This window comes from Streptomyces sp. NPDC004435 (assembly GCF_042873895.1).
Lineage (GTDB): Bacteria > Actinomycetota > Actinomycetes > Streptomycetales > Streptomycetaceae > Streptomyces.
Window position 1 is genome coordinate 1 of the sequence record NZ_JBIAMB010000003.1, and the last position, 57,230, is coordinate 57,230.

At 74.0% G+C, this 57,230-nt stretch carries 50 protein-coding genes and 2 pseudogenes (1 of these 52 running past the window's edge); 34 read left to right on the plus strand and 18 right to left on the minus strand.

Annotated features, from left to right (window positions below):
• Together ACFYT9_RS05550 and ACFYT9_RS05555 are read right to left on the minus strand one after the other, a co-directional pair.
• Nucleotides 1–493: pseudogene (locus ACFYT9_RS05550) on the minus strand (hypothetical protein); the annotation flags it as partial.
• Nucleotides 494–854: 361 nt separating this feature from the next.
• Complete coding sequence (locus ACFYT9_RS05555; RefSeq protein WP_389161113.1) at nt 855–1,583, minus strand: GntR family transcriptional regulator; 729 nt, start codon at nt 1,581–1,583, stop codon at nt 855–857.
• A 161-nt stretch (nt 1,584–1,744) separates the two neighbouring features.
• Here ACFYT9_RS05555 and ACFYT9_RS05560 point away from each other — a divergent pair, with 161 nt between their 5' ends.
• The 6 genes from ACFYT9_RS05560 (at nt 1,745) to ACFYT9_RS05585 (ending at nt 10,135) form a co-directional block, all read left to right on the plus strand.
• Nucleotides 1,745–3,841: an alkaline phosphatase D family protein gene (locus tag ACFYT9_RS05560; RefSeq protein WP_389161115.1), complete on the plus strand. Its 2,097-nt coding sequence runs from the start codon at nt 1,745–1,747 to the stop codon at nt 3,839–3,841.
• Between the two features lie 238 nt (nt 3,842–4,079).
• A complete protein-coding gene (locus ACFYT9_RS05565; protein ID WP_387272562.1) occupies nt 4,080–4,991 on the plus strand; it encodes a phosphate/phosphite/phosphonate ABC transporter substrate-binding protein in 912 nt (303 codons plus the stop codon).
• Entirely contained in the window at nt 4,991–5,704 is a 714-nt protein-coding gene (locus tag ACFYT9_RS05570) for a phosphonate ABC transporter ATP-binding protein (RefSeq protein ID WP_389161117.1), read from the plus strand. Before ACFYT9_RS05565 ends, ACFYT9_RS05570 begins: the two co-directional genes overlap by 1 nt.
• Complete coding sequence (phnE, locus tag ACFYT9_RS05575) at nt 5,701–6,522, plus strand: phosphonate ABC transporter, permease protein PhnE (RefSeq protein WP_376595371.1); 822 nt, start codon at nt 5,701–5,703, stop codon at nt 6,520–6,522. The genes ACFYT9_RS05570 and phnE overlap by 4 nt, the downstream gene beginning before the upstream one ends.
• 38 nt (nt 6,523–6,560) lie before the next feature.
• Nucleotides 6,561–7,649 (plus strand): zinc-binding dehydrogenase, encoded by a 1,089-nt coding sequence (locus ACFYT9_RS05580; protein ID WP_389161118.1) that lies wholly within the window; start codon nt 6,561–6,563, stop codon nt 7,647–7,649.
• A gap of 110 nt (nt 7,650–7,759) precedes the next feature.
• The gene (locus tag ACFYT9_RS05585) at nt 7,760–10,135 is read left to right on the plus strand and encodes a SpoIIE family protein phosphatase (RefSeq protein WP_389161119.1); all 2,376 of its coding nucleotides are present in this window, start codon (nt 7,760–7,762) and stop codon (nt 10,133–10,135) included.
• 34 nt (nt 10,136–10,169) lie between these two features.
• On the opposite strand, the gene ACFYT9_RS05590 is transcribed toward ACFYT9_RS05585, so the two are convergent.
• Both ACFYT9_RS05590 and ACFYT9_RS05595 read right to left on the minus strand, forming a co-directional pair.
• Nucleotides 10,170–10,559 carry a VOC family protein gene (locus ACFYT9_RS05590; RefSeq protein WP_389161645.1) on the minus strand — a complete coding sequence of 130 codons (390 nt, stop codon included), beginning with the start codon at nt 10,557–10,559 and terminating at the stop codon, nt 10,170–10,172.
• Between the two features lie 9 nt (nt 10,560–10,568).
• On the minus strand, nt 10,569–11,477 hold the full coding sequence (locus tag ACFYT9_RS05595; protein WP_389161121.1) for a SigB/SigF/SigG family RNA polymerase sigma factor: 909 nt from the start codon (nt 11,475–11,477) through the stop codon (nt 10,569–10,571).
• A 953-nt stretch (nt 11,478–12,430) separates the two neighbouring features.
• Between ACFYT9_RS05595 and ACFYT9_RS05600 the strand changes: the two genes are divergently transcribed.
• The 20 genes from ACFYT9_RS05600 to ACFYT9_RS05695 all read left to right on the plus strand — a co-directional run bounded on the left by ACFYT9_RS05600 (nt 12,431) and on the right by ACFYT9_RS05695 (nt 38,653).
• The gene (locus ACFYT9_RS05600; RefSeq protein ID WP_389161122.1) at nt 12,431–13,909 is read left to right on the plus strand and encodes a sugar transferase; all 1,479 of its coding nucleotides are present in this window, start codon (nt 12,431–12,433) and stop codon (nt 13,907–13,909) included.
• A 79-nt stretch (nt 13,910–13,988) separates the two neighbouring features.
• Nucleotides 13,989–15,305 (plus strand): nucleotide sugar dehydrogenase, encoded by a 1,317-nt coding sequence (locus ACFYT9_RS05605; protein ID WP_376595365.1) that lies wholly within the window; start codon nt 13,989–13,991, stop codon nt 15,303–15,305.
• Complete coding sequence (locus tag ACFYT9_RS05610; protein ID WP_389161124.1) at nt 15,295–16,554, plus strand: glycosyltransferase family 4 protein; 1,260 nt, start codon at nt 15,295–15,297, stop codon at nt 16,552–16,554. The genes ACFYT9_RS05605 and ACFYT9_RS05610 overlap by 11 nt, the downstream gene beginning before the upstream one ends.
• Complete coding sequence (locus ACFYT9_RS05615) at nt 16,551–17,960, plus strand: Wzz/FepE/Etk N-terminal domain-containing protein (protein WP_389161126.1); 1,410 nt, start codon at nt 16,551–16,553, stop codon at nt 17,958–17,960. Before ACFYT9_RS05610 ends, ACFYT9_RS05615 begins: the two co-directional genes overlap by 4 nt.
• Nucleotides 17,957–19,477, plus strand: coding sequence for a Wzz/FepE/Etk N-terminal domain-containing protein (locus ACFYT9_RS05620; protein WP_389161127.1), 1,521 nt, complete (start codon nt 17,957–17,959; stop codon nt 19,475–19,477). The genes ACFYT9_RS05615 and ACFYT9_RS05620 overlap by 4 nt, the downstream gene beginning before the upstream one ends.
• Before the next feature lie 2 nt (nt 19,478–19,479).
• The gene (asnB, locus tag ACFYT9_RS05625) at nt 19,480–21,414 is read left to right on the plus strand and encodes an asparagine synthase (glutamine-hydrolyzing) (protein WP_389161129.1); all 1,935 of its coding nucleotides are present in this window, start codon (nt 19,480–19,482) and stop codon (nt 21,412–21,414) included.
• Between the two features lie 19 nt (nt 21,415–21,433).
• Nucleotides 21,434–23,605 (plus strand): bi-domain-containing oxidoreductase, encoded by a 2,172-nt coding sequence (locus ACFYT9_RS05630; protein WP_389161131.1) that lies wholly within the window; start codon nt 21,434–21,436, stop codon nt 23,603–23,605.
• Entirely contained in the window at nt 23,602–25,557 is a 1,956-nt protein-coding gene (locus tag ACFYT9_RS05635) for an alginate lyase family protein (RefSeq protein WP_389161132.1), read from the plus strand. Before ACFYT9_RS05630 ends, ACFYT9_RS05635 begins: the two co-directional genes overlap by 4 nt.
• A 77-nt stretch (nt 25,558–25,634) precedes the next feature.
• Nucleotides 25,635–27,038, plus strand: coding sequence for an O-antigen ligase domain-containing protein (locus ACFYT9_RS05640; RefSeq protein WP_389161134.1), 1,404 nt, complete (start codon nt 25,635–25,637; stop codon nt 27,036–27,038).
• 7 nt (nt 27,039–27,045) lie between these two features.
• Entirely contained in the window at nt 27,046–28,320 is a 1,275-nt protein-coding gene (locus ACFYT9_RS05645) for a glycosyltransferase (protein ID WP_389161135.1), read from the plus strand.
• Nucleotides 28,317–29,552, plus strand: a complete 1,236-nt coding sequence (locus ACFYT9_RS05650; protein ID WP_389161137.1) for a class I SAM-dependent methyltransferase — start codon at nt 28,317–28,319, stop codon at nt 29,550–29,552. The genes ACFYT9_RS05645 and ACFYT9_RS05650 overlap by 4 nt, the downstream gene beginning before the upstream one ends.
• A complete protein-coding gene (locus ACFYT9_RS05655) occupies nt 29,549–30,343 on the plus strand; it encodes a glucose-1-phosphate cytidylyltransferase (protein WP_387272590.1) in 795 nt (264 codons plus the stop codon). Before ACFYT9_RS05650 ends, ACFYT9_RS05655 begins: the two co-directional genes overlap by 4 nt.
• The gene (locus ACFYT9_RS05660; protein WP_389161139.1) at nt 30,340–30,990 is read left to right on the plus strand and encodes a PIG-L deacetylase family protein; all 651 of its coding nucleotides are present in this window, start codon (nt 30,340–30,342) and stop codon (nt 30,988–30,990) included. The genes ACFYT9_RS05655 and ACFYT9_RS05660 overlap by 4 nt, the downstream gene beginning before the upstream one ends.
• A gap of 3 nt (nt 30,991–30,993) precedes the next feature.
• Nucleotides 30,994–32,019, plus strand: a complete 1,026-nt coding sequence (locus ACFYT9_RS05665; protein ID WP_389161141.1) for an NAD-dependent epimerase/dehydratase family protein — start codon at nt 30,994–30,996, stop codon at nt 32,017–32,019.
• Nucleotides 32,007–33,290, plus strand: a complete 1,284-nt coding sequence (locus ACFYT9_RS05670; protein ID WP_389161143.1) for a DUF4910 domain-containing protein — start codon at nt 32,007–32,009, stop codon at nt 33,288–33,290. The genes ACFYT9_RS05665 and ACFYT9_RS05670 overlap by 13 nt, the downstream gene beginning before the upstream one ends.
• Entirely contained in the window at nt 33,287–34,609 is a 1,323-nt protein-coding gene (locus ACFYT9_RS05675; RefSeq protein WP_389161144.1) for a hypothetical protein, read from the plus strand. Before ACFYT9_RS05670 ends, ACFYT9_RS05675 begins: the two co-directional genes overlap by 4 nt.
• A 7-nt stretch (nt 34,610–34,616) precedes the next feature.
• Nucleotides 34,617–35,564 (plus strand): glycosyltransferase family 2 protein, encoded by a 948-nt coding sequence (locus tag ACFYT9_RS05680; protein WP_387272600.1) that lies wholly within the window; start codon nt 34,617–34,619, stop codon nt 35,562–35,564.
• 11 nt (nt 35,565–35,575) lie between these two features.
• Nucleotides 35,576–36,772 (plus strand): polysaccharide pyruvyl transferase family protein, encoded by a 1,197-nt coding sequence (locus ACFYT9_RS05685; protein ID WP_389161647.1) that lies wholly within the window; start codon nt 35,576–35,578, stop codon nt 36,770–36,772.
• Nucleotides 36,769–37,320: a dTDP-4-dehydrorhamnose 3,5-epimerase family protein gene (locus tag ACFYT9_RS05690; protein WP_387272604.1), complete on the plus strand. Its 552-nt coding sequence runs from the start codon at nt 36,769–36,771 to the stop codon at nt 37,318–37,320. The genes ACFYT9_RS05685 and ACFYT9_RS05690 overlap by 4 nt, the downstream gene beginning before the upstream one ends.
• 1 nt (nt 37,321) lies before the next feature.
• Nucleotides 37,322–38,653, plus strand: coding sequence for a glutamate-1-semialdehyde 2,1-aminomutase (locus tag ACFYT9_RS05695; RefSeq protein ID WP_389161146.1), 1,332 nt, complete (start codon nt 37,322–37,324; stop codon nt 38,651–38,653).
• A 27-nt stretch (nt 38,654–38,680) separates the two neighbouring features.
• On the opposite strand, the gene ACFYT9_RS05700 is transcribed toward ACFYT9_RS05695, so the two are convergent.
• The 4 genes from ACFYT9_RS05700 to ACFYT9_RS05715 form a co-directional block, all read right to left on the minus strand.
• Nucleotides 38,681–39,346, minus strand: a complete 666-nt coding sequence (locus ACFYT9_RS05700) for a phosphatase PAP2 family protein (protein ID WP_389161148.1) — start codon at nt 39,344–39,346, stop codon at nt 38,681–38,683.
• A gap of 106 nt (nt 39,347–39,452) precedes the next feature.
• Nucleotides 39,453–40,661: a serine hydrolase domain-containing protein gene (locus ACFYT9_RS05705; protein WP_389161149.1), complete on the minus strand. Its 1,209-nt coding sequence runs from the start codon at nt 40,659–40,661 to the stop codon at nt 39,453–39,455.
• Between the two features lie 138 nt (nt 40,662–40,799).
• Nucleotides 40,800–41,372, minus strand: a complete 573-nt coding sequence (locus tag ACFYT9_RS05710) for a YrhB domain-containing protein (protein WP_389161151.1) — start codon at nt 41,370–41,372, stop codon at nt 40,800–40,802.
• Between the two features lie 130 nt (nt 41,373–41,502).
• Entirely contained in the window at nt 41,503–43,035 is a 1,533-nt protein-coding gene (locus ACFYT9_RS05715) for a fibronectin type III domain-containing protein (RefSeq protein ID WP_389161153.1), read from the minus strand.
• Nucleotides 43,036–43,363: 328 nt separating this feature from the next.
• Here ACFYT9_RS05715 and ACFYT9_RS05720 point away from each other — a divergent pair, with 328 nt between their 5' ends.
• Entirely contained in the window at nt 43,364–45,277 is a 1,914-nt protein-coding gene (locus tag ACFYT9_RS05720) for an MFS transporter (RefSeq protein WP_389161155.1), read from the plus strand.
• 67 nt (nt 45,278–45,344) lie between these two features.
• Here ACFYT9_RS05720 and ACFYT9_RS05725 read toward each other — a convergent pair whose 3' ends face one another.
• The 5 genes and pseudogenes from ACFYT9_RS05725 to ACFYT9_RS05745 form a co-directional block, all read right to left on the minus strand.
• Nucleotides 45,345–45,635 (minus strand): DUF6225 family protein, encoded by a 291-nt coding sequence (locus ACFYT9_RS05725; protein ID WP_387272615.1) that lies wholly within the window; start codon nt 45,633–45,635, stop codon nt 45,345–45,347.
• A 47-nt stretch (nt 45,636–45,682) separates the two neighbouring features.
• Nucleotides 45,683–46,421 (minus strand): annotated as a pseudogene (locus ACFYT9_RS05730) (FAD-dependent oxidoreductase); the annotation flags it as partial.
• 58 nt (nt 46,422–46,479) lie between these two features.
• Complete coding sequence (locus ACFYT9_RS05735; RefSeq protein WP_389161156.1) at nt 46,480–46,980, minus strand: hypothetical protein; 501 nt, start codon at nt 46,978–46,980, stop codon at nt 46,480–46,482.
• 18 nt (nt 46,981–46,998) lie between these two features.
• Entirely contained in the window at nt 46,999–47,613 is a 615-nt protein-coding gene (locus ACFYT9_RS05740; RefSeq protein ID WP_389161158.1) for a GNAT family N-acetyltransferase, read from the minus strand.
• A gap of 127 nt (nt 47,614–47,740) precedes the next feature.
• Complete coding sequence (locus ACFYT9_RS05745; RefSeq protein ID WP_389161160.1) at nt 47,741–48,154, minus strand: nuclear transport factor 2 family protein; 414 nt, start codon at nt 48,152–48,154, stop codon at nt 47,741–47,743.
• Between the two features lie 274 nt (nt 48,155–48,428).
• Between ACFYT9_RS05745 and ACFYT9_RS05750 the strand changes: the two genes are divergently transcribed.
• Together ACFYT9_RS05750 and ACFYT9_RS05755 are read left to right on the plus strand one after the other, a co-directional pair.
• Entirely contained in the window at nt 48,429–49,100 is a 672-nt protein-coding gene (locus ACFYT9_RS05750; RefSeq protein WP_389161161.1) for a DUF4097 family beta strand repeat-containing protein, read from the plus strand.
• A gap of 250 nt (nt 49,101–49,350) precedes the next feature.
• Entirely contained in the window at nt 49,351–50,511 is a 1,161-nt protein-coding gene (locus ACFYT9_RS05755) for a S8 family serine peptidase (protein ID WP_387272689.1), read from the plus strand.
• 223 nt (nt 50,512–50,734) lie between these two features.
• Here the strand turns inward: ACFYT9_RS05755 and ACFYT9_RS05760 are convergent, their stop codons facing one another.
• Nucleotides 50,735–51,688, minus strand: coding sequence for a hypothetical protein (locus tag ACFYT9_RS05760; protein WP_389161163.1), 954 nt, complete (start codon nt 51,686–51,688; stop codon nt 50,735–50,737).
• Between ACFYT9_RS05760 and ACFYT9_RS05765 the strand changes: the two genes are divergently transcribed.
• The gene (locus ACFYT9_RS05765; protein WP_389161164.1) at nt 51,678–51,878 is read left to right on the plus strand and encodes a hypothetical protein; all 201 of its coding nucleotides are present in this window, start codon (nt 51,678–51,680) and stop codon (nt 51,876–51,878) included. The two genes, ACFYT9_RS05760 and ACFYT9_RS05765, sit on opposite strands and share 11 nt — an antisense overlap.
• A gap of 6 nt (nt 51,879–51,884) precedes the next feature.
• Here the strand turns inward: ACFYT9_RS05765 and ACFYT9_RS05770 are convergent, their stop codons facing one another.
• Nucleotides 51,885–52,106 carry a hypothetical protein gene (locus ACFYT9_RS05770; RefSeq protein WP_387272691.1) on the minus strand — a complete coding sequence of 74 codons (222 nt, stop codon included), beginning with the start codon at nt 52,104–52,106 and terminating at the stop codon, nt 51,885–51,887.
• A 281-nt stretch (nt 52,107–52,387) separates the two neighbouring features.
• Between ACFYT9_RS05770 and ACFYT9_RS05775 the strand changes: the two genes are divergently transcribed.
• A complete protein-coding gene (locus ACFYT9_RS05775; protein WP_389161650.1) occupies nt 52,388–52,864 on the plus strand; it encodes a GNAT family N-acetyltransferase in 477 nt (158 codons plus the stop codon).
• Between the two features lie 67 nt (nt 52,865–52,931).
• Here the strand turns inward: ACFYT9_RS05775 and ACFYT9_RS05780 are convergent, their stop codons facing one another.
• Genes ACFYT9_RS05780 through ACFYT9_RS05790 form a run of 3 tightly spaced genes read right to left on the minus strand, consistent with a single transcriptional unit; the run spans nt 52,932 to nt 55,120 of the window.
• Complete coding sequence (locus ACFYT9_RS05780) at nt 52,932–53,951, minus strand: MBL fold metallo-hydrolase (RefSeq protein WP_389161166.1); 1,020 nt, start codon at nt 53,949–53,951, stop codon at nt 52,932–52,934.
• On the minus strand, nt 53,948–54,448 hold the full coding sequence (locus ACFYT9_RS05785; protein WP_389161167.1) for a PaaI family thioesterase: 501 nt from the start codon (nt 54,446–54,448) through the stop codon (nt 53,948–53,950). Before ACFYT9_RS05785 ends, ACFYT9_RS05780 begins: the two co-directional genes overlap by 4 nt.
• A gap of 54 nt (nt 54,449–54,502) precedes the next feature.
• Complete coding sequence (locus ACFYT9_RS05790; protein ID WP_389161169.1) at nt 54,503–55,120, minus strand: LysE family translocator; 618 nt, start codon at nt 55,118–55,120, stop codon at nt 54,503–54,505.
• Nucleotides 55,121–55,238: 118 nt separating this feature from the next.
• On the opposite strand from ACFYT9_RS05790, the gene ACFYT9_RS05795 reads away from it, so the two are divergent.
• The 3 genes from ACFYT9_RS05795 to ACFYT9_RS05805 form a co-directional block, all read left to right on the plus strand.
• On the plus strand, nt 55,239–55,694 hold the full coding sequence (locus ACFYT9_RS05795; protein WP_389161170.1) for an Lrp/AsnC family transcriptional regulator: 456 nt from the start codon (nt 55,239–55,241) through the stop codon (nt 55,692–55,694).
• Between the two features lie 116 nt (nt 55,695–55,810).
• Nucleotides 55,811–56,218, plus strand: a complete 408-nt coding sequence (locus ACFYT9_RS05800; protein ID WP_376597275.1) for a YciI family protein — start codon at nt 55,811–55,813, stop codon at nt 56,216–56,218.
• A gap of 8 nt (nt 56,219–56,226) precedes the next feature.
• Nucleotides 56,227–57,230 carry the 5' portion of an RNA polymerase sigma factor gene (locus ACFYT9_RS05805; RefSeq protein ID WP_389161651.1) on the plus strand. Its footprint extends 391 nt past the window's final position, so 1,004 of the gene's 1,395 nt are visible here — the first part of the coding sequence; it begins with the start codon at nt 56,227–56,229; the stop codon falls past the right edge of the window.

Below are 57,230 nucleotides of genomic sequence, written 5' to 3' on the forward strand. Positions count from 1 at the left end.
CGGTGAGCCAGCGGGCGAGCAGGGGTACGTACCAGAGGCTGCGGAACTGGGTCCGTGCGATCTCCTCGATCTCGGCGGGCGTGAGTTCGGCCCAGTCGTCGGCGGCGGCTTGCAGGACCTGGCGTACGTCGGTGACCTGGACCTCCGTCACGCCGAGGCGGGTCGCCAGCGGGGCGAGGACGCGGCGGCTGAGGGTGGTGACGACCAGGTTGCCGCCGTACCGGAAGTAGCAGAAGGGCACGCCGTTGGGCCAGTGGCCGTCCCTCGGCGCGATGTTGACGAGCAGCACGACCGGCAGGGTCGGGCCGCCGGTCAGGCCGGTGGAGCGGAGCAGGTCGAGCAGGGTGAGGGCGGCCGCGCCCTCGGGGTCGGGTCCGCCGAGCGGCAGGACGGTCGGTGTGGCGCCGAAGAGGGTGGCGATCCGGGCGGACTGGCGGGCCAGGGCGTTGGGGTCGGCACAGTCGGTGAGCGAGACGACCGGGGGGAGAGACATGACGGGTTCGTCGCCGTTCTGTCGAGGGATGGCATGGTTCATACGGTCTGGCGGCTTCTGGGCGTGATCATCTGGTTCGGGTGGGTCCGGGATGCGCCGGCGGCCGGGCCGGGGCAACAAAAAAGGACCCTCCGTCTCCGGAGGGTCCGTCGCATCCTGTGCGCACACGGCTTCGCTAGCGAAGCGCCTCCGGGGGCGGGGGCATCATTCGCATCATGGCGAGGGTGGCGGTGTGCAGCATGGGCGGGACGATAGCACCCACCCGTGGCCCCGCGTCCACCCGTCCACGGAGCGGGCGGGGCGGGACGGTCCGCCGAACGGTCCGCCGGACGGGCCGGCCGGCGGACTGTCCGGGGGTGGCTCAGAGCATCGCGGTGCGGGAGCTGCGGGTGTTGCGGACGGTCACCGTGGCGATGTCGGAGCGGTAGCGGTCGTCCGACCACTCGATCGGCGCGCCCTGGGAGTCGGTCGTCAGCCGGCGTTCCCGCAACAGAGGGAAGCCTTCCGGGACTTCGAGGAGGCGGGCGTCGAGGGCGTCGGCGGGCACGGCGTCGAAGGTGTGCCGCGCGGAGTGCAGGTCCACGCCGTCGGCCGTCAGCAGCGCGTAGATGGACCCGGCGTCCAGGTCGGCGCCGAGCAGCCGGCGGCCGACCGGCTCGACGTACGTCATGCGCTCCAGCATGGCGGGGCGCCCGTCGAGCAGCCGCAGGCGCACGAGCTGGACGGCGAGGTCGTCCGGGTCGGTCTCCAGCGCCGCCGCGATCTCCGGCTCCGGCCGGCGCAGGGCGATCTCCTGGAGGCGCTGACCGGGCACGTGCCCGGTCAGCTCGGCCCGGCGGGTGAAGGAGAGGAAGGACTCGAAGGGCTGCGCAGGAACGGCGTCGAGGACCGTGGCCCGCTTGCCCTGGCCGCCGCCGATGAGCCCTTCGTCCCTGAGGGTGGCCAGCGCCTGGCGCACCGGCCCGCGTGACGCGGAGAACTCCTCGCACAACTGCGCCTCGGACGGGACCGACTCACCCACGCCGAGGTCGCCGCGACGGATGCGGCGGCGGAGCTCGTCGGCGATGGAGCGGTGCAAGGGAGTAGCCATGTCCGGACCCTACCCGCCCTCCGCCGCATGATCCGGAGGCCGCCGGGCAGGTGGATGAACTCTCGGTGACTTGTCCATACAAGTGCTTGTCGCATGGTCCGGGCGACTGTCAGGTTCTTGCCGTACCCGCTCCCCCGACCGCTCCGGCAAGGAGACGAACCATGGCCGAAATCGGCATCCACAGACGGGCGATGCTGGCGGGCGGCGTCGCAGCCGCGCTGACCGCGACCGCCGCCGCGACGACCACCGCCACCGCCGCACCCCCGAACGCGCCGGCCGCCTCGGCCGACGGCGGCGCGCCCGTCCGGGCCGCCGTGCTGGAACACCGCGACCAGTGGACCCGTGCCACGGGCCTGGCCGAGCTGCTGCGCCGGGCGGGGGTGACGGTCGTCCCCCTCGACCTCGCCCGGCCGGCGGACGGGCAGCGGGATCCCGTGGACCTCATCGCCTTCGGCAGCTTCACCAACAACGACCCTCGCTACGACGCCTACCTCGCGGCCCACGGCGCCTCCTTGAGCGCCTTCGCCGCGGCCGGCGGCGTGGTCCTCGACCTGGCGCAGTCCGACCAGTTCGGCGCGCGACCCGCGTACCTCCCGGAAGGGCTCGGGGCCGTCAGGACCGACGCCGACCACGACACCGTGCACCCGACCGCGCCCGGGCACCCCCTGGTGGCCGGCCTCCGGACCGCGGGCGGCCTGCTCTTCACCGGGCGCGCCCCGGGCATCCGCGTGAGCTGGGAGACCGTCCAGGAGTGGCGCTCGATGCGCGTCCTGATGGCGTGCGACGCGAGCGGCTTCCCGCCCGCGCTCCTGGAGGGCCGGCACGGCGAGGGCCGGTTCCTGGTCTCCAGCCTGACCGTCGACAAGTGCTTCGACGCCTCGGGCGCCGCCGTGCAGCCCGCGGCCGCCGTCGAGGACAGCGTCGCCTTCTTCGCGGCGCTGGCCGGCTACGTCCGCCAGGTCCGCGCCGGCACGGCGCCCGCCGTGACGCCCACCCCCATGCCGCCGGAGACGCCGGCCGGGCCGCTCGTCGGCCACGTCGGGACGACCGGCGCGAGGATCTGGGCGCGGCCGGGACTCGACGCCGCCGTGCACCCGGTGTGGCGGTGCACCTTCCGTACCGGCTCCCGGCCCCGGCGTACGGTGATCACCGAGCTTTCCGAGGCGAACGACCGGACGCTGCTGGTCGACCTCTGCGGGCTGCGCCCGGGGACCTCGTACGAGTTCTCCCTCGAGCCGTTCACGCCTTCGCCCGGCTTCACCCCGCTCACCGGCTCGTTCACCACCGCCCCGCCGCCGGGCCGGCCGAGCGTCGTCACGATGGGCCTGGGTTCCTGCGCGCCCTCGGTGCCCAGCCACGTGTGGACGAGGGTGCGGGACGAGGGGTGCGACAGCTTCGTGATGCTGGGCGACACGCCGTACGTGGACAGCTCCGACCTCGCCGTCGCCCGCCGCAAGCACCGCGAGTTCCTGGTCCAGCCGGAGATCTCCCGGCTGATCCGCTCGATGCCGGTGTGGGCGACGTGGGACGACCACGACTTCGGCGGGAACGACAAGCACGGCGACCATGCGGGGAAGGCGAGCAACCGCACCGCGTTCGTCGACCACCGCGCCAACGCCACCTTCGGTCACGACGACGAGGGCGTCCCGCTCACCGACCGCGGGGCCGGCGAAGGGGTCTACACCTCCTTCCGGCGCGGCCCGATCGAGGTGTTCCTGCTCGATCCTCGCTGGTTCAGCCGTACGGAGCCCAGCTGGGCCGACCCCGCCAAGCCGACCTGTCTGGGGCGGACGCAGTGGGAGTGGCTGCGGGAGCGGCTCCGGGAGAGCACCGCCCCGTTCAAGGCGCTCGCGACGGGGATGATCTGGGACGACAAGCAGAACCCCGAGTCGGACGACTGGGGCCACTACGCGCACGAGCGGGACGCGATCCTCGACTTCGTCGCCGCCGAGCGGATCCCCGGCTGCTTCCTCGTCGGCGGGGACATCCACGTCTCCCGCGCCCTGAACTACGGGCCGCGCGTCGGGTACGACCTCTGGCAGTTCATCGTCAGCCCGCTGCACGACCGGACGATCCCGAGCCTGAACGTGCCCAGCCCCCATCTGGTCCACAGCGCGGTCGAGCCGCACACCTTCCTGAAGCTGGTCGCCGACACCACCGTGAGCGACCCCACCCTCACCGCGACGTGGATCAACCGTGACGGCCGACGGCTCTTCGAAGTACGCCGGACAGCATCGGAAATGGGCCACCGCGCGTGACGGGAAACATCCGGCCGACCACCAGATGAACAACCGACGACTTGTCCATACAAGCCATTGACCGGGGTCGGCGGCGGCTGACAGCGTGCCGTTGCCGACCCCCGTACCTCACCTCGCACGTCGCCTCGTGCCTCACCTCGCACGTCGCCTCGCGCTTCACCTCGTGCCCCACCTCGCGCCTCACTCCGGCCCGACGCGTCGCGTCGCGTCTCCTCCCCCTCGCGTATCGGAGCTCATCGTGCCCACCCGCCGCCCCGCCCTCGCCGGCCTCGCCGGCCTGCTCGTCGCCGCCCTCACCCTGACGGCCTGCGGAGACGGCTCCTCCGAGTCCGCCTCCGCCACCTGCCCCGACGGCCGGATCCGCTTCGGCGTCGAGCCCTTCGAGGACCCCGTCAAGCTCACCCCCGCCGCGAAGGTGCTCGCGGACGCGCTCTCGGAGAGCCTGGACTGCCCGGTCGAGCTGACGATCACCGAGGACTACTCCGCCGAGGTGCTCGCCATGGAGAACGGCAAGCTCGACATCGCCCTCTTCGGCCCGCTCGGCTACGTCTTCGCCGAGAAGCGCGCCAAGGCCGAGGCCCTCGTCTCCTTCGGCGACCAGAAGGGCGTCCTCTCCAGCTACACCGCCGGGATCTGGGTGCCGAAGGGCTCCCCCGTGACCGCGGTCGACGGACTGCGCGGCCGTTCCCTCGCCCTCGGCTCGATCGGCTCCACCTCCGGGGACGCCCTCCCCCGCAAGGCACTGCTCGACGCGGGCCTGAAGAAGGACGAGGTCAAGGTCACCTACGCGGGCGGCCACCCCGAGGCGCTGCTCGCCCTGGTGAACGGCAAGGTCGAGGCCGCCGAGATCAACTCCCAGCAGCTCGCGAGCGCCACCGCCTCCGGCACCTTCGACGCGTCGGAGTTCACCAGGATCTGGACCTCGGACCCGATCCCCAACGACCCCATCACCGTCCGGGGCGACCACGACCCGGCGTTCAAGAAGGCCGTCAAGGACGCCCTGCTGAACCTGCCGGCGGACAAGGTCGGCGAGATCGGCGCCCTGCTCGACGTCGACCCGCCGGCCCCGCTCGTCGCCGTCGACAAGTCCACGTACAAGCCGCTGTTCGACCTCGCCGAGACCCTCAAGCTGACCGAGAAGGACGTCTGATGCTCGCCCTCACCGGGATCACCGTGCGCTACGGCGACCGGCAGGTGCTGCACGGCGTGGACGTCACCGTCGCCCATGGCGAACTGCTCGCCGTGCTCGGTGCCAACGGCTCCGGCAAGTCGACCCTCCTGCGTGCCGCGGCCGGCCTCGAACCGATGGCGGCGGGCTCCGTCAGGCTCGGCGGGGAGCCCTGCGACCCGCTCGACATCGCGATGGTCTTCCAGCACATCCATCTGGTCCGGCGCCGCACGGTCCTCGACAACGTGTGCGCGGGCGCCCTCGGGCGCCTCGCGCTGCGCCACTCGCTCGTCCCCGCGCTCTTCCCGCGCGAGGTGCGCGAGGAGGCGATGGCCTGCCTCGACCGCGTCGGGCTCGCCGACCGCGCCCACGACCGGGCCGGCAGCCTCTCCGGCGGGCAGCAGCAGCGGGTCGCGGTGGCGCGGGCGCTCTGCCAGCGCCCTCGGGTCCTGCTCGCCGACGAACCCGTCTCCGCGCTCGACCCCGCCGCCTCCGAGCAGGTCCTCGGGCTGCTCGCCGAGCTCGCCCACGAGGAGGACCTCGCCGTCCTGGCCGTGCTCCACCAGCCCTCGCTGGCCGCCCGGCACGCCGATCGCGTCGTCGGCCTGCGCGACGGACACGTCGTCCTCGACGGGCCCCCGCGCCACGACGTCGAAGTCCTGTACCAGCCCACGATCCTGAAGGCCGTCCGATGACCACCCTGACCCCCGAGGTACGGCGCCTGCCCGTGCCCGCCAAGCCGCGCCGGCCGCGCGCCGCGCTCCTGGGCGCGGCGGTCACCGCCGTCGTCGTCGCCGCCCACGTCCTGGCCTGGGACGCCACCGAGATGTCCTTCGGCGCGCTCGCCGAGGGCTGGGGCGGCATGGTGGACTTCCTCGCCGAGGCCATTCCTCCGGACCTGAGCTGGGAGGTGCTGCGGCCCAGCCTCGAAGGCGCCCTGGTCACCCTGTGGATCGGCCTGCTCGGCACCACCCTCTCGGTGCCGCTCTCGCTGGCCCTGGCGCTGCTCGCGGCCCGCGGCACCGCGCCGTCGAAGGGGGTCTACCAGGCGGCGCGGTCCCTGTTGTCGTTCCTGCGCGCCGTTCCCGACGTCGTCTTCGCCCTCGTCTTCGTCACGGCGGTGGGGCTCGGGCCCTTCCCCGGCGTGCTCGCGCTGCTGCTCCACAACGTCGGCGTGATGGGCAAGCTCTGGGCGGAGGCCCTGGAGGACGCCGACCCCGGCCCCGCCCAGGTCCTGCGCTCGGCGGGCGCCTCTCGGATCCAGACCGCCGCGCACGCGCTGCTGCCGACGGTGACACCCCAGCTGATCGGCCTGCTCCTGTACCGGCTCGACGTCAACGTGCGGTCCTCGCTGGTGCTCGGCCTGGTCGGCGCCGGCGGCATCGGCTTCCTCATCAACCAGTCGATCAAGCTCTTCCAGTTCGACGAGATGCTGACCCACATCCTCGTCGTCCTGGTCCTGATCGTGGCCGTCGACCGGCTGTCGGCGGCGATCCGGCGCCGCCTCGCATGACGGCCGCTCTCCCCCACCCGACTCCCGGCGGAGATCCCGTGACCGCACCCTCTCTCCCTCCCCCCTCCCCCACGGCGGCCGTCTGGTCCGGCCCCGACGGAGGCTTCGCCCTCATCCGGCAGCCCCGCCCCGAACTGGCGCCCGGCGAGGTGCTGGTCCGCGTCGAGCTGGCCACCCTGTGCGGGAGCGACCTCCACACCCTCGCGGGCGACCGGCCGACCCCGGTCCCGACGGTCCTGGGCCACGAGGCCGTCGGGTTCGTGGAGGAGGTGGCCGGGCCTGTCCGGACCGCGGACGGCCGGCCCGTCACGCCCGGACAGCGCGTGACCTGGACGGTCGGGGCCTCCTGCGGGTCCTGCCGCCGGTGTACGCGAGGTGTCCCGCAGAAGTGCGCGGAGCTGCGCAAGTACGGGCACGAGGCCGTCGACGGGCGCTGGCGGCTCAACGGCGGCTTCGCCACCCACTGCCATCTGCTCGCGGGCACCGGTCTGGTGGAGGTGCCCGCGGCGCTGCCGGCCGCGGTGGCGGCGCCCGCCAGCTGCGCGACGGCCACCGTCGTCTGCGCGGCCCGGCGGACGGAGCTGTCGGCCGGGGACGCCGTGGTCGTGCTCGGCTGCGGGATGCTCGGCCTGACCGCGATCGCGTACGCCCGCGACCGGGGCGCGGAGCACGTGGTCGCCTGCGACGTGGACGAGAACCGGCGCGGGCAGGCCCTGGCGTTCGGGGCCACCGCCGCGTGCGAGCCGGACGAGCTGCCCGGGCTCGCCGAGGCGTACGGGGCCGACGTCGTCCTCGAACTCTCCGGGAGCGCCCGTGCCGTGCGGTCGGCCCTGGACGTCGTCGGCGTGGACGGGCGGGTCGCGCTGGTCGGCTCGGTCTCGCCGGGCCCGCGCGTGGACTTCGCGCCCGAGGCCTTCGTGCGCAACCTCTCGCGCGTCGTCGGCACCCACAACTACACGGTGGACGACCTGGCCGAGGCGGTGCGCTTCCTGGCGCGGACCCCGGTCCAGGGGCTGTTCGCCGCTCTGGTGTCGCCGGCGCTGCCGCTGGGCGAGATCGACGCGGCCGTCGCCGCCGCCCGGGCCGGAACGGCGCCGCGCGTCGCCCTCCACATGGACACGGAGTGACGAAAAGGTAGCCGAGTGTGACGATCTGCCGTGTCCCGGCGTGCTCACCTTGCCCCGCGGGCGCATCCTGACAGCAGGGCCGGACACCCCCTGGCCGACGAGGAGGCCGCGTGGGACCGAGCAACCCGGCGGAGAACGCCGAACCCCGGCCACGAGGCGGGTCGCCGCTCGCCGGTGTCGCGGCGGCCCTGCTCGACGCCGACGGCCGGATCGTGTGGTGGTCGAGGGCCGCGCAGCGGCTGCTCGGCTGGACCGGCGAGGAGGTGACGGGCCGGCCCGCCCATGAGGTCCTGGGCGAGGTGGCGGCCGACCTCGACGGCGCCCCCGCCGGACGGCCGGCGCGGCTGCGGCACCGGTCGGGCCGGGTGGTGGAGGCGGACGTCCGGGTCTCCGGCGCGGACGGTTCCGCCGAGCGGCTGGTCCTGGCGCTGGTGCCCGACGAGGTCTGCGGCTGGGACCAGGACCGGGACATCGCGCGGGCGCTGCTGGCGCAGGACGGCATCGGCGTCGCGCAGTACGACATCACCGGACGGCTCGTGCGGACCAACGGGGCCATGGAGGCGCTCCGCCCTCCGGGGGCCGCCGAGGACTGGCTGTCCCGGCTGGCCGCCCGGGACGGGGGCGGTACCGCCGGGGAGGCGTTCGAGGACGTGGCGGCCACCGGGGTCCCGCTCGCCGGGCGGGTCTACGAGCTGGGACCGGGAGACGGCGCGGCGGGGCTGTCCGTGTCGTGCTTCCGCATCGACGACGTGCTCGGGACGCCCCGGGGCGTGATGGTCGAGGCGTCCCGGGTGGCGAGGGCGGGCCCGCACCTGGACGCCGCGTACCGCAGGGCGTTCGAGATCGGGCAGTCCCTCGACGTGGTCCAGGTGGCGCAGGACCTCACCCGGGTGCTGGTGCCGGCGCTGGGCGATCACGCGACGGTCGACTATCCCGAGGACGTGCTGGAGGGCCGCGACCCGGTGCCCGGCTATCCGGGCCAGGAGGCGTCGGCGCCGCGCCGGGTGGCGGTGCGGACCTCCGACGGCCCGTGGCCGGCCCGGCTGATCCAGGTGGGCGAGGCGATCCCGCGGGTGGCGGAGACACCGGAGATCGCGGCCAAGTTCGTCGGGGACGTGCTCGTCGCCGACGCGGAGCAGGCCCGGCGGATCCTGGGCGACGACCCGGAGCGGATCGCCCGCTTCCTGCCCGAGGGCACGCACGCCTCGCTGGGCTGCCCGCTCTACCGGCGAGGGCGGTTCTTCGGCTACGCGGCGGTGTACCGCACCTGCGGCGCGACGCCCTTCGACGAGACCGACATCCGGCTGATGCACGATCTGTGCGCGCGGACCGCGACCGCCATCGACAACGCCTTCCGTTTCGCCCGCGAGCACCAGACGGCGGTCGTCCTCCAGCGGAGCCTGCTGCCGCCGGCGGCGACGCGCAGTACCGCCGCCGAGACGGCCGGTTTCTATCTGCCCGCGGGCGGTTCGGTCAGCGTGGGCGGTGACTGGTACGACGCCTTCGACCTGTCGTCGCTCCGGGTCGGACTCGTCGTGGGCGATGTCGTCGGGCACGGTCTGGAGGCGGCGGCGACGATGGCCCGGCTGCGCACCGCCGTCCAGACCCTCGCCGAACTCGACCTGCCTCCGGACGAGTTGCTGGCCCGGCTGGACGATCTGGTCCGGCGGATGCAGATCGAGGCCGAGTATCCGGACACCGTCGGCGGCTCCTGCCTGTTCGCCGTCTACGATCCGGTCGCCCGCACCTGCCGGATGGCCTCCGCCGGGCATCCGCCGCCCGCCCTCGTCACCCCGGCGGGCGAGGTGGCCTTCGTGCCGCTCACACCGGGGCCGCTGCTGGGCGTCGGGGACCACCCCTTCGAGGTCACCACGCTCACCCTGCCGCCGGGGAGCACGCTCGTCTGCTACACGGACGGGTTGCTCGGGCGGGATGTGGCGGCCGGGTCGGAGCGGCTGAAGGCGGATCTCGCCGACCTGGGCCGGGACTACGGAAGCCCGGCGTCGCTCGGCGACGCGCTGCTCGCGCGGAACCCGCACGCCGAGAACCCGGGCGACGACATCACCCTCCTGCTGGCGCGTACGCACGCCGTGCCCGAGGAGTCCACGGCCGTCTGGGAGTATCCCGCGGACCTCGCCGCGGTGAGCGAGGCACGGGCCGACGTCCAGGCGCGGCTCACGGAGTGGGGGCTGGACGAGCTGCTGTTCAGCACGGAGCTGATCGTGAGCGAGCTCGTCACCAACGCCATGCGGTACGCCGGCGGGCCCATCACCGTGCGCCTCTTCCGGGACAGGGTGCTGGTGTGCGAGGTCTCGGACCCGAGCAGCACCCAGCCCCGGCTCCGCCGCGCCCTGGTGACGGACGAGGGGGGCCGGGGCCTCTTCCTGGTCGCCCAGCTGACGAGCCGCTGGGGCAGCCGCTACACGACCCGCGGCAAGACGATCTGGACGGAACAGGAACTGCCCGAACCCGTCCGGCCCCGGTGAGCCGGCGCCCGGCGGGTGGCCGCTGTGCCCCCGCTCATGCGGGAGTGACGACGACGGTACGGCCGTCGGGGTCGGTCAGGACCCGGCGGCGGGCCTCGCCGGCGCCGGCGGGGGCGGCGAAGCCGAGGCGGACCGGGCCGGTCGCGGCGCGGCCGGCCGCCGGGTACAGCTCCAGGACGGCACCGTCGTCGAGGACGGCGGCGTAGTGCTCCGGCCCCGTGCCGTGCCGCTCCCGGACGAAGGTCGCTCCCAGTGCGGCGTAGAACGCGCGGCAGGCTTCGAGACGATCGGTGTAGATGACGACGAGGTCGATGCGCAGGGGTGTCTCCTCCGGTCCGGTGGCGTACGCGTGCGAGAACGCCCACGCGATGACGTCGCGCGGTGCCGCACCGTACAGGACCGGGTTCCCCCCGGCCCACCGGATTTCCCCCGGCTACCGGGTCCCCGGCGGGGCGTCGGACATGAGGTCGTTCCTGAGGTCGCCGAGGATGCGGGAGAGGATGCGGGAGACGTGCATCTGGGAGAGGCCCACCCGGAGGCCGATCTCGGCCTGGGTCAGGTCCTCGCCGAAGCGGAGCCCGAGGATCTCGCGGTCGCGGGCGTCGAGGCGGGCGACGAGGGGTGCGAGGGACTCCAGGTCGTCGACGAGTTCGTAGCCGTGCTCCGTGACGGCGGTGCGGCGGCCGACGGTGCCCTGCGGGGCGCTGTCGTCGTCCTCGGCGCCGACGGGGGCGTCGAGGGAGTGGACGGTGTAGGCCTTGGCCGCCAGCTCCCCCTCCGCGATCTCGGCCTCCGTGAGGTGGAGGCGGTCGGCGAGTTCGGCGCGGCTGGGGCGGTGGCCCTCGTCCTGTTCGAGGGCGTCGGAGGCCCTGGCGAGGGCGATGCGCAGCTCCTGGAGCCGCCGGGGGACGTGCACGGTCCAGCCGGTGTCGCGGAAGAAGCGCTTCATCTCGCCGATGACGGTGGGCAGGGCGAACGCGGAGAATTCGACGCCGCGGGCGGGGTCGAAGCGGTCGATCGCCTTGATGAGCCCGATGGTGCCGACCTGGACGATGTCCTCGGCGGGTTCGGGCCGGCCGCGGAAGCGGCGTGCGGCGAACTTGACCAGGCTGAGGTTGAGTTCGACGAGCGTGTTGCGGAGGTAGGCGTGCTCAGGGGTGCCCTCGTCGAGGTCACGGAGCCGTGCGAAGAGGGTCGCGGAGAGGGCCCGGGCGGCGTCGGTGGAGACCTCGGTCGGGCGTTCCGGCGCGGCCAGGCCGTCGAGGGCCCGCCGCCGGACGGCGGCCGCCGGGGGCGTACCGCGGGATCGGGCGAGGGTTTCCGGGGATCGGCCGGTGGACATGAGCGCTCCTTCGGCGGTTCCTGTGGACCTGCGCCGTCGCCTCCGGGGAGGCGGGGTGGTCTCCGACTGTCGTCGTCACGTCCCTCCCGGGAAGGAGGGCCTGCCCTCCCGAGTGTCCGCCTTGTGGGCATATGCGTCAATTTTTACGTGAATTTCGCTTCCTATATCGGAGGGGGGCGGCACCGACCGCACACGTCCGCTCACCCGCCGGCACGGAAGCCCACGGCGAGCCCGTGCCGGACGGCGGGACGAGGTGGCGCGATCGTCGCCTCGGGCGGCTTCGCGCACCGGCTGGGCGACCCGGAGCGGAATCAGGCCATCGCGGTGCGGCCGGCCGAGCTCGCCTCCGCGAAGGGTGCGGGGGCGGGCGGCTCGCCCTCGCCCGGGTGCGGCACGGGGCGAGGGCGCGGCACGACTCCCCGGCACCCGGCCGCGCGACCTGGAGGCGAACCTCTCGGCACCGGCCGCCGAGCTGTCCGACGACCAGCTCGCGGCGCTCGCGGCGGCCGCACCGCCCGAGCGGATCGCGGGCACCCCGCCACGACGCGACCGGCCGTTCCCCCACCGGCCACCGAGGCCCGCCGCCGCCCCCGTCCCCCGCCGAAAGCGGTGGCGGCGAGACCGTGGAGACGGTCTCAAACTTTGACCACAATTCGCCCACACTCTCGCCCCAACTCCCGTGCCGATGCTCTAGATTGACCATGCTTCAGCCGATCGGGCACTCGGCGACCACTCGTGCCCTTCATGTCCGGCGCCATGCACCACCAGCAAGGGCTCCCCCGGTACCAGTCGTGGGGGAATGTTCGGTTCTTCGGGTCCGGGAGGACCTCGGGTGCGGGGAGCGCCCCGGGTCTCCACGGGTTTCCGCGCACTTCGTGAGTCCCGGCACGGCGGGTGATCCCGCCGCGCCGGTGTGAGTCGTGCACGCACTTCACCGGAGCCTGGGGGGTTCTGTGCGGCAAGGGGGATTAGCCAGCCCGTTTCCGTCGACGCGCGAGCGTCCGGCGGGCGGGACCATCGACCAGCCCGCCGTCGAGTGGGAACAGCGCTACCGCCGTACCGTCATCATCAGCGACACCGTGACCACCGCCGTCGTGGTGACCGCGATCGGCGACTTCTTCGGGGTCAGGGACGCCGCCGACTGGCATGAGAAGTGGGGCTTCCTGGCCTTCGGCACCCATCTGCTGGTGCTGGCCTCGCTCGCGGTCGGCCGCGCGTGGGCGCCGGCCGTGCTCGGGCAGGGCGCGGAGGAGTTCCGCCGGCTCGGCCGTTCGCTCTTCGCGGCGACCGTCGTGCTCGCGCTCGGCGGGATCGCCCTGACCTCGCGGAACATCAAGCTCTGGATCTTCGTCGCCGTCCCCGCGATCGCCCTGGTCACGATGACCGCGCGCTATCTGCTCCGGCTCTGGCTGCACAGACAGCGCAAGGAAGGGCGCTGTCTGCGGCCGGTGCTCGCGGCCGGGAGCGCGGACACCCTGCGCGACCTGATCACCCGGACCCGCAAGTTCCCGCACCTCGGCTGGCGGGTGGAAGCGGTGTGCACGACGGACGGAACGGGGCCCGACGGCGACCACCTCGACGGGGTGCCGGTCGTCGGGCCGCTGGCGGACGTGTCGAACCACGTGCGCCGCGACGGCTACCGGGTCGTCGCGGTGACGCCGGACCCGCACTGGTCGCCGGACCGCTTGCGGCGGCTCGCCTGGAACCTGGAGGGCAGCGACGCCGAGATGGTCGTGGCGCCCGTGCTGATGGAGGTGGCGGGGCCGCGGCTGCACGTCGACGCGGTGCTCGGGATCCCGCTGCTGCGGGTCAGCATGCCGGCCTTCACCGGCGGGCGCCGGGCGGTCAAGGAGGTCGTCGACCGGCTGGGCGCGGCGGTCCTGCTCGTCCTGTTCGCGCCGCTGATGCTGCTCGTCGCGCTGCTCGTGCTCGCCGACAGCCGGGGCGGGGCGTTCTACCGGCAGCGCAGGGTCGGCAAGGACGGGCGCGAGTTCACCATCCTCAAGTACCGCACCATGGTGGCCGACGCCGACCGGGCCCGCTCCGGTCTCGCCGGACTCAACGAGGGTGCGGGACCGCTGTTCAAGCTCCGCAGGGACCCGCGGGTGACCCGGGTGGGGGCGGTGCTGCGCCGGTACTCGGTCGACGAGCTCCCGCAGCTCCTCAACGTCCTGGCCGGTTCGATGTCGCTGGTGGGGCCGCGCCCGCCGCTGCCCGAGGAATCCGCCGCGTACGGCCCGGACATCCGGCGGCGCCTCCTGGTCAAGCCCGGGCTGACCGGACTGTGGCAGATCAGCGGGCGGAGCGACCTGTCGTGGGAGGAGACGGTCCGGCTGGACCTGCGGTACGTGGAGGACTGGTCGCTCGCCCTGGACACGGTGATCCTGTGGAAGACGCTGCGTGCGGTCCTCCACGGGCAGGGGGCGTACTGATGCGCGGGGGACGGCGTCGCCGTTCCGCCGGCGCCGGGACCGCAGGCCCGTGGGGCCTGCATGGGGGGAGGAACGCGTCATGAGGGTCAGCGTTTTCGGGCTCGGATACGTGGGCTGCGTGTCGGCCGCGTGCCTGGCGAGCCTGGGGCACGAGGTCGTCGGGGTGGACGTCAACCAGGTCAAGGTCGACCTGGTGAACGACGGCAAGGCCCCGGTGGTCGAGGAGGGGATCGGCGAGCTCGTCGCCGAGGTGGTCGGGACCGGGGCGCTGCGCGCCACCGCCGACGTCCGCGAGGCGATCGCGCACAGCGAGGTGTCGCTGGTCTGCGTGGGCACCCCGTCGGAGCCCAACGGCAGTCTGTGCACCACGTACCTGGAGCGGGTCACCGAGGAGATCGGGGCCGCGCTCGCCGAGCGCGGCGGCCGGCACACCGTCGTCTTCCGGAGCACCATGCTCCCCGGCACCTGCCTGAACTTATTGGTCCCGATCCTGGAGAAGTACGTCGGCGGGACGGCCGGCGTGGACGTCGGGGTCGCGGTGAACCCGGAGTTCCTGCGCGAGGGCACCAGCGTGCGGGACTTCTTCGACCCGCCCAAGACCGTCGTCGGCGAACTCGACCCGGCGAGCGGCGACGTGGTGGAGGCGCTCTACGACGGACTGCCCGGCGCGGTGTTCCGGGTCCCGGTCCCCACCGCCGAGGCGATCAAGTACGCGGACAACGCCTTCCACGGCCTCAAGATCGGTTTCGCCAACGAGCTGGGCGCGGTGTGCCGGGCGCTCGGGGTCGACTCACACCAGGTCATCGACGTCTTCCTGGCCGACCGCAAGCTGAACATCAGCCCCGCCTATCTGCGGCCCGGCTTCGCCTTCGGCGGCTCCTGCCTGCCCAAGGACCTGCGCAGCCTGGTCCACGCGGCGCAGCGGGCCGACGTCTCGGTGCCGATCCTCTCCCATGTGCTGCCGTCCAACGCCGACCACCTCCAGCGGGCGGTGGACCTGGTCGAGCGCACCGGCAGGCGCCGGGTGGGCCTCTTCGGCCTCTCCTTCAAGCCCGGCACCGACGACCTGCGGGAGAGCCCGCTCGTCGAACTGGCGGAGCGGCTCTTCGGCAAGGGGTACGACCTGCGGATCCACGACGCCAACGTGAGCCTCGCCCGGCTGCTCGGCGCGAACCGCGAGTACATCGAGACCCGGCTGCCGCACCTGGGGCGGCTGCTCGCGGACTCCGTCGGCGAGGTCCTCGACCACGCCGAGGTGGTCCTGGTCGGGACCAGGGACCCGGCCGTCCTCGCGGCGCTGCCCCGGGGCGGCACCCCGCTGATCATCGATCTCGTCCGACTTCCCGACGCCGACGCGCGCCGGACCGAACCGGGGTACGTGGGCCTTGCGTGGTGACTCGACCAGCGGCGACCGGGCACACCGGCGCGCGCTGATCCTGGTGGAGAACCTTTCGGTGCCGTTCGACCGGCGCGTGTGGCAGGAGTGCACGACGCTGCGCGACGCGGGCTGGGAGGTGCACGTCATCTGTCCCCGGGGCAGCAAGCGGGACACGGAGCCGGAGGCGGTGATCGACGGGGTGCGGATCCACCGCTACCCGCTGCGCGCGGCCACCGGAGGTCCGGCCGGCTACCTGCGGGAGTACGGATCGGCGCTGTGGCACACCGTCCGGCTGGCGCGGAAGGTCGGCCCCGTCGACGTCGTGCACGCCTGCAACCCGCCGGACCTGCTGTTCCTGCCCGCCCTGTGGCTCAAGCGGCGGGGGGCGCGGTTCGTCTTCGACCAGCACGACCTGGTCCCCGAGCTCTACCTGTCCCGGTTCGGACGCGGCGAGGACCTGCTGTACCGGGGGGTGTGCGCGCTGGAGCGGATGACGTATTGGGCCTCGGACGTGGTGCTCGCCACGAACGAGAGCTACCGGGACGTGGCCGTGCGCCGGGGCGGGCGGCGGCCGGAGGACGTGTTCGTGGTGCGCAGCGCGCCGGACACCGACCGCTTCCGGCCGGTGCCGCCCGAGCCGGAGCTGAAGCGCGGCAAGCCCCATCTGCTGTGCTACCTCGGCGTGATGGGCCCGCAGGACGGCGTCGACTACGCGCTGCGGGCGCTGGCGAAGCTGCGGGACGAACTCGGGCGGACCGACTGGCACGCGGTGTTCGTCGGCGCCGGGGACACCTTCGACGCGATGGTGCGGCTGGCCGGGCGGCTCGGGATCGCGGAGCACGTGGAGTTCACCGGGCGCGTCCCCGACGCGGAGCTGGTGCGGTGGCTGTGCAGCGCCGACGTGTGCCTCTCCCCCGACCCGCGCAATCCGCTCAACGACGTGTCGACGATGAACAAGGTCCTGGAGTACATGGTGATGGGCCGGCCGATCGTCTCCTTCGACCTCAGGGAGGCGCGCGTCTCCGCCGGTGAGGCCGCCGTGTACGCCCCCGCGAACGACGAGGCCGCGTTCGCCGCGCTGATCGCGGGACTGATGGACGATCCGGAGCAGCGGGCCCGGATGGGGAAGATCGGCCAGGAGCGGATCCACGGGCCGCTGTCCTGGCGGAACTCCCAGGAGGCGCTGCTCGCCGCGTACGCCGCGGCCTGCGGCGACCGGGGCCCGGCGGCGGGCGGCGCCGACCGGGCGGGGAGGCCGCGCCGTTGAGCGACGACACGATACGCCTGGTCACGATCGGGCGGATTATCCGTCGGCGCGGACGGCTCCTCACCCTCCTCGCCGTGCTGGGCGCGCTCGCCGGGTACGGCACCTCGCTCCTCGTCCCGCCGCGGTACACGACGTCGGCGTCGGTGCTGCTGCCCGGGGCGTGGGAGGAGCGCGAGCTGCTGACGCAGACGCAGGTCGCGACCAGTTCGGTGGTCCTCGACCGGGTGTCCGCCGGGCTCGGCGGGACCGGGCCGGTCGGGGACGAACTGCGCGAGCGGGTACGGGCCGAGGCGGCGGACGGGAACATCATCAAGATCTCGGGCACGGCCGGCACCCCGGAGGGCGCGCAGCGGCTCTCCGACCTGGTGGCCCGGGAGTTCGTCGGCTTCGCGACCCGGATCGTCGGCGACGACGCCGACCCGGAGGCGGCGGCGCGGCTCCGGGCGCTGCGGCAGGCGGTGGAGCGGACCGGCCGCCGCGTCACCGAGCTGGCCGACGCGGCCGGTCCCGGCAGGTCCGTGGAGAGCGTGCAGACCCGCACCGAGCTCGCGAAGCTGAACACCTCCCTCCAGGGGGCCATGGACAAGCTGGAGCAGGCCGCGCCGACCGCGGGCAAGGCCAACATGGTCGTGATGGGGGCGGCGGCCCGGCCGAAGGGCGAGACGCCGCCGACGCGGGCGCAGCTCGTCGCGGCCGGAGCGCTCCTCTTCTTCCTGCTCGCGGTCGTCGGCCACCTCGCCGCCGCGCGGGTGAGCCGCCGGCTGCGGACCGAGCCGGAGGTCGCGGCGGCGCTGGGCACGCCGGTCCTCGGCACCGTCGACGTACCGGGTGAGCGGGCCGGGAGCAGCGAGGAAGGCCGAGCCCCGGGTGAATCGTCCGAGCCCCGGGAGGAGGGCCGGGGTGCGGGGGCGTGGCTCCGCCGGCCGCTCGGCCTCGACGTCCGGTGGGACGTGCCCGTCCCGTACGTCTCCGGGGACGAGGCGGGCCGGCTCGTCCGCTACCGGCGGGTGTGCGCCCGCCTGCGGGACGGGTCGCCGGCCGGGGCGCGGCTGCTCGTCGTCGTCCCGGACGGTGACGGGACCGCCCGACGGGCGGCCGGGCGCCTCGCCGCCGAGGCCGCCTCGGCCGCGGAGGGGCCCTCGCTGCGGGTGGTCGAGGTGCCGGTGGACCGGCCGATGGTGCCGGACCGCGACGACGAGTCCGGCGCGCTGATCGTGCTCGGCGCAGGCGCCTGGACGGCGGCAGAACTCGCCGGGATCGCCGAGGCGTGCGCCGACGGCGGACACGAGCTCGTCGGCGTCGTCCTCGCCGGCCTGGTCAGGACCCGCCCGGCGCGGTCGGCGGGGCGGCGGGCCGCCGTCCCCGCGCGTCCGGTCCCGGACGAGACCGCGGAGGCCGCACGGTGACGACGCGTACCACCCCGGAGCCGGCGCCCGCCGCTCCGCTCCTCGACCTGCACACGCTGGTGGTGACGGTCCGCAGGCGGCGGCGCCTCTGGGGCTCCATGGCCCTGCTCGGTCTCGTCGGCGGCGCGGGGACGGCCGTCCTGCTGCCGCCGGAGCCGACCGCGGTCACGAAGGTGCTCGTCGCGCACCAGGAGGACCAGCCGACCGACCCCGGGACGCTGATCCGCACCGATGTCGCGCTGCTGCACACCACGCGGATCGCGGGCCGGGCCCTGGAGGCCCTCGGGTCGCCGGAGAAGCCGGAGGACTTCATGAAGGAGTACGAGGGCAGCGGGCTGACCAACAACGTGCTCCAGATCGAGGCGACCGGTGACGGCGAGGCCGAAGCGGTGGCCCGGGTCAGGGCGGTGGCCGACGCGTTCGTCGAGGACCACGTGCGGCGCCTGCGGGAGGCGGCGGACGCCGAGGCGCGGACCCTGCTCGACCAGCGGGACCGGCTGCGGGACGAGCTCGCGGAGGTCAACAGGGCGATCGGCGACGACACGCCGGAGAGCGGGTCGGGGGCTTCGGCGGACCGGGAGTCGCTGTTCGCCCGGCGCGCCGAACTGACGTCACAGATCACCGAGTTCGGCCAGCGCGCGGCGCAGGCGCGGGTCGGGACGCCCCGGCTCGTCGCCGGCACCCAGATCGTGGACGCGCCCCGCGCCGTACGGCACTCGGTGCCCGCGACGGCCGCCACGAACGCCGGGATCGGCCTGGCCCTCGGTCTCGCCCTGGGGCTCGCGGTGGCGGCGGTCGGCACGGTGGTGGCGGACCGGCCGGTGCTGCGCCGGGACGTCGCCGCGCATCTGGGAGCCTCGGTGATCGCCGAACTCCCCCGGGCGACACGTGGCTTGTGGCGGCGCCGGCGGATCCGGGCGGCCCAGGCGCGGCTCACGGTATCCCTGGCCCGCACCGTGCGCGACTCGGCGGAGCCGGTGTCGCTGCTGGAGCTGGGCTGCGCGCGGGCGGCGGGCGGGCTCGCCCTGGACCTCGCCGCGGCCCTGCCGGCGGAGCGTCCGGCGGTCGTCGTCGACGGTCTGCCCGACGCGCGGCTCGCCGGCCGGCGGCCGAGGCCGGGCGGGCCGGTGGTGGTCGGCGCGCAGGACGCCACGGCCGGTGCACGGCGGGAACTCCGGCTCGGCGTCGGCTCGGTGGCGCCCGGCACCTCGTGGACCGACCTGCCGTACCTCGGCACACGGACGGTGCTCGTGGTGCGGGCCGGGCACGGCAGCGCGGCGTGGCTGCACACCGTGGCCCGGCAGCTCGCCGAACAGCACATCGAGGTGATCGGCGTGGTGCTGATCGACCCCGACCCCCGGGACCGGACCGACGGCACCCTCTGGGACGCGCCGCCCTCCCCGCCGCGCGGCGCGGGAAGCCGGACGTCCCGGCAGCACGAGGTCGGCAGGCCTCGGATCGAGCGGCTGCCGAAGTGGGCGGCGAGGGTCCCCGACAGCGAACAGGAGGCGCGGTAGACATGTGTGGCATCGCGGGTACCTACCGGTGGCCGGACGGGAAGGCCGTCACCGACCGGCTCACCGACGTCCTCGCCCACCGCGGCCCCGACGGGGCGGGCCGGTACGGCCACGCGGCCGGGGACGGCGAGGTCCACCTGGGCCACCGCCGGCTGGCCGTCGTGGACCTCTCCCCCACCGGCGCCCAGCCGATGGTCTCGGACGGCCTGGTCCTGACCTACAACGGCGAGCTGTACAACGCGCCGGAGCTGCGCGCCGAACTGGCGGCGGCCGGGGTGCGGTTCCGCGGCACCTCCGACACCGAGGTGCTGCTGGAGGCGTGGCGGCGGTGGGGCACCGACTGCCTGCCCCGGCTGCGCGGCATGTTCGCCTTCGGGATCTTCGACGAGCGGAGCGGTGAGCTGGTGCTCGCCCGCGACCAGCTCGGCGTCAAGCCGCTGTTCCTGCTCCGGCGCGGCGGAGGGCTGGTCTTCGCCTCCGAGCTCAAGGCGCTCGCCGCCGCGACCGGCGGCGGCCTGGAGGTGGACAAGGCGGCGCTGGTGGCCTCGCTGCTCTACTACTGGGTGCCGGACTCGCGGTGCGCCTACCGCGAGGCGGAGAAGCTGCCGCCGGGGAGCTGGCTCCGGATCACGCCCGACGGGCGGGAGCGGCGGGGCACGTTCTGGCGGCTGAAGGACGTGGCCGCCGAGGGCCGGGAGCGGGCCCGCTCCGGCGAACTGCCGGACCTCGCCGCCGTGGTGGAGGATTCCACCCGGCGCCACCTGCTCTCCGACGTGCCCGTGGCGACCTTCCTCTCCGGCGGTCTGGACTCCAGCTATCTGACCGCGCTCGCGGCCCGGGAGCGGCCGGGGATCTCCGCCTACACGATCGGGTTCCGCGCCGAGGACGCCCGCTTCGAGGCGATGCCGGACGACCTGGGATACGCCCGGAAGGTCGCCGCGCGGTACGGCGTCGACCTGCACGAGATCGAGATCGCGCCGGACGTGCTCGATCTGCTGCCCCGGATGACGTACCACCTGGACGAGCCGATCGGCGACCCCGCCGCGATCAACACCTATCTGATCTGCTCGGCCGCCCGGGAGGCCGGGGTCAAGGTGATGCTCTCGGGGATGGGGGCCGACGAGCTGTTCGCCGGCTACCGCAAGCACCTGGCCAACCTGCTGGCGCTGCGCTACCAGCGGGTCCCCCGGCCGCTGCGGCGCGGTGTGTCCGCCGCAGTGGACCGGCTGCCGGTCGCCTCGGCCCGGCGCGGCTACCGGTCGGTGCGGTTCGCCAAGCGGTTCCTCTCCTTCGCGGACCTGCCGGAGGAGACGGCCTTCCGCCGCAGCTACACCATGTACGACCGGGCCGAGCTGCTCGCGCTGGTCGATCCCGACCTGGCCGGGACGGTCGACGACGTGCTGACCGAGCACGCGGACGTCTACGAGGACAACGACCTCGACGACTTCGTCAACCGGATGTGCCTGGGCGACGCGCGGATGTTCCTGCCGGGCCTGAACCTCGCCTACACCGACCGGTCGAGCATGGCCGCGTCGACCGAGGTGCGGGTGCCGTACGTGGACGTCGAGGTGGTCCGGGCGGCGTTCGCCGTGCCCGGCGACCGCAAGATCGTCGGACGGCAGGGCAAGGCCGTCCTCAAGGAGGCGGCCGCCACGGTCCTGCCCCGGGAGATCGTGTACCGGCCCAAGGGCCTCTTCAGCGCCCCGCTGCGGGCCTGGATGAGCCGGGACCTGGCGCCGCTGGTGCGCGAGGTGGTGCACGACGGCGTCCTCGTCGGCTCCGGGCTGCTGCGCCGCGACGCGCTGGCGCGCATGGTCGCGGCGGACGCGGCCGGGCACGGCGACTACTCCAAGCACCTCTGGCACGTGCTGACCCTCGAACACTGGTACCGCGAGGCGACCTCCGGGTCCGTCCGGCACGCCGACTCGAACGCGTAGAGAAACAAGGGGACTTCCGGTGAAACAGGTTGTGCAGAACTACAAGACCGGCGAGCTGGCGGTGCTCGACGTGCCCACCCCGGGGTGCAAGCCGGGCGGGGTCCTCGTCCGGACCTCCTACTCGCTGATCTCGACCGGCACCGAGCTGATGAAGGTGTCCGAGGCCGGCATGTCGATGGTGGGCAAGGCCCGCTCGCGGCCCGACCAGGTCGCCAAGGTCATGCAGAGCGTCGCCACCAACGGGGTGCCCGCCACCTACCGCAAGGTGATGGGCAAGCTCGACTCGTACACGCCGCTCGGCTACTCCCTGTGCGGGGTGGTCGAGCAGGTCGGCGACGGCGTCGACGACGTGAAGGTCGGCGACCTCGTCGCCTGCGCCGGCAACGAGCACGCGCTCCACGCCGAGGTGAACTGGGTGCCGAGGAACCTCTACTCCAGGGTCCCGGACGGCCTCGCGCCCCGGCACGCGGCCTTCGGCACCGTCGGGTCGATCGCCCTCCAGGGCGTCCGCCAGGGCGAGCCCCGGCTCGGCGACGTGGCGCTGGTCATCGGCCTGGGCCTGATCGGGCAGCTGGTGGTGCAGCTGCTGACCGCCTCGGGGGCCCGTGTCGTCGGCGTGGACCCCGACCCGGCGCGCTGCGAGCTCGCCGAGCGCCTGGGCGCGGCGGCCTGCGGCGATCCGGCGTCGGCGGCCGTGGAGGCCGCGGTCGCCGAGCTGACCGACGGGCACGGCGTGGACCAGGTGTACCTGGCGGCCGGCGGCGCCGACAACCAGCCGGTCGAGCTGGCGGCGCGGCTGTGCCGGGACCGCGGCCGGGTCGTGGACATCGGCAAGTGCCGCCTCGACCTGCCGTGGAACGCGTACTACGAGAAGGAGCTCGACGTCCGCTTCTCCCGCAGCTACGGACCCGGGCGGTACGACCCGGAGTACGAGCTGGAGGGGCGGGACTATCCGATCGGCTACGTGCGCTGGACCGAGCGCCGCAACCTGGCGTGCTTCCTCGACCTGCTGCACCGGGGCCGCGTCGACGTGGAGCCGCTGGTCTCCCACATCGCCGGGTTCGACGACGCCGTCGAGACGTACCGGTCCCTGAAGGACGGCGATCTGAAGGCCGTGGCCGTGCTCTTCCGCTACCCCGGACAGTCCGTGGAGGCGGCGGCGCCCGAGGTCGCGGTGCCGGCCGTGCGGGGGGAGCGCCGTCCGGTCCGGGCCGTCCGGGGGCCGGTGCGGCTCGCGTTCGTCGGCGCGGGGAACTACGCGACGTCGATGCTGCTGCCGCACCTGGTCGGCCGGGACGGCGTCGAGCTGTCCACGGTCGTCACCACGACGGCGCTGTCGGCGGCCAACGCGCGGCGGAAGTTCGGCTTCGCCGCGGCGACCACCGACCTCGACGCGGTGCTCGGCGACCCGTCCGTCGACGCCGTCTTCGTCGTCACCCGGCACAGCTCGCACGCCGCGCTGACCCGCAAGGCGCTCCTCGCCGGGAAGGCAGTCTTCGTCGAGAAGCCGCTGGCGCTCTCCGAGGAGGAGCTGGCCGGGGTGCTCGCGGCCGTGGAGGAGTCAGGCAACGACCGGATCCAGGTCGGCTTCAACCGCCGCTTCGCACCGCTGCTCCAGGAGGCCAGGCGCCGGTTCGGCACCCGGACCGGCCCCGCGAGCCTGCGCTATCTGATCAACGCGGGCCGGCTCCAGCACGGCAGCTGGTACCTCCGGCAGACCACCGAGGGCTCCCGGTTCGCCGGCGAGGGCGGTCACTTCATCGACACGGCGAGCTGGCTCCTCGGCGCCGACCCGGTCTCCGTGTACGCGACGGCCACCCCCGGCAACCACGACCTCCAGGTGGTCCTGGGCTACCCGGACGGCTCCACCGCCACCCTGAGCTACGTCACCACCGGCGCCTCGGCCTTCCCGAAGGAGACCCTGGACCTGCTCGCGGACGGCAGGGTGCTGAAGCTCGACGACTTCGTCCGCGCCTCGGTCCACGGCCCCGAACGATGGGTCAGCTCCCGGCTCCCGAAGGCCCGGGACAAGGGCCAGAACGCGGAACTGGCCGCGTTCGTCCGGGCGGTGCGGACCGGCGGGCCGATGCCGGTGCCGCTGGAGTCGCTGGTCGCCACCACCGCGGCCACCCTCGCCGTCCAGGCCGGTCTGGCGAGCGGCGCGCCGGTGACGCTGGAGCGGGCGCGATGAGCATGAGCCCGGGCTGGTACCTGCGGCGGCTCTCCCGGATGGGGCCGCGCGAGGTCGGCGGCCGGACCGTCGACACCTTACGGCGGCGGCGGTGGCGCTCGGCGCGCCCCCGCTGTCCTCGGGTGACCGGCGCCCGGTTCACGGCCGTGCTGCCGGCCGGGGCGCTCGCCGCGGTGCCGCCGGACGCCGCGAAGCGGCTCGTCGCCGAGGCGGACCGGCTGATGGCCGGGCACGTCCGCTACTTCGGGGTCGACCGCGACGACCTGGCCGACCCGGACTGGTGGTTCGACCCCAGGACCGGCCGCCGGGCTCCGTGGGGGTACGCCTTCGACGTGCCGTACCGGGACGAGGAGGCGGTCGGCGACATCAAGCAGATCTGGGAACCGTCCCGGCACCAGTACCTCACCGTGCTCGCCGCCGCCTACGCGGTCACCGGGGACGAGCGGTACGCCGAGCGGGTGGCCGGCCACCTGAAGTCGTGGTGGGCGGCGAACGCGCCGCTGCGCGGGGTGCACTGGACCAGCGGCATCGAGCTGGGCATCCGGCTGCTCTCCTGGGTGTGGATCCGCCGGCTGCTCGACGGCTGGCCGGGCGCGCCGGGGCTGTTCGAGGACAACCCGGTGGCGGTGCGCCAGATCTGGCACCACCAGCGGTGGCTGGCCGCCTTCCCCAGCCGAGGGTCGTCGGCGAACAACCACGTGGTCGCCGAGGCCGCTGGGCAGTTCGCCGCCTCCTGCGCGTTCGGCTGGTTCCCGTCCTCGGCGCGGTGGCGGGCCGACGCGCTGCGGTCGCTGGAGCGGCACCTGCGGAGCAACACCTTCCCGTCGGGTCTCAACCGCGAGCTGGCCACCGAGTACCACGGGCTCGTGCTCGAACTCGGCCTCGCCGCCGTCGCCGAGGCGGACACCGCCGGGGTGCCGGTGCCGCCGACGGTGCGGCTGGTGCTGCTGCGGATGACCGACGCGCTCGCCGCCGTCGTCGACGACCGGCTGCGGCCGCCGCGCCAGGGCGACGCGGACGACGGGCACGGGCTCGTGGTGGACGGCCCCGCCACCGACCGCTGGGGTTCGCTCCTTGCCACCGGGGACGCCGTCTTCGGCCGGCTCCCCTGGTGGCCGGAGGTGCCCGGCACCGATGTGCGCACCGCGCTGCTCGGCGCGCTCGTCCGGCCGTACGGGAAGGGCGGCGCGGCTCCGGCCGTGCGCCGCCCGGCGGAGCGGCCGGCCCACTTCGCGGACGCGGGGATGACCATCCTGCGCGGTCCCGGCGGGATCTGGTGCCGCTGCGACGCCGGACCGCACGGCTTCCTGTCGATCGCCGCGCACGCCCACGCGGACGCCCTGTCCGTGGAGGTGCGGCACGACGGGGTGGACGTGCTCGCCGATCCGGGGACGTACTGCTACCACGGGCAGCCGGAGTGGCGGCGCTACTTCCGGTCCACCCTCGGCCACAACACCCTGGAGTGGGGCGGCGCCGACCAGTCCGTCTCCGGCGGCCCCTTCCTGTGGACCCGGCACGCCGGCAGCCGTGTGCTGGTCGCGGACCCGGGCGGGGAGCCGGCCCGCTGGTGCGCCGAGCACGACGGCTACCGGCCCGTCACGCACCGCCGCCGGGTGGAGCTGAGCGCGGAGGCCCGGGAGCTGCGCGTGGTCGACGAGGTGCGCGGCGAGCGGGGCGAGGTGCGGCTGGTGTTCCACCTGGGCCCGGCGATCGGGGCGGAGCTGGCGGGGAACCGCGCGGTGCTCACCTGGGACCGCGACGGCGAGGACCGCTCGGCCGGGCTCGACCTGCCCGGGGAGCTGTCCTGGCGGGCGCACCGGGGCGAGACGGGGCCGCCGCTGGGCTGGTACTCGGCCGGGTTCGGCCGCAAGGAGCCGAGCACGACGCTGGTCGGCACCGGCTTCGCCGACGGCGTGCGGGAGTTCACGACCCTGCTCAGGTTCCACGGCTAGCGCGCCCGCCGCTCGTGCGGCGGGTGGGGTGGTCGGGCAGCCGGGGACGGTCGGGGTTCGAGGGAGGACGGACGGGGATGGAGGGGAGACGGTTGGGGATCGAGGGGGGACGCCGGGGAACCACCCGCCCGGTCCGTCGCGGGCTGCCGGGCGGGCCCGGTGCGACGGGCGAGCCCGGTGTGACCGGCGGGCTCGATACGAAGAGCAGGCCCGGTGCGACGGGCGGGGCGTCCGGCGGCACCGGCGCGCCGCCGCGCGCGGCCGGACCGCCGAGGGCCGTCGGGATCGCCTGGGCGCTGCTGGGACTCAACACGCTCGGCTCCGCCGGAGCGAAGACGGTCGTGCCGCTCCCCCGCTCGCTCATCCAGATGGGCACGATGGGCGCACTGGTCGCCGCCTTCTGCCTGGCGCTCGCGCTCAATCTGCGGCTGCGCTTCCGCCCCAGCGCCTTCGTGTTCCTGCTGACCCTGTTGCTGGTGCCGAGCGTGCTCGCCAGCGTGCAGCTCGAAGTCGGTCTCGGGGCGCTGTTCCGCTGTGCCCGGCTGGCGCTCTTCGTCGCCACGCTGTGGCTGCTCAGCCGCTGGTGGCACGAGAGCCCGGCCCTCGTGCGCACGCACATCCGCATGTACGTGGCGGTGCTGGTGCTCGTGGCGGCCGGCCTCCTCGTCGCACCGGGCACGGCGCTGCCGGAGTACTACGGGGGGAGGCTCGTCGGCGCGCTGTGGCCGCTGACGCCGCCGCAGATCGGTCAGTACGCCGCGGTGGTGGTGGGGCTGACCGTGCTGCTCCTCCTCGGCCGCAGGACCACGCGGGCCGGCGCGGCGGTGATCGTCATGCCGGCGCTCGTCCTGCTCGCGATGACCCACACCCGGACGGCGACGCTGGGACTGCTGGTCGGGCTGGTGCTCGCGATCGGTTCGCTGTTCCTCACGAGCGCTCCCGCCCGCCGGTTCTTCGCCTGGGCGGTGGTGTGCGCGACCGTGGCCGCGGTGGTGTTCAGCTCCGCGCTGCGCGCGTGGTTCCTGCGCGGGCAGAGCCAGGACGCACTCTCCAACCTGACCGGCCGGGCGAAGGTCTGGGACGCCCTGCTCGCCGAGCCCCGGACGGTGCGGGAGCGGCTGTTCGGCGTGGGGCTGAGCGACAAGTCCTTCGACGGGCTGCCGATCGACAACAGCTGGCTGGCCGTCTACCACGAGCAGGGCCTGCTCGGTGTGGTCCTCGTCGCGGGGATGCTCCTGGCCCTGGGCGGGGTCGCGCTGCTGCGCCCGCCGTCGCTGCCGAGGGCGTGCGCGATCTTCCTCATCGCGTACTGCGCGCTCTCGTCGTACACGGAGGTGGGGCTGGGCGACGCCTCGGCGTACCTGCTGCACCTGACCCTGGCGGCGGCGCTGCTCGCGGTGCCCGTACCAGCCGTACAGCCCGGCCCGCCGCCGGCCCCCGGGCTTTCCCCACGACGTGTCCCGCGATGGGCCCGGAGGTGACCTGAGCATGCGAGTCCTGGTGGTGCACAACCACTACTCCTCGGCGCAGCCGAGCGGGGAGAACAGGGTGGTGGACGAGGAGGTGGACCTGCTGCGCGCGGCGGGCCACCGGGTCGGGCGGTTCGAGCGGCGCAGCGACGACATCGCGGGCCGGTCCCTGCTCGGCAAGGCCGCGGTGCCGCTGCTGGTGCCGTGGAACCCGGCGGTCCGCACGGAGCTGGCGGCGCGGCTGCGGGCCGACCGGCCCGACGTGGTGCACGTCCACAACGTCTTCCCGTTGCTCTCCCCCGCGGTGCTGGCCGCGTGTGCCGACGCCGGTGTGCCGGTCGTCGCCACGCTGCACAACTACACGCAGGTGTGCCCGCCGGGGACGCTGCACCGGGAGGGCCGGGAGTGCTCCGAGTGCGTCGGGAGGAGCGCGCCGCTGCCCGCCGTGCGGCACGGCTGCTACCGGGACTCGCGGCTGGCGACGGTGCCGCTCGCGGTCGGTCTCGCGGTCAACCGGCGGCGGTGGTGGTCCGGTGTGGACCGGTTCTTCTGCATCTCGGCGGCGCAGCGCGACGTGCTGGTGCGGTCGGGCATGCCGGCCGATCGGCTCGTGGTGAAGCACAACTTCGTGCCCGATCCGGGTGTCCGCAGGGAGGGCGAGGGGGAGCACCTGCTCTTCCTCGGCCGGCTGGCGGAGGCGAAGGGGGTGCGGCTGCTGATGGCGGCGTGGGACGCGCTGGCGGCGGAGGGCGGGGTGGGGGTGCCGCTGGTGGTGGCGGGCGCGGGCCCGCTGGAGCCGGAGGTCTCCGCGTGGGCGGCGGACCGGGACGACGTGCGGTACGCCGGTCTGTACGGCCCGGAGGAGTGCCGCAAGGCCGTCGCGCGGTCGGTCGCCGTGGTGGCGCCCTCGCTGGCCCGGGAGACGTTCGGTCTGGTGGTCGCGGAGGCGATGGCGGTGGGCGTGCCGGCCGTCGCCGCGGGTCACGGCGGGTTCGCCGAGCTCGTCGAGGACGGGGTGACGGGGCTGCTGCACCGGCCGGGCGAGGTCGCCTCGCTCGCCGAGTGCCTGCGCCGTGTCGCGGCCAGGCCCGATGCCAACCGGGAGATGGGCCGGGCGGCCCGGAGCCGGTACGAGCGGGGCTTCGGCCCGGCCGTGGGCCTGGCGCGCCTGGAGGAGGAGTACCGGTCCGTGATCGCGGGCCGGTCCGGCGGCGGGGGTGCCCCGCCGTCCGTAGGGGAATCGACTGGCTCGTCGCGGGTGCGCCCGCGCGGGCGGGATGGGGGAAGCAGATGACACGTTGCCGGCTCTGCGGTGCGGAGGCGCTGACCAGCGTCGTCGACCTGGGGGCGACCCCGCCGTGCGAGAGCTTTCTGGGGGCGGACGAGCTGGACCGGCCGGAGCCCGCGTACCCGCTGCACCTGCGGGTCTGCGCGGAGTGCTGGCTGGCGCAGCTCCCGCCGCTGATCACCCCGGAGGAGACGTTCACGCAGTACGCGTACTTCTCCTCGTACTCGACGTCCTGGGTGGAGCACGCGCGGGCGTTCGTCGGGAGCGCGGTGGACCGGCTCGGTCTCGGTCCCGACGCCTTCGTGGTGGAGGTCGCGAGCAACGACGGGTACCTGCTGCGGCACGTGGTGGAGCGGGGGATCCGCTGCCTGGGCGTCGAGCCGTCGGTGAACGTGGGCGCGGCGGCGCGGGAGGCGGGCGTGCCCACGCTGACGGCGTTCCTGTCGCCGGAGACCGGGACCGCCGTCCGCGCGGAGCACGGCCCGGCGGACCTGGTGGTCGCGAACAACGTGTACGCGCACATCCCGGACGTCGTCGGGTTCACGCGGGGGCTGCGGGCCCTGGTGGCCGACGACGGCTGGGTCTCCGTCGAGGTGCAGCACCTGCTGACGCTGATGGAGGAGAACCAGTACGACACGATCTACCACGAGCACTTCCAGTACTACACGGTGGCGTCCGCGGCCCGGGCGCTGGCGAGCGGCGGGCTCACGCTGGTGGACGTGGAGCTGCTGCCGACGCACGGCGGCTCCATCAGGCTGTGGGCCCGCCCGGCGGAGGCGGCCGGTGAGCCGTCGCGCCGGGTGGCGGAGGTCCTGGACCGGGAGAAGGCCGCCGGGCTCCAGGAGCTTTCCGGGTACGGCGAGTTCTCCGCCCGGGTCGCGAAGGTGCGCAGGGACCTGCTGCGGTTCCTGATCGACGCGGCCGAGCGCGGGGAGACGGTCGTCGGCTACGGCGCCCCCGGCAAGGGCAACACGCTGCTGAACCACTGCGGGATCCGGCCCGACCTGCTCGCGTACACGGTCGACCGGAACCCTTACAAGCACGGCAGGTTCACCCCGGGCACCCGCATCCCGATCCTGCCGCCCGAGCGGATCGCCGCCGACCGGCCGGACTACGTCCTGGTCCTGCCGTGGAACCTGCGGGCCGAGCTGGTCGAGCAGCTGGCCTACGTGCACGAGTGGGGCGGGCGTCTCGTCTTCCCCGTACCGGAGCTGAGCATCGTCGAGGTGACGCGATGAAGGTCGTCCTGTTCTGCGGCGGTTACGGGCTGCGCATGCGCGCCGGGGCCTCCGACGACGTGCCCAAGCCGATGGCGATGGTCGGACCGCGCCCGCTGATCTGGCACGTCATGCGGTACTACGCCTACTTCGGGCACACCGAGTTCATCCTCTGCCTCGGCTACGGGGCCCACCACATCAAGGAGTTCTTCCTCACCTACGAGGAGACGACGTCCAACGACTTCGTGCTGCGGGGCGGCCGGACCGAGCTGCTGTCCACGGACATCTCCGACTGGACGATCACCTTCGCGCAGACCGGCATCGAGTCGCCGATCGGGGAGCGGCTGCGCCGGGTGCGGCACCACCTGGAGGGCGAGGACATGTTCCTCGCCAACTACGCCGACGTGCTGACCGACGCGCCGCTGCCGGAGATGATCGACCGGTTCGCGCGGCGCGACGCCGGCGCGTCGATGATGGTGGTGCCGCCGCAGTCCTCCTTCCACTGCGTGGAGCTGGGCGAGGACGGCCTGGTCGGGGGCATCACTCCGGTGAGCGAGCTGCCGCTGTGGGAGAACGGCGGCTACTTCGTGCTCCGCCAGGAGGTCTTCGACCACATCCCGGAGAACGGCGACCTGGTCGCCGACGGCTGCGCGCAGCTCGCCAAGCGCGGGCGTCTCGTGGCGCACCGGCACCGCGGCTTCTGGAAGCCGACCGACACCGTCAAGGAGCGCGCCGCGCTCGACGAGGCGTACGCGCGGGGCGAGCGGCCGTGGGCCGTGTGGGAGCGGGACCGCGCCAGGGCGGGGGCGTGATCGGGCTGGGGGCCGGGCGGCCCCTGGAGCGGATCGTCGCCGTGGGCGCGCACTGTGACGACATCGCCATCGGCGCCGGCGGCACGCTCCTGACGCTGTGCCTCGGCCGTCCGGGTCTTCGGGTGGACGCGCTGGTGCTCACCGGTGGCGGCGGGGAGCGGGAGGACGAGGAGCGGGCGGCGCTCGCCGCGTTCTGTCCGGGCGCCGACCTGCGGCTGACGGTGCTGAAGCTGCCGGACGGCCGGCTCCCGGCGCACTGGGAGGAGGCCAAGTCCGCGGTGGAGGAGTTACGCGGCCGGACCGATCCCGATCTCGTGCTGGCCCCGCGCACCGAGGACGCCCACCAGGACCACCGCGGCCTGGCGCGACTGCTGCCGACGGCCTTCCGCGACCACCTGGTGCTCGGCTACGAGATCGTCAAGTGGGACGGCGACCTCGGCCGTCCCGTGGCCTACCAGCCGCTGTCGGCGGAGGTCGCCGAGCGGAAGGTGCGGCTGCTCCAGGAGCACTACCCCTCGCAGCGCCACCGGCCCTGGTACGACCGCGAGGCGTTTCTGGGCCTCGCGCGGATCCGCGGCATCGAATGCCACGCCCGCTACGCCGAGGCGTTCGCCGTCTCCAAACTCACTCTCGATCTGGGGGAATGAACCGTGCGCGTACTGCTGACCGGACACCAGGGCTACCTGGGCACCGTGATGGCCCCGGTCCTCGCGGCCGCCGGGCACGAGGTCGTCGGTCTCGACTCCGGCCTGTTCGCCGAGTGCGTGCTGGGCCCGCGCCCGGCCGACCCCGACGGACACCGGGTGGACCTGCGGGACGTCACCGCCGAGCACGTGGCCGGGGTGGACGCCGTCGTCCACCTGGCGGCGCTGTCCAACGACCCGCTGGGGTCGCTGGCGCCGGACCTCACCTATGACATCAACCACCACGCGTCGGTCCGGCTGGCCCGGCTGGCCCGCGATGCCGGGGTGCGTCGCTTCCTGTACGCGTCGACGTGCTCGGTGTACGGCGCCGCCGGGGGCGACGAGCTGGTCGGCGAGGACGCCCCGCTGCGCCCGGTGACGCCGTACGCCGAGTCGAAGGTGCGGGTGGAGGACGACCTGCACGCCCTCGCCGACGCCGACTTCACCCCGGTGTACATGCGCAACGCCACCGCCTTCGGCCACTCCCCCCGGCTGCGCGCCGACATCGTCCTGAACAACCTGGTGGGACACGCCCTGCTGTCCGGCGAGGTCCTGGTGCTCTCCGACGGCACGCCGTGGCGCCCGCTGGTGCACGCCGGCGACATCGCGCGGGCCTTCACGGCGGCCCTGGAGGCGCCCCGGGATGCGGTGCACGACCGGGCCTTCAACATCGGCAGCGAGACCAACAACGTCACGGTCGCGGAGATCGCCGCGCAGGTCGCGGAGGCGGTGGACGGCGCGCGGGTGGTGATCACCGGGGAGAACGGCGCCGACCCGCGGTCGTACCGGGTGGACTTCTCCCGCTTCCGCGCGGCGATCCCCGGCTTCGAGTGCTGGTGGACGGTGAAGCAGGGCGCGCTCGAACTCGCCGACGCCTACCGCGGGCACGGCCTCACCCGGCAGGACTTCGAGCAGCGCTTCACCCGCCTCGCCGTGCTGCGCGCCGCGTCCGAGGCCGGCGCCGTCGACGACACCCTGCGGTGGCGCCGATGACCACGCCCGGCGAGGAGATGCACGCCCTGGTGGAGCGGCTGTACCCGATCTGCCGGAGCATCACCGGCGACGGGGTGCGCGCCACCCTGGACGTCGTCGGCGAGTACCTGCCGCTGGACGTGCACGAGGTGCCGACCGGGACGCGGGTGCTGGACTGGACGGTGCCGCAGGAGTGGAACATCCGGGACGCGTACGTCGCCGACGCCACCGGCCGGCGGGTCGTCGACTTCGCCGCGTCCAGCCTGCACGTGCTCGGCTACAGCGTCCCGGTGGCGCGGCGGATGCCGCTGTCCGAGCTCCGCTCCCATCTGCACACGCTGCCGGAGCACCCCTCCTGGGTGCCGTACCGCACCAGCTACTACCGGCCCGACTGGGGGTTCTGCCTGGCCCAGGAGACCCTGGACGCGCTGCCGGACGGCGAGTACGAGGTGCGCGTCGACTCGACGCTCGCCGACGGGCACCTCACCTACGCCGAGCACGTCGTCCCCGGGCGGGTCGCGGACGAGGTGATCGTCTCGTGCCACGTCTGCCACCCGTCGCTCGCCAACGACAACCTGGCCGGCATCGCGGTGGCCGTCTTCCTGGCCCGGGAGCTGGCCCGGAGCACCCCGCACCACACGTACCGGTTCCTCTTCGCGCCCGGCACGATCGGGGCGATCACCTGGCTGGCGCGGAACGCGGAGCGGGTGGACCGGGTGAAGCACGGGGTGGTGCTCGCCTGCGCGGGCGACCGGGGCGATCTGACGTACAAGCGGAGCCGGCGCGGCGACGCGGAGATCGACCGGGTGATGCGGCACGTCCTGGAGACGTCCGGACGCCCGCACCGGGTGGTCGAGTTCACCCCGTACGGGTACGACGAGCGGCAGTTCTGCTCACCCGGGTTCGACCTGGGCGTCGGCTCGCTCACCCGCACCCCGTACGCCGGCTACCCGGAGTACCACACCTCGGCCGACAACCCGGGGTTCGTCTCGCCCGAGGCGATGGAGGACACCCTCGCGGTCTGCCGCGAGGCCTTCTCCGTCCTCGACCGCAACCGCCGCTACACCAATCTCAGCCCTTACGGGGAGCCGCAGTTGGGGCGGCGGGGGCTGTACGACGCGCTCGGCGGGCGCAGCGACACGCGGCAGGCGCAGATGGCGATGCTCTGGGTGCTGAGCCTCTCCGACGGCGAGCACGGGCTGCTGGACGTCGCCGAGCGGTCCGGGCTGCCGTTCGACACGGTCGCCGCGGCGGCCGACGCGCTGCGCGACGCCGGGCTGATCAAGGCATGACGCCGGTGACCGCAGAGGGCGGGAGGACGGCGCCGGCGGAGCGGCGGTCCGGGCGGCGGGCCCTCGCGGGCCGGCTGTCCTGGGGCCTGGCCGACCAGGCGGTGTGCAGCCTGACCAACTTCGCGGTCGGCGTGTACGTGGCCCGCTCGCTCGGACTCGCCGCGTTCGGCGTGTTCAGCCTGGCCTGGGTCACGTACGGCGTGGTCCTCGCCGTCTCCCGTGGCCTGGCGACCGACCCGCTCGTGGTGCGCTTCAGCGGGGTGCCGGACGCCCCGTGGCGCGCGGCGGCGGCCCGGTCGGCGGGGACGGCGCTCACCGTCGGCGGCGCCGTCGGCGCGGTGTGCCTGGCCGCCGGGCTCCTCGTCGGCGGGCGCGTCGGCACCGCCTTCGCCTGCCTCGGCGTCGTCCTGCCGGCGCTGCTGCTCCAGGACGCCTGGCGGTTCTCGTTCTTCGCCGCCGGCGCCGGGCGCAAGGCGTTCGCCAACGACCTGCTGGGCGGGGTCGCGCTCGTCCCCGCCATGGTCCTCGCGGCCGGCGTGGGCAGCGTGGCCGCCTTCGTGCTCGCCTGGGGCGCGGCCGCCTCGGTGGCCGCCGGGTACGGCTGCCTCCAGTCCGGCATCCGGCCCCGGCCGGGCGGGGCGCGCGGCTGGATCCGGGAGCAGCGCGACCTCGGCTACCGGTACCTGATCGAGAACGCGGGCGTCGCCGGCGCGGGCCAGCTGCGGGCGTACGGGCTCGGCGCGATCGTCGGGGTCGGCGCGGTGGGGGTGGTGCGCGGCGCCGAGCTGCTGCTCGGGCCGTTCCTCGCCGTGCTGATGGGCCTGTCACTGGTCACCGTGCCGGAAGCGGCGCGGGTGCTGCGGCGGGCCCCGCACCGGCTGCGCGTCTTCTGCCTGCTGCTCGGCGGCGGGCAGGCCGTCGCCGCGCTGCTGTGGGGCGGGGCGCTGCTCCTCGTGCCCGACCGGCTCGGCGCGTTCGTGCTCGGCGGCGTCTGGCACCCCGCGTCGGAGCTGATCGTGCCGGCGACGCTCGGCGTCGCCGGGGCGAGCCTCGGCACCGGCGCGGCGGCCGGGCTGCGCGCGCTCGCCGCCGCCCGGCGCAGCCTGCGCTGCCAGCTGATCGCCTCCACCCTCTACGTCGGCGGCGGCCTCGGCGGCGCCGTGGCCGGCGGCACGGCCGGCTCCGCCTGGGGCGTCGCCGCCGCGACCGTCGTCAGCTCGGCGGTGTGGTGGCTGGCCCTGCGGTCGGCCCTGCGCGCGCACCCGGCCCCCGCCGTCCGCGGGGCCGAGACCACCGGAACCACACCATCCGCGAAGTGAGGACGTCATGACCGCCCGACCCCGGCTGAGCATCGGCCTGCCCGTCTACAACGGCGAGGAGTACCTCGCCGAGTCCTTCGACGCCCTCCTCGGCCAGACGTACGAGGACTTCGAGCTGGTCGTCTCCGACAACGCCTCGACCGACGGGACCCGGGACATCTGCCGCCGGTACGCCGAGAAGGACTCCCGGATCCGCTACATCCGGCTGCCCCGGAACATCGGCGCCGCCCCGAACCACAACCACGTCTTCACCGAGTGCCGGGGCGAGCTGTTCAAGTGGGCCTCGCACGACGACCTGTACGCCCGCGACCTGCTGCGCCGCTGCGTGGAGGCGCTGGACGAGCGTCCCGAGGTGATCCTGGCTCACGCCGACCAGGCGGTCATCGACGAGGACGGCCGGGTGAAGGTGCCGTACGCGTACGGGCTCGCCACCGCCTCCCCGCACGCGCCGGAGCGGTTCCGCAGCATGCTGTTCGAGCCCGGCGGCGACGACTTCTACGGGGTGATGCGGGCCGAGGTGCTGCGCCGGGTGAAGCCGCACGACAGCTACCACCACGCGGACCGCACCTTCGTCTCCGAGATCGGCCTGCACGGGCCCTTCCACCAGGTGCCGGAGCTGCTGTACTTCCGCCGCGACCACCCGACCCGCGCCGAGCGGGCCAACCCCTCCAAGCGGTCCCGGTGCGTCAACCTGGACCCGCGCCGGGCGGGCCCGCTGCACCCGACGCCCCGTCTCCTCGCCGAGTACGTCTGGGGTTTCGTCGCGGCGATCCGGCGGGCGCCGCTGTCCTCGGCCGACCGGCGGGCCTGCTACCGCCACCTGGCCGAGTGGGCGGCGAGCCGGGCCCGGCCGGGCGCCGGCGAGCGGGTCGAGGACCGCGCGCCGGTGGACCCGGCGAAGCTCTCCGTCTCCGTCGACGACCTGGTCGCCGGGCGTGAGGGGAGGCGGGCGTGACCCCGGTGCGGGTGGGGGTCTTCGGCCTGCTGGGCTCCGGCAACCTCGGCAACGACGGCTCGCTCGAAGCAGTCCTCGGGTACCTCCGCGCCACGCGCCCGGAGGCGGTCGTGGACGCGCTGTGCGGCGGGCCGGAGACCGTGACGGCCCGGTACGGGATCCCCGCCACCCGGCTGCACTGGTACCGGGGCGAGTACCGGACGGCGTCCCGCGCGGGCGCCGTCGCCGGAAAGGCCCTCGGCAAGGTCGTGGACGCCGTCCGCACCGCCCGCTGGGTGCGCCGCCACGACGTGGTGATCGTGCCGGGCATGGGCGTCCTGGAGGCCACGCTGCCGCTGCGGCCGTGGGGCTTCCCGTACGCGCTGTTCCTGCTCTGCGCGTCGGGCCGGCTGCTCGGCACCCGGGTCGCGCTGGTCGGCGTGGGCGCGGACGCGATCGCCGACCGGCCGACCCGGGCCCTGGTGCGCCGCTCGGCCCGGCTGGCCGCGTACCGCTCCTACCGGGACACCCTGTCCCGGGACGCGATGCGGGCGATGGGCGTCGACACCGCGCGCGACCCGGTCCACCCGGACCTGGCGTTCGCCCTGCCGGCCCCCGCCGCGCCCGCCCCCGCGGGTCCGCCGGGCCGGGTGTGCGTCGGGGTGATGGCCTTCCGCGGCGGGAACGACGACCGGGCCCGGGCCGACGAGATCCACCGGCGGTACCTCGACGGCACGATCCGCTTCGTCCGCGCCCTCGCCGACGAGGGCCGGCAGGTCCGGCTGCTCACCGGCGACGCGTGCGACGCGCCGGTGGTCGACGCGATCCTCGACGCGGTGGACTCGCCGCTGGTCACCGCCGCCGAGGCGGCCTCCCTCACCGACCTGATGCGGGAGGCGGCCGCCGCCGACACCGTGGTGGCGACCCGCTACCACAACCTGGTCTGCGCCCTGAAGGCCGGCACCCCGACCCTCGCCCTCGGCTACGCGGCGAAGAGCGCGGCGCTCATGGACCGGATGGGCCTGGGCGACCACTGCCACCCGGCGCGCGAGGTCGACGCGGACCGGCTGCTCGACCAGTTCCGCGCGCTGGAGAAGCACGCGGCCGACGTACGCCGGACCCTCGCCGAGCGCAACCGCGAAGCCACCCGCCGACTGGACGCCCACTTCGAGGCGTTGACCACCGCCCTGTTCCCGGCCACCGTCCCCACCCCGCGAGAGGCACCATGAAAGCGACCGAAGTCCCGGCGATCGCCGGCGCCCACCTCTTCGAGCCGACGCCCCACGCCGACGAGCGCGGCTCCTTCTGCCGCACCTTCGACGCCGACGTGGTCCGCTCCGTCGGCCTCGACCCGGACGCCTTCGTCCAGGACAGCCTCTCCCGCTCGGTCCGGGGAGTGCTGCGCGGGCTGCACCTGCGCTCCGGCGCCGGCGAGGCGAAGCTCGTGCGGTGCTCGTACGGGCGGATCTTCGACGTCGTCGTGGACCTGCGGCCCGACTCCCCGACGTACCGCTCCGTGGCCACCTTCGAGCTGTCCGACGCCACGCAGACGACCCTCTACATCCCGGCGGGGTGCGCGCACGGCTTCCAGGCACTCACCGGACCGGCCGACGTCTCGTACCGCATCGACCGCCCGCACGACCCCTCCGAGGACGTGACGATCGCCTTCGACGACCCCGAACTCGCCGTCCCCTGGCCGCTGCCGGTCACCTCGGTGTCCCGCAGGGACCGGGAGGCGCCGAGTCTCGCCGAGGTCCTGAAGCGGAGGGAGGGCTGACATGGCCGGGGAGTCCGAGGAGTTCGCACTGCCCCTGTCCCGCGCGGCGAACGAGCGCCTGCACGCGATGGTCCCCGGCGGCGCGCACACCTACGCCAAGGGCGACGACCAGTACCCCGAGGGTCTCGCGCCGGTCATCAGCCACGGGCGGGGCGCCCACGTGTGGGACGTCGACGGCAACCGGTACGTCGAGTACGGCTCCGGGCTGCGGTCGGTCAGCCTCGGTCACGCCTACCCGCGTGTGACCGAGGCGGTACGCCGGGAGCTCGACCGGGGCGGCAACTTCGTCCGGCCGTCGATCGTGGAGGCCGAGGCCGCGGAGCGCTTCCTGGCGACGGTTGCCACCGCCGACATGGTGAAGTTCGCGAAGAACGGCTCCGACGCGACGACGGCGGCGGTGCGGCTCGCGCGGGCCGCCACGGGGCGGGCGCGGGTGGCGATCTGCGCCGACCATCCGTTCTTCTCCACCGACGACTGGTTCATCGGCACCACGCCGATGGCGGCCGGCATCCCGGAGTCGGCCGCCGGCCTCACCGTGTCGTTCCCCTACGGCGACCTGCCCGCCACCGAGGAACTCCTCGCCCGCCACGAGGGCGAGATCGCCTGCCTGATCCTCGAACCGGCCACCCACACCGAGCCTCCCCCCGGGTACCTGGCGGGCCTGCGCGCCCTCGCCGACCGGCACGGCTGCCTCCTGGTCCTCGACGAGATGATCACGGGTTTCCGCTGGTCCGAGGCGGGGGCCCAGGGCCTCTACGGAGTCGTCCCCGACCTCTCCACCTTCGGCAAGGCGCTGGGCAACGGTTTCGCCGTCGCCGCCCTCGCCGGCCGCCGCGAGCTGATGGAGCGGGGCGGGCTGCGCCACGACGGCGACCGGGTGTTCCTGCTGTCCACCACGCACGGCGCGGAGACGCACGCGCTGGCCGCCGCGTCGGCCGTGCAGACGACGTACACCGAGGAGGGCGTCACGGCGCGGCTGCACCTCCTCGGCGAGCGGCTGGCGGCCGGGGTCCGCGAGGCCGCGGCGGCCATGGGCGTCGACGACCACGTGCTGGTACGGGGCCGGGCCAGCAATCTCGTCTACGCCACCCTCGACGAACACGGGCGCCCCTCCCAGGAGTACCGCACCCTCTTCCTGCGCCGGCTCCTGGCGGGCGGGGTGCTGGCCCCGTCGTTCGTGGTGAGCGCCGCGCTCGACGAGGCCGACATCGACCACACCGTGGAGGTGGTGGCGGAGGCGTGCGCGGTGTACCGGAAGGCGCTGGACGTCGGCGATCCGACTCCGTGGATGGGCGGCCGGGCGGTGAAGCCCGTGTTCCGCCGGAGGGCCTGAGCGGCGGCGGCCTCGGGTCCCGACCGGTCAGCTCGCGGCGGTCCGGTCGGCGACCCGGTGGGCGGCCCGGTCGGCCGTGCGGTCGATCAGCCACGCGGTCGCCGGCACCACCGCGAGGGCGGTGCACAGTCCGCCGAGGGTGTCGGTCGGGTAGTGGGCGCTCAGGGCGACCTGAGCCCAGCCCATGGCGACGCCGGCGACCGCGGCGGCGGCGAGCACCAGGAGGGCGCCGGTCACCCGGCCGAGCCGCCGGGCCGCGAGCATCGTGAGGACGAGGGCCAGCGCGGTGAGGAAGGCGGTGTGCCCGCTCGGGTAGGCGAGGGACCCGTCGTGGATGGTGCGCCCGATCAGCGGCTTGAGCACCTTGGTCGCCGCCACGGTCAGGCCGGTGCCGGCGACGAGGAGCGCGGCCGCGCGGGGCCGCCGCAGCAGAAGGCAGCCGGCCAGGGCGGTCAGTACGAGGGCCGCCGCGCCGGCCGGCTCGCCCAGGAAGTCCACGGCGAGGGCGGTCCGCCGCCACTCCGGCACCGTTCCGTCCACGGCCGACCCGATCCGGGTGTCCATGGCGCCGGGCCCGCCGACGCCGGAGTAGCGGAACCCGATCAGGAGGACCGCGACCGCGGCGAGGGCCGCCGTCGGCCCGAGCCACGCGCGTAACGGCGGGGGCAGCAGGACGGCCGGCGTGTTCCGCAACTCGACTCCTCGGGAAGGCGGGAGGGGTGCGGCCCCGCCCCGCGCGACCGGGCGCGGGGCGGCACACGGCGCTCACCACCCTAGCCATGGGGCGCCGCGCGCGGGGTCAGCTCCGCCCGTCTCCGTACCCGTGCGGCTCCTGGCCTCCCGGTGCGTCCTCCAGGAGGGCGCAGACGAAGCGTTCCTCCGCGGCGCGCAGCCGGGTGAGGAGCGCGGGGTCGAGGGGGACCTGGCTGGTGACGGAGACGGTCACGGTCCGTCGCCCGTCGCGGGTGGCGGCGGCGAACTGGGTGTAGCCCGGGGTGTTTCCGGTGTGGCCGAGGACGGTGCCGCAGCGGGTGGTGTAGCGGAAGATGCCGAGCCCGGCCGCGTTGACGCCGGGGCCCGCGGGCTGGGACTCGCCGGGGACGAAGCGGGTCTGGGCGTGCCGGGTCTTCGGGGAGAGGAGGGCGGGCCCGGCGTAGCCGCCGAAGAAGGCGCCCAGGTCGGCCGGGGTGGAGACGATGCCGCCCGAGGCCCACGCGCCGGACGCGCTGATCGCCTCGCTGACGTCCTCGGGCGCCTCGCCGGGGGCGGTGGCGTAGCCGTGGAGGAAGGGGCGGGGAAGGCGGAAGCCGGAGGGGAGGCTGGTGTCGCGGAGGTCGAGGGGGCGGTACACGAGCTCCTTGAGGAGGTGCTCGTAGCGCTGTCCGGTGGCCTGTTCGGCCAACAGGGCGACGGCGATGTTGTCCGAGTTGGAGTACGCGTACCGGCTGCCGGGCGGGAAGGCGAGGTCCTGGCCGGCGGCGAACTCCAGGAGGCGGCGGGAGTCGAATCGGTGCCGGGGGTCGGCCTGGACGATCGCCTGGAAGCGTTCGGTCCTGCTGTAGTCGGGCAGCCCGCTGGTGTGCTGGAGGAGCTGGCGCAGCGTCACCGCGTGCCACGCCTCCGGGAGGTGGGGCAGACGCTGCCCCAGGGTGTCGTTCAGACCCAGGGCGCCACGGTCCACCAGGCTCAGGGCGACGGCCCCGCTGAACGCCTTGGCGACGCTGGCGATCCGCATGTGGTCGCGGGTGCGGGGCGGCCGGTCGGTGCCGACCTCGGCGGTCCCGGCCCGGTACACCTTCCGCTCGCCGTCCCGGGTGAGCACGGCGATCGCGCCGGGCGGCCCGCCCGGGGCGGCGACGAGCTCGGCGAGGGCGCGCCGCAGCTCCCGGTCCGAGGTGCCGTCGGCGGGGGGTGTGGCGTACGCGAGGGCGGGGGCGGTCAGCGCGCCGGCGAGGAGCAGGGCGGTGACGGTGGCCCGGCGGCGTGGAGCCGGGGCGGATCGGGGCATGCGGAACCTCCTGGACGGGCCGGCGCCTGGACGCGCCGGCCCGTCCAGCTTCCGCGCCCGCCCGCGCCCCCGCCGTCCGGAACCCCCCGCCCTGAGCCACCCGGCGGTGCGGAACCCCCCGGCGGGATGCCCCTGCGCTCAGCGTGCGGGGCGGCCTCCGTCCCACCCGGCTCCGCGGACGGTGGTCACGTGCCGTTCGACGTGCGGCACCAGCGCCTCGACGGCGACCGCCACGAGCCGCTCCGACACCTCACCCCGGCTCAGAGCAGTGACGTACGCGACGACCTGCTGATGCGTGAGCCCCGGCAGGCTCCGCCGCAGCAGGTGCATCGCCCTCACCCGCCCGTGCGTCTCGGCCACCGCGCGGACCTCGTCGTGCAGGTCGTCCACCGCGGTCCTCGTCGTCTCCTTCCGGATCCGGGTCCGGTAGTCCGCCTCCCACTCGCCGCTCTTGGCGGCGAGGAAGCCGATCTGGTGGAGGCTTCCGTCGACGAGGTCGACGAGGTACGGGCCGTTCCCCACCAGGGCCGCGCTCGGGTTCCCGGTGCGCAGGTACTCCTCGGACGTCCAGGCCACGATCCACGCCAGCTCGTGCCGCCGGACACTCGTCACGGCCGCGCGCACCGGCTCCAGGCCGAGCTCCCGTTCCCGCCGGGACTCGCGTGCGAGCTCTTCCTCGACCATGCGCACCGCGACGTCTCGTTCGATCATCCGGGCAGCATCCCCCAGGCGGGAAGCCACCGCCACGGGGTTTCCACGCGCCTACGCCACAGCGGAACCGCCGGGCCCCACCCGTCGGCGGTGACGGGTGGGGCGCCGGTGGGCTCTCACCGCCGGCTGGTCAGCACTTCACCCAGTAGCCCGGGGAGGTCTCCTTGAGGGTGCTGGTGACCATGACGTTCCACAGGCCGAGGTTCTGCTCCGAGCCGTTGGCGTAGGTGTAGCCGCCGAGCTGGTGGGCGCGGCCGGCCTGGGTGTGGGCGTAGTTGCTCGCCGTGACGCAGACGGGGGCGGTGCCGGTGGTGGTGGCCGTGGCGGTGGCGCTCCTGGCCCCGGCCGCGCCGGCGGCGTCCAGGGCGGCGACGGTGTACCCGTAGGACGTGCCGGCGGCGAGTCCCGAGTCGGTGAAGGCGGTGCCGGCGGTGATCGGCGACGCGTTGGCCTTCGTGCCGTTGCGGTAGACGTCGTACGAGGCCGCTCCGGAGACGGCGTTCCAGGCCAGCGAGACGCTGGTGGCGGTGGTGGCGGTGACGGCCAGGCCGGTCGGTGCGGGCAGGGACGGGGTGCCCGTGGAGTCACCGGCGCCGAGCGCCGCGGCCATGTTCATCACGGCCGTCATCTGCGGCCCGCTCTTCTGGGCATAGTCGGCCGACTTGTACCCCCACCAGTCCCAGCAGCCACGGGGGTTGCCGGTCATGGTGGTGGCCTGCGGGTAGAGGACGATCAGGTCGTTCGTGTCGGCGTACTCATTGAGGTACGCCTTGTCCATGAGGGCGTTGCCGACCAGCCCGAAGTACTGGTAGCAGCCGTGGAGGGTCACCATCAGCTTGCAGGAGGCCCCGCTCTGGCAGGACCGCGGCACGTACGCGAAGCCCTCCTTGCCCATGCTGATCGCGCTCGGGCTGCCACCTGGGGTGTACGCGCTCTGATCGAACTGGACCAGTTTTCCGGTCAGGGCTGCCGAACTGGCCGGCTTCACGCCGCCGAGCAGGTGCGTGAGCATCTCCTTGACCGGGTCGCCGCCGCAGTTGTTGACGTAGGGCGAGCTGGTGGAGGTGCACGCGTTGGGGCCGATCGGGCTGACCCAGGCGTGCCCCGAGGCCGAGGTGCTGTTGTAGACGACGTCGGTGCCGAGGTCGCGGTAGTAGGCGGCGAGGTCGTCGTTCACGGGCTGCTTGACGGTGGTGTCGTTGGTGCCGTGGAACAGCCACACCCTGTCGCCGGTGAGGTTGGCCACCGGGTCGAGCTTGCCGGCCGCGGCCCGGTCGCGGGTCAACTGCGCGAGCTGGGCAGGCGTCTTGCGGGCCTGGAAGGTGTCCATGCAGGCGTACAGGGCCGTGTTGAGGTTGTTCTGGGCGCAGTCGTACGGGCCCGCCGAGAAGATGCCGGCGCCCTGGAACACCTCGGAGTGGGCGACGTGCAGCTGGTTGGCCATGAACCCGCCGGACGAGAGCCCGCTGACGTACGTCGCGCTGATGTCGTACTGCTGGAGCGAGCCGGCGGTCGGCGCGGGTACGGCGGCCGTCGCGGGGGCGGCGGTGCTGCCGGCGGCGATGCCGACGGCCGTGAGGGCGGCCACGAGGAGCCGTCCGATCCTCGTCTTCAGGGGCACCGGCAGGGACGTCTTCGCGGGCCGTTTCGTCGGCTTCATCATGCGCGTCTCCAGGAGGGGCGGAGGTGGTGGCGGGACTGCGGACATCCTGGGGACAGCGGGCGGCCCCGGCCCACATGTCGGCCCACCACTTCCGCGGTCGCCGTTGTGGCGCGTCCTGCCATAGAAACGAAAGCTTCCGGCCACCCCGCGCGCGGCCCCGGCCGGTCTCCGCGGGCAACGCGTCTCGACACCCCACTCGTTCCATTAGGTTGTGACCTCCGCACCCGTCCAGAGAGATCACCGCATGGGCCACGACCGACTCCGCCCGGCGCCGCGAACACCCCGCGGCGCGGCCCCGGCGACCGGAACCTGAAGGGCTGACCTGACCGTGGAACAGCTGACCGGGGAGGACCCGGCGCACATAGGCCCGTACCGTCTGATCGCCCGCCTCGGCGCGGGCGGGATGGGCCTGGTCTACCTCGGCCGCTCCGACCTGGGGCGTACGGTCGCCGTCAAGGTCGTGCAGGCCGAGCACGCCCGGCACGCCGAGTTCCGGCGGCGGTTCGCCCGCGAGGTGGCGGCGGCCCGGCGGGTGGGCGGGGCCTGGACCGCCGACGTCCTGGACGCCGACACCGAGGCGGCGGTGCCGTGGGTGGCGACCCAGTACATCCCTGGGCCCGACCTGACCACCGTCGTCGCCCGGGACTTCGGCCCGCTCCCCGAGCATTCGGTCCGCACCCTCGCCAACCGCCTCGCGCTGGCCCTCCAGGCGGTGCACGAGGCCGGCCTGATCCACCGTGACCTCAAGCCGTCCAACGTCCTGATCACCGTGGACGGCCCCCGCGTGATCGACTTCGGCATCGCGCGGGCGATGGACGGCCTGGCCGGGGACAGTCTCCACACCCGTACCGGCATGCTGATCGGCTCGCCCGGCTTCATGTCCCCCGAGCAGGTGCGCGGCCTCGAACTCACGCCCGCCTCCGACGTCTTCTGCCTGGGGGCGCTCCTCGTCTTCGCGTCCACCGGACGCCTCCTCTTCGGTGCCACGGACACCGGGCTCAACGCCCACCTGTTCCGCGTCGCCGAGGAGGAGCCGGACCTGACGGGTGTTCCCGACTCGCTCGTCGCCCTCGTCCGCTCGTGTCTGCACAAGGACCCGACGAAGCGGCCCACTCCGCACGAGGTGGCCGCGTACACGGCGACGGACACGGCCGGCGAGGCGGACGAGTGGCTGCCGGGCACGGTCCTGGCCCAGCTGGGCCGCAGGGCGGCACACCTGCTGGACTACGCCCCCGCCGCCCCCGCCCGCCCGGTGCCCTCGCTCCCCGCGTACACCCCCACGGCCCCGTCCCTCACCGACGGTCCACCGCCGCCTCACCCCTGGAACGCGCCCACGTCACCGGCCGGCGCCGCGCCCCCGGAGGCTCCTCGTCCCCGACGCGGACGGGGTCTGGCGGCGCTGGCGCTGGCCCAGCTGCTCGTCCTCTTCGACGCTACCTTCTCCAACTCGATACTGGGGTTGGGTTATGCGGCCAGGTCCTTGGGCCTGTCCGCCCGCATGAAGGTCTGGTCCACGGTCTACCTGGACATCCTGGCCGTCTCCTACGTCCTGGCCTTCGTGCTGGTCCTGCTGTGCGGCGTTTTCGTCGCGGACCGGATGGGCCGCAAGAGAGCCCTGCTGCTCGGCCTGTCGGGGTTCACGGCGGCCGCCGTCCTCGGCATGCTGGCCCCCTCCACCGAACTCCTGATCACGTCCCGCGTCCTCCAGGGCGCCTTCGCCGCGCTCGTCTCGACCTCCGCTCCGCTCCTGCTGTCCTCCGCCTTCCCCGACCCGAGGGAGCGGCGCAGGGCGTTCGGCCGCTACGTCGCGATCGCCGGGGTCGGCCCGGCGCTCGGCCTGCTGGCCTTCTGGGTGCCGGCGACGCTGGGCCTGGCCTGGCGCTTCCTCACGCTCTTCATGATCCTCCTCGCCCTGATCGCCCTGATCGCCGTCGCGGCCTCGGTCCACGACCGGCCCGGCAGGACCGGCGCCCGGCTCGACGCCCCCACTGCGCTCCTCGGCGCCCTGGGCGTCATCGCCGTCAGCGGAGCCGTCCCCCATTTCACCGGTGATCCCGTCCTGATCCCGCTCGCCGGCGTCCTCCTTGCCGCCTACGTCTGGCGCCAGACCAGGACGGCCGCCCTCGCCTCCACTCCGCCCGACACCGCCTCCCGAGCCCCGGCCGCCCTTCTCGTAGCCGCGGCCCTCGCGAACACCGGCGTCGCCGTCTTCCTCATCACCACGGGACACCTGCACCACTGACGGACGACCGGGCCGAGCGGAGACGGCGGCGGACCGCCGCGCCGCCGCAAGGTGGAGGCACGAAGGGCTAGCACTCCTCGTCCTCCCCGACGCCGCCCGGGTAGCGCCCCGCCGGCCAGTCGGCGAAGAGCGTGTGCTCGACCTCGCGCCAGGCGGGCGCCTCCTCGGTCGCCGGCCGGTGCATCGTCACCGGCGCGTACGCGACGAGGACCCGGTCGTCGTAGCCCTCACAGCCGGGGAACGGCGTCACGGCGACGTGGACCGGGGCGTCGTCGGGCGCGTCCTTCAGCGCTTCGCGCAACCGCCCCACTGTCCAGACGACAGGCAGGTGTTCATACTCCGCTCCGCTCTCTCCCATGCCGGGAGGCTACCGTCCGCCTTCCCCTCCCCTCACTCCGTCCCGCGCTACCCGATCGCCGGTCCGTCGAGCCGGGGAGGGACCCAGGTGTGGTGCCGGAGGGTCGTGCGTGTCGGGGCCCGGGAAGGGGTCAGCCGCATCACCGTGTTGCGCAGGGCGACGGCTGCGGGATGGGAGAACCGCTGGCCCCTCCGAGCGGCCCGCCGCGCGGCGCGCGCGACCGTTTGACTGCGCGGCCGGCGCTCGGTGTCGTCACGGGTGAGTGCCGACTCCACCGTCGGCTCGGCGGCCATGGAAGCGGCCAGGGCGACCGCGTCCTCCAGCGCCTGGCAGGCGCCCTGCCCGTGGTGGGGGGCATCGCGCGCGCAGTTCGCCCACGTCGTGGTGGAGCACGGCCTCGGGCCGGGTCGCGTAGAGCAGGGCAGAGATCGGCTCGTGCCAGTCGCGCAACCTGCGGCGCAGCTAGCCCCGCGGGTCGGCGAACCGTCGCCCCTCGGGGCGGTCGGGCACGGCGTGGACGGGACCCGGGTGGGCGGGAAACAGCTGACCGCGCACCGCGCTGCCGGTGCCGTCGGCGGCCATCACCAGATCGGCGTCCATCACCGTGTCGCCGCAGCGCACGCGTACCGGCCTGCCCTAGGCGCCGGCTTCTTGCCCGGGCCCGGCCGCGCGAACCGGCTCCGCCTCGGAGCCGACCCGCAGCGCTCCGCCGGGAAGGTGCTCTCGCAAGAGCCGGTGCAGCGTGGCACGGGGGATGCCCGTGATCGGGGTGCCCAGGGTCCGGTCACGCTTCGACAGTCGTCTCAGTCGTGGCCGGACCCTACCCTTGCGAACGCGGCCGTCGTCACACTCGACCGGCAAGGCCGGAGTCCTGGCCGCCGCTGCCGCTCGCGGTGCGGTCCCAGAGGTCCAGCCCTTCACGGAGGAGTTCACGTACGGCCGCGGTCTCCTCTTCCGTCCACGGCTCCGCGCCGTAGATCTTCTCCCAGGCGCTGTCGATCACCGGTCCACGAGAGGTACGAAGAGGTCCGCTCGCGACACTGCGGGCGAGGTCCTCGACGAAGTGCCACGCGTCCAGCAGCGATCCTGGCGCGACCGAGGCGCTCTCGGGGTGCTCGACCCATCGCCGTACGGCGTCCCGATCGAGTGCGGCCTCGCCCTCCCAGACGACCGTCCAGGCGTTCCGGGCAGCGTGAACCCGCAGGGACTCGCGGTCCGGGAACATCAGGAGACGGCCGTCGTCGTCCACGACGAACTCGTCGAGGGCGTCGCCCTCTCCGGGCCGCCACGCCAGTGTCACGTTCCCCGCCCCGCCCTCGACGCGGTACGGATAGTGGTCGACCATCCCACTCCCCTTCGCCGGTCAGGCGTCCCAGGCACGCGGGCGGTCGAGGCCTTCCCACTCCGGGCGCAGCAGTGAGAACACGGCGAGGTCGTGGCGGCGTCCCCGGTGGAGACACGCGGCTCGGCGGACGCCTTCCTCGACGAAGCCGGACGCGGCGAGGACGGCGAGCGCGGGGGAGTTGTCGGTGTGCGTCTCCGCGGTCAGCCGGTACATCGGCAGTTCACCGAACGCCAGGTCCACCAGGGCGTCGAGAGCGGCGGCACCATGGCCGCGTCCACGGTGCTCGGCCGCGATGACCACCTCGACCTGGGCCGCGCCGTCGACGATGCTCTGCCCGGTCAGCGCCGCGTACCCGATGGGGAGGCCCCCGGGAGGGCCCTCGGGGACGACGACGAGGAAGTCGTCGCGATCGTCGTCCTCGATGTCCCGCTCGATGCGTTCGCGCAGGGCGGTGAGCGGACGCGGCCAGAGGCCCAGCTGATGGGCGGTCACGGGATCGGACCGCCACCCGTGCAGCAGCTCGGCGTCCTCCGTGTCGAGCGCCGCGAGACCGACGGACCCGGCCGGCCAGGCGATCTCCCTGGTGACCTCCCCGTCGTCCTCGTCGCCGGCGTTCCTGGTGTTCTCGTGCATGGGCGGATGCTACGAGTACCGCCGGGCCGGGACCAGCGGTTTTCCTCCGGTCTCGTCAGCGCTCCCGTCAGCGCTCCCGTCAGTACTTCCGCCCGCACTTCCGAAGGCACCTCTGAGCGCGGGGCCGTCAGCTCCCCGCGGGATCGACCACCCCACCCGCTCCGATGGGCTCGACGAAGGGCGCCCGCCACTCCGGCCGCGGGTCGGCACCGAGGCCGGTCCAGTACTCCCGTCCCCGGACGATCCGTCCGTCACGGACGGTCCAGAAGGACGCCGCGCGGAACACCCCGACGCCTTCGTGCGGGACCTCGACCTCGGACACCACCTCTTCCCCGTCGGCGACGATCCGCAGCACGTGGATCGTCCAGCCCTCCGGGTACTCACGGTTCACCGCGACGAAGTTCGCGCTGCCCACGATGCGTTCACCACTGACCGGCCACTCCACGACGGCGTCCTCCGCCACCAACCCGGCGACCCCGTCCCAGTCCCGCGCCTGGATCCGTTCCCACAGCGCCTCCACCACCACTCGCGAAGCTTCCATGGGCACACCCTCCCAGACGCCTCCGACAGAGCGGGCGGGCCACCCGCCCAGGCCACCGGCACGCCCGGCCCAACAGAGCCTTCACCTTCAGCCCATTGCAACATCTCGCGTATGCCGTTGCATCAATCTTGATTTCATTGCAATGAATTTGCGGCATCTATCTGCACTTATTGCCAGTTGACGCCACTCCGGCCTTGCCAACCCACTGAAGGCAACGTAGCTTTTCCCATGTCGGAAACACCGACGGCGACAACATCCCACAGGAGCAGACCTCATGCAGACCTTCGCCACCGCCGCCCCGATCACCACCGTCATCGACATCCCGGCCGGCCGCCTCCGCTTCGTCGCCGCCGACCGCGCCGACGCCACGGTCGACGTCCGCCCCGCCGACGCCACCAAGAGCCGCGACGTCAAGGCGGCGGAGGAGACGACCGTCGGCTTCGCGGACGGTGTGCTGCGAGTCTCGGCCCCGAAGGCCAAGAACCAGGTGCTCGGCCAGACCGGATTCATCGAGGTGATCGTCCACCTGCCGGCCGGCTCCGCCGTCGAGGCCAAGGCCGCGGCGGCCGACCTGCGCAGCGTCGGACGTCTCGGCGACGTCACCTTCACCAGCGCCCAGGGCCCGGTGAACCTCGACGAGGCGTCCGGCGCCCGCCTCTCGGTCCAGGACGGCGACCTCACCATCGGCCGGCTCACGGGATCCGCCGAGCTCTCCACCGCCCGAGGCGACCTGAAGATCGCCGAGGCCACCACCGGTACCGTCACCCTGACCACCCAGGCCGGTTCCATCTCGGTGGGCACCGCTCCCGGCGTCTCCGCCACCCTCGACGCCGGCACCTCCCTCGGCCGGATCCTGAACACCCTCCAGAACGCGGAGGGTTCGGACGCGGGCGTCGCCATCCGCGCCACCACCACGCTGGGCGACATCACCGCCCACAGCAACTGAGCACCGTGCGACGCAACGGCAACGGCAACCGCAACCGCAACCGCAACGCGGGCGGACGCGGCAGGAGCGGTTCCTCACCTCCTGCCGCACCCCCTGCCGCGCGGCCTGCCGCACCGCCTCCGCTCCACGCATTGCAGTGATTTCACAGATCCACCGGACGCCTCCGCGAATGTCCTAGGACGTGATCGTTTCTGCATGATGGTCTCCCTGCGTGAACACACGTACCAAGCTCGCTCTCGCGAGCGCCGTCATGTCAGCGCTGGCCCTCTCCGCCCCGACCACCACGGCGTACGGCTCCGGCGCCGCCGGTCCGGATCCCGTTCCGGCGCCCCTCGTCAGCGCCGCCAACGCGGTGCCGGGCGAGTACATCGTGACCCTCGACGGCACGGCCGACGCGACCGAGGTCGCGGAGAAGCTGAACCTCAAGCCCACGTTCGTGTACGAGAAGGCGATCAACGGGTTCGCCGTGCCGCTGACCATCCTCCAGCTGGACCTCGTCCGGAAGACGCCCGGGGTGACGTCGGTCGAGGAGGACGCGGTGACGCTCGCGCCGCCGCAGCCGTCCGCCACGGCGGGTGCGCGCAGCCCGGCCGCCTCCTGGGGACTGGACCGGATCGACCAGTGGAACCTGCCGCTCGACAACGACTTCACCACCACGGGCAGCGGCGCCGGTGTGACGGCGTACATCCTCGACACCGGCATCGACTACAACCACGACGAGTTCCGGGGACGCACCGCGTTCGGCTTCGACGCGATGGGCGACGGGCGGGCCGGCCAGGACTGCAACGGCCACGGCACGCACGTCGCGGGCACGGTCGCCGGCAAGACGTACGGGGTCGCCCGCAAGGCGAATCTGGTGAGCGTCCGCGTCCTGGGCTGCGACGGCCGGGGTACGTACTCCGGGATGATCGCCGGGCTCGACTGGGTCGCCCGCAACGCCCGGCAGCCGGCGGTCCTGAACGGCTCCCTGGGCGGCGACAGGTCTACGGCCCTGAACAACGCCACGACGGCCCTCCGCGCCGCCGGCGTGCTGCCCGTCATCGCGGCCGGCAACGACGCGAAGGACGCCTGCAACGTCTCCCCCGCGTCGGCGGAGGGCACGGTCACCGTCGCCGCCTCCAACGCGTGGGACGAGGAGGCGTCGTTCTCCAACTACGGCCGGTGCGTCGAGCTGTACGCCCCCGGCCAGGACATCGTGTCGGCCCGCATGGGCGGTGGCTCCGTCGCCCTGAACGGCACCTCGATGGCCGCGCCGCACGTGGCCGGCGTCGCCGCGCTCTACAAGGCCGTACACCCCACGGCGACCCCGGCCGAGGTCGCCGAGTGGATCGACGGCCAGTCCACGAAGGGCGTCCTGACCAACGTCAGCACCGGCACCCCCAACAAGCTGCTCTACACCGGCGGCCTGTAAGCCGCCAGGCCACCAGGCCTCTCTGCCGCAGGCTCCTGCTGTCCGGCCTCTCGACCACTTGGCCGCGCGCTCCTCGTCCATGGTGGTGGGTCAGGGGATCGGGGAGCGTCTGCCCGGGCTGGGCGAGCGGGCGGCGAAGATCGTGTCAAGGACGGCGACACCGCAGCCGAGGCGTGGCTGCTACGCATCGGGCTGCGCCCGGTGACGGTTCCCGCCGGGTACGTCACGGCTGCTCGCCGTCCTCGTCACCGGTCTCGGACGGATCCGGGTCGGGGAAGGGACGCGGGCCCTGGCCGGGCCGCCGCCCTCGACGTTGCTGTGTGAAGGACGAGCGCCAGATCCACGCCAGCGCGGCTCCTGGCGTCACACAGGACAGGAGGGCCGCCGGGCGGGCCTGGCCGCCGGCCTCCCAGCCCAGGGCTGCCGGCAGGAGGAGGAGCAGTCCGACGAGGAGGATGCCGAAGGCGGGAAGGTGTACGGGCGGCGCGTATCGCCGTGCCCCGCGGGGCATTCCGTGCGCGAGCGCCCCTGTCAGGACGACCCCCGCGCAGACGACCGGGAAGAGGCCGAGGATCAGCATGCCGGAGCCGAGCACGCCCGCGTCCCGACGGCGGCCGTCCTGAACGACCGGCGAGTGCGGGCGGGGGTCGCCCGGCGCGTAGTAGATGTCGATCCTCGTGCCCGCCTTCGGCGGCTCGTAGCGCGTGTACATCCGGGGCACGGTCACCTCCCGGGGACCGCTGTCGTACGGGACGCGCAGAACGAGATCGGTCTCGAAGAACACCGGCTCGTCGGAGGCGTTGTCGCCGCGGACGGGGTCTGCCGCGAGCCGGGCGACGGTGACTTCGTACGGCCCGAACCGGGCCGCGTCCAGGCGCTCGGTCTCCCGCCCGTACTCCGGGGACACCATGAACCCGAGGATGAAGCAGGCCATCGTGGCCAGCGGCACCAGCCAGGCGACCAGCCACACCACCCCACGGCCCTTGCCCGGGAGGGAACCGGCGCGCTGAGGGGCCCGGCGCGAGGCGACGATCCAGGCGGCGGCGAAGACCACGGCCAGCGCGGCGAGCCCCGTCTCGGTGACCAGCGGAGGGTACGGGCCGACGCCCCACAGCACGCAGCCGACCGCCCCCACGGCGCTGAGCAGCATCCCCCAGCCGGTGAGCGTGGTCCCCACACTCCGCCGGTACACGGGGCTCACCCGCGTCGACGCCTTCTCCAACCCCACCACCATGCCCGCCCCCTTCACGCCCCGCCCCGCCGCCGGTAAGCACGCCCGAGCCGCTACCACTCGCCACGACGAGCGTGGCTACGCCTCCCCCGAGACCGCGCCCGGCGCGGCCCTCACCCTTCGGCTCCGTTCGTGAAGCCGATCACTCCCCGTCCTCGGGCAGGTGGAAGTAGACGGTTCCCGACCACCAGGGACCGTGCTCGGTCGTCTCGGACGCGATCACCACGTCCTGGATCTCGGCAGGGCCCAGAGCCTCGATGGAATCCGCCAGCCGCCGCAGGAGAGCCGGCAGGCTGTCACAGCCGGGGCCGGCGGGGTTGGCCTGCGAGAAGTGGCGCAGAGTCCAGTGGGTCGGGGTATCCATCACGGACCGATCGTAAGACCTGCCGTCGCCCCGTCGGCAAGCGATGGCAGGGCCCGACAGCCACCGGCTGCGACACCCTTGTCGGCAGGTTGGGGGAGTACGGCGACAACTGGTCCGCAAGGCACGGGAGTTCCCCTGCCGATATCTGCTTGCCGGGCGGACGTCGAGCTCGCATGCTTCCGAGCGTGACCGCTCACCACGAACGCACCGACGGCAGTTTCAGCTCCGGCCGGACCGAAGCCCCAGGGGACGCGGGAGCCAACGGAACCACCTGCCCGACCATCACCCTGGCCGTCCGCGTGCGCGATCTCCGCCCCGGCGACCTGCCGGCCTGCGCCTGGTCGGGCTCGGCCCTCCACCTGCGCCACGTGGAGGGGGAACTGGCCCGCGCCGCCCGAGGCGAGGTGGACTACCTGGCCGTCTGCGCCGCCGCGGACCTGCCGGTGGCGATCGGCGGCATCGACTATCAGGTCTCCGAGGGGGCCGGAACCCTCTGGCAGCTCGCCGTGCTGCCGGCCCTCCAGTCCTGCGGCCTGGGCACGCTGCTCGTCCGGACCGCCGAGCGGCGGATCCGAGACCGTGGCCTGCGCCGGGCCGAACTCGCGGTGGAAGAGGACAACCCCCGGGCCCGTGCCCTGTACGAGCGCTTGGGCTACATCCCGTACGGCCGCGCCCCGGACGCCTGGGACGAGGAGGGGCCGGACGGCTCGATCCGACGCCACGAGACGGTGTGCGTCCTCCTGCGCAAGCCCCTCTGAGCCGCACGCGAAAGCCCCTCCGAGCCGCGTCCCGCCTGCCCCGCCCGCCGCGCCCGCCCCGCGAGCGCTACGCACCCCGCGCCGAGGCGGGCCAGGCCCGGGGGTACGGAACCCGCAGTGCTTCGGGGCGTACGGGAGTGTGGTCCGCGGCGGCGTGGAGGCGGTCGTCACGCCGGACGATGGCGCCGCTGCGCAGCATGGTGGTGACCAGTTCCTCCGCGAGGGCCTCCGGCGTACGCGCGAGGAGCCTGGCGGCATCGGTCAGCCACGCGCGCGCGTGCAGGTACGACTCGACCTCGTCGGCCGGGACTCCCCCGCGGATCATCAGCGCGAAGGCGAAGATCCTCCGCGCGCCGTACCAGACCGCGCCGTCCGGGTCGTCGACGAGCCGCCGGGCACGGCGCAGGGCGGCGCCGAGGGTCGCACCGGGGTCGGCGGGGACGGGGCCGTGGGAGGGGAGGATCACCCGCGGGTCGAGGTCGGCCAGCCGCTTGAGGGAGGCGAGCGCGGTGGCGGCCGCGCCGGGACCGTCGAGGGCGAGGTTCACCCAGCCGACGTCGTAGTCCGACAGCGCGTCCCCGACGACCAGCAGTCGCTCCTCCGGCTCCCACAGCGCCAGGTGGCCCGGGGTGTGACCGGGGGTGCGGACGACTTCCCAGTCGGCGTCCCCGAGGCGGAGGACCTGCCCGTCGCCGAGCGCGAGGTCCACCGTGTACGGGGCGACGGGCTGGTCGAGGTACTCGGCCGAGCAGCAGCCGGGGTCGCGACGGGAGATCGCCTCCGCCTCGGGCGCGCCGGCCGCGATGCCGGCGCCGTGTGCCTGGAAGAGGGCGTTGGCGCCGACGTGGTCGGAGTGCCAGTGGGTGTTCACGACCAGATCGACGTGCCCGGTCCGCGCCCGGACCCAGGCGGCGGTCTCCTCGGCGTGGCCGACGAAGCCGGTGTCGACGAGGGCGGGGTGCCGTCCGGGCAGGAACAGTGTGTTGGCGTCGGGAAAAGGCCGCTCCCACCAGGTCAGCCACGGCGGCAGAGCCGGAGGGACCTGGGAGGAAGAAGGGGAAGGGTAAGGGGTCGGCTGCGGGCTCACTCGGCGCTCCTGTCGACGCGGATGAGGGTCTGCCGCCCGTTGGCGGGGGGCTTCCGGGAGCCGTCGGCCCGGACCCCGTACACCTCCGGTCGGCAGAGAGTCAGGGTGCGTCCGGACCTGACGACGGTGCCGACCGCTTCGAGGTGGTCCCCCGCGGCGGGCGCGAGGAAGTTGATCTTGTACTCGACGGTGAGGACGTCCGGATCCTCGTCGAGGAGCGTGAGCGCCACGCAGCCGCCCGCGCCGCCCGCGCTGTCCGCGCGGGAGCTGGTGGCGCGGACGTGGCCGTGGCCGTGTTTCCGGGTCGCCTCGGGGCAGGAGGGCAGCACGAGGAGCCCGCGCCCGGGGCCGGTGCGGGCGAGGCGGGCGCCGAGATGGGCCCTGAGGCCCTGACGGTCTGCGCTCTCCCGGACGCCCCTGCGTACCGCGGGGCTCGCCTGTTCGTCGTGCCGCTCGCCCGCCTGCGGCTCCGGCGGGGTCTCCGGCTGCTGTGCCACGTAGGCGCTCTCCTCGGGTCCGTGTACGGGTGGAGCGTGGAGCGGGACGGGTCCTCAGCCGGTCAGGCGTTCCACCAGCAGGAGGGCACCGATGACGATCATCATGGCACCGCTGACCCGGGTGACGACCCGGGCGGCCGAGGGCCGGGTGGTGAGGACCGTACGGGCCAGGACGCCGACCGCGAGGTAGACGACGGCGCAGACGGTCAGGTGCATGGTGCTGAGCAGCCCGGTCTGCGCGGCGACCGGCCAGCCGGTCACCGGGTCGATGAACTGCGGGAAGAGCGAGAAGTACAGCAGCAGCGCCTTGGGGTTGAGACCACTGGTCCCGGCCCCCTTGAGCAGGGCGCGCAAGGCGGACGTCTCCGTCCCGCGCCCCGCCGCGGTGGGCGTGACCGGCTGACGCAGGACGCCCCAACCGAGCCACAGGAGGTAGCCGGCGCCCGCGACGGTGAGGGCGGTGAGAGCCCCCGGGGAGCCGGCCACGATCACGGCGACCCCCGCGACGGCCACGAGCGCGTACGCCGCGTGCCCGGTCAGCAGGCCCGCGACCGCCGGCACGACGGAGCGGTCGCGCAGTCCGGCGGAGATCGCGTACGCCCAGTCCGCGCCCGGGGTGAAGACCAGGAGCAGGTCCACCGCCAGGAAGGCCGCCAGAGTCGTCGTGTCCATCGTCGGTTCGTTCCCTCTCGTACATCTCTTGCTCTGCGAGGGAACGCTAGGCGGAACAGGCCCGAAGGTGTTTGCGTCTTTACCCCAGGATCGTCCCTCCTGAGGGAGAATCTTCTCCATGGACGCACTTGACCGGAAGATTCTTACCGAGCTGCAGCAGGACGGCCGTCTCACCATCACCGAACTGGCCGCCCGCGTGAAGCTCAGCGTCTCGCCCTGCCACCGCAGGCTGCGCGATCTCGAACGCGAGGGCGCGATCCGCGGCTACCGCGCCGTCGTCGACCCCGCCGCGCTCGGCCTGGACTTCGAGGCCCTCGTCTTCGCCACCCTGCGCTGGGAGACCCCCGACACCGTGACAGCCTTCGAGGAGGCCGTGGCCGCCGTCCCGCACGTCCTCCAGGCCCAGCGCCTCTTCGGTGAGCCCGACTACCTCCTGCGGGTCGCCACCGCCGACCTGACCGCCTTCCAGCGGCTCTACGACGAGCGCCTGGCCCGGCTGCCCGGCGTCCAGCGCCTGACCTCCACCCTGGTGATGAAGAACGTCATCGACGGCCGTCCCCTGCCCGAGAACTAGGGCCTGTCGTCGAACTCCCGAAAAAGTTCGGGCGAGGATGTCGAGAATCCGCGTCCTGCTTCGTCCCCGGGGTGAACGCGACCAGAATGGGTCGCGACAGCACCGAGGAGAGCACCATGGCCAAGTACCTGCTGCTGAAGCACTACCGAGGCGCCCCGGCCGCGGTGAACGACGTGCCGATGGACCAGTGGAGCCCGGACGAGATCACCGCTCACATGCAGTACATGAGCGACTTCGCGTCCCGGCTGGAGAAGACCGGCGAGTTCGTGGACGGGCAGGCGCTCGCCCCGGAGGGCGCGTGGGTCCGCTACGACGGCGAGGGGCGCCCGCCGGTCACCGACGGACCGTTCGCGGAGACGAAGGACCTCATCGCCGGCTGGATGATCATCGACGTCGACAGCTACGAGCGCGCCGTCGAGCTGGCCGGGGAGCTGTCGGCCGCCCCCGGGGCGGGAGGCAGGCCGATCCACGAGTGGCTGGAGCTGCGCCCGTTCTACACCGCGCCGCCCACCATCACGGAGTGACACCTCCGATGGACGAGGCCCTGCTCAGAAGCCTCACGCCGAGCGTCCTCGCCGTCCTCGTCCGCCGCGGAGCCGACTTCGCGGCGGCGGAGGACGCCGTGCAGGACGCCTTGGTGGAAGCACTCCGGCTCGGTGCGACGGGGCCTTCCCCGGCCGCGGAAGACCCGGCCGGACCGGCATCGACCGGGTCAGCTTCGACCGGGTCGGCTCCCGCCGGACCGGACCCGACCGGGCCGGCCCCGATCGGCGCGGACCCGGCCCGCTCGGCCCCCGCCGCGCCTCCGGCCGGAACCGACCCCGCAGGCCCCTCGGGCCGCACGGGCCCCGTCCCCTCCCCCGCCGCCCCCTCCACCACGCCGAGCCCTCCACCTCCTACGAGCGGGAGCGACCCGCTGCGCGATCCCAAGGGCTGGCTGATCACCGTCGCCTGGCACAAGTTCCTCGACACGACACGCTCCGACGCGGCCCGCAGGCGGCGGGAGGACCGGGTCGAGGAGGAGCCGGCGCCGGGACCGGTTCCGGCGGTGGACGACACGCTTCAGCTGTACTTCCTCTGCGCCCACCCGTCCCTGACACCGGCCTCGGCGGTCGCGCTCACCCTGCGCGCCGTCGGCGGCCTGACCACGCGCCAGATCGCCCGCGCGTACCTGGTCCCCGAGGCGACGATGGCGCAGCGCATCAGCCGGGCCAAGCGCACCGTCTCCGGGGTGCGCTTCGACCGGCCGGGCGACGTCGCCACCGTCCTGCGCGTCCTCTATCTCGTGTTCAACGAGGGGTACTCCGGCGACGTCGACCTCTCCGCGGAGGCGATACGGCTCACCCGGCAGCTCGCGGCGCGCATCGACCACCCCGAGGTGGCGGGGCTCCTCGCTCTGATGCTCCTCCACCACGCGCGGCGCGCCGCGCGGACCACGAGCGACGGAAGTCTGGTGCCGCTCGCCGAGCAGGACCGGAGCCGCTGGGACACCGGCTTGATCGCCGAGGGCGTCTGGATCCTCCAGGCGGCTCTCGC

Bases quoted from the DNA above. Each gene is read 5' to 3' on its own strand.
- ACFYT9_RS05640 (WP_389161134.1), top strand. From the start codon at position 25,635: ATGGAGGGGAGACGGTTGGGGATCGAGGGGGGACGCCGGGGAACCACC.
- ACFYT9_RS05645 (WP_389161135.1), top strand. From the start codon at position 27,046: ATGCGAGTCCTGGTGGTGCACAACCACTACTCCTCGGCGCAGCCGAGC.
- ACFYT9_RS05755 (WP_387272689.1), top strand. From the start codon at position 49,351: ATGTCAGCGCTGGCCCTCTCCGCCCCGACCACCACGGCGTACGGCTCC.
- ACFYT9_RS05680 (WP_387272600.1), top strand. From the start codon at position 34,617: ATGACCGCCCGACCCCGGCTGAGCATCGGCCTGCCCGTCTACAACGGC.
- ACFYT9_RS05790 (WP_389161169.1), bottom strand. From the start codon at position 55,120: ATGGACACGACGACTCTGGCGGCCTTCCTGGCGGTGGACCTGCTCCTG.
- ACFYT9_RS05750 (WP_389161161.1), top strand. From the start codon at position 48,429: ATGCAGACCTTCGCCACCGCCGCCCCGATCACCACCGTCATCGACATC.
- ACFYT9_RS05770 (WP_387272691.1), bottom strand. From the start codon at position 52,106: ATGGATACCCCGACCCACTGGACTCTGCGCCACTTCTCGCAGGCCAAC.
- ACFYT9_RS05725 (WP_387272615.1), bottom strand. From the start codon at position 45,635: ATGGGAGAGAGCGGAGCGGAGTATGAACACCTGCCTGTCGTCTGGACA.
- ACFYT9_RS05795 (WP_389161170.1), top strand. From the start codon at position 55,239: ATGGACGCACTTGACCGGAAGATTCTTACCGAGCTGCAGCAGGACGGC.
- ACFYT9_RS05745 (WP_389161160.1), bottom strand. From the start codon at position 48,154: ATGGAAGCTTCGCGAGTGGTGGTGGAGGCGCTGTGGGAACGGATCCAG.
- phnE (WP_376595371.1), top strand. From the start codon at position 5,701: ATGACCACCCTGACCCCCGAGGTACGGCGCCTGCCCGTGCCCGCCAAG.
- ACFYT9_RS05710 (WP_389161151.1), bottom strand. From the start codon at position 41,372: ATGATCGAACGAGACGTCGCGGTGCGCATGGTCGAGGAAGAGCTCGCA.
- ACFYT9_RS05800 (WP_376597275.1), top strand. From the start codon at position 55,811: ATGGCCAAGTACCTGCTGCTGAAGCACTACCGAGGCGCCCCGGCCGCG.
- ACFYT9_RS05605 (WP_376595365.1), top strand. From the start codon at position 13,989: ATGAGGGTCAGCGTTTTCGGGCTCGGATACGTGGGCTGCGTGTCGGCC.
- ACFYT9_RS05595 (WP_389161121.1), bottom strand. From the start codon at position 11,477: ATGTCCACCGGCCGATCCCCGGAAACCCTCGCCCGATCCCGCGGTACG.
- ACFYT9_RS05705 (WP_389161149.1), bottom strand. From the start codon at position 40,661: ATGCCCCGATCCGCCCCGGCTCCACGCCGCCGGGCCACCGTCACCGCC.
- ACFYT9_RS05635 (WP_389161132.1), top strand. From the start codon at position 23,602: ATGAGCATGAGCCCGGGCTGGTACCTGCGGCGGCTCTCCCGGATGGGG.
- ACFYT9_RS05570 (WP_389161117.1), top strand. From the start codon at position 4,991: ATGCTCGCCCTCACCGGGATCACCGTGCGCTACGGCGACCGGCAGGTG.
- ACFYT9_RS05715 (WP_389161153.1), bottom strand. From the start codon at position 43,035: ATGATGAAGCCGACGAAACGGCCCGCGAAGACGTCCCTGCCGGTGCCC.
- ACFYT9_RS05690 (WP_387272604.1), top strand. From the start codon at position 36,769: ATGAAAGCGACCGAAGTCCCGGCGATCGCCGGCGCCCACCTCTTCGAG.
- ACFYT9_RS05675 (WP_389161144.1), top strand. From the start codon at position 33,287: ATGACGCCGGTGACCGCAGAGGGCGGGAGGACGGCGCCGGCGGAGCGG.
- ACFYT9_RS05740 (WP_389161158.1), bottom strand. From the start codon at position 47,613: ATGCACGAGAACACCAGGAACGCCGGCGACGAGGACGACGGGGAGGTC.
- ACFYT9_RS05735 (WP_389161156.1), bottom strand. From the start codon at position 46,980: ATGGTCGACCACTATCCGTACCGCGTCGAGGGCGGGGCGGGGAACGTG.
- ACFYT9_RS05655 (WP_387272590.1), top strand. From the start codon at position 29,549: ATGAAGGTCGTCCTGTTCTGCGGCGGTTACGGGCTGCGCATGCGCGCC.
- ACFYT9_RS05695 (WP_389161146.1), top strand. From the start codon at position 37,322: ATGGCCGGGGAGTCCGAGGAGTTCGCACTGCCCCTGTCCCGCGCGGCG.
- asnB (WP_389161129.1), top strand. From the start codon at position 19,480: ATGTGTGGCATCGCGGGTACCTACCGGTGGCCGGACGGGAAGGCCGTC.
- ACFYT9_RS05650 (WP_389161137.1), top strand. From the start codon at position 28,317: ATGACACGTTGCCGGCTCTGCGGTGCGGAGGCGCTGACCAGCGTCGTC.
- ACFYT9_RS05555 (WP_389161113.1), bottom strand. From the start codon at position 1,583: ATGGCTACTCCCTTGCACCGCTCCATCGCCGACGAGCTCCGCCGCCGC.
- ACFYT9_RS05560 (WP_389161115.1), top strand. From the start codon at position 1,745: ATGGCCGAAATCGGCATCCACAGACGGGCGATGCTGGCGGGCGGCGTC.